The 55,251-nt window shown below is 61.3% G+C and carries 60 protein-coding genes and 1 pseudogene (2 of these 61 only partly in view); 29 read left to right on the forward strand and 32 right to left on the reverse strand.

From position 1 onward, the window contains the following. Nucleotides 1-271, reverse strand: the 5' end (the start) of a protein-coding gene (locus ACBG85_RS23150; RefSeq protein WP_003939770.1) for an acyl-CoA dehydrogenase family protein. It extends 902 nt beyond the left edge of the window; 271 of the gene's 1,173 nt are visible here — the first part of the coding sequence; the start codon lies at nt 269-271; the stop codon falls past the left edge of the window. Nucleotides 272-430: 159 nt separating this feature from the next. Between ACBG85_RS23150 and ACBG85_RS23155 the strand changes: the two genes are divergently transcribed. After that, complete coding sequence (locus ACBG85_RS23155) at nt 431-1,501, forward strand: LacI family DNA-binding transcriptional regulator (protein WP_372025027.1); 1,071 nt, start codon at nt 431-433, stop codon at nt 1,499-1,501. A 4-nt stretch (nt 1,502-1,505) separates the two neighbouring features. Here ACBG85_RS23155 and ACBG85_RS23160 read toward each other — a convergent pair whose 3' ends face one another. The 3 genes from ACBG85_RS23160 to ACBG85_RS23170 are packed head-to-tail and all read right to left on the reverse strand — an operon-like array spanning nt 1,506 to nt 3,528. Beyond that, nucleotides 1,506-2,057: an SRPBCC family protein gene (locus ACBG85_RS23160; protein ID WP_058037739.1), complete on the reverse strand. Its 552-nt coding sequence runs from the start codon at nt 2,055-2,057 to the stop codon at nt 1,506-1,508. Nucleotides 2,058-2,107: 50 nt separating this feature from the next. Beyond that, complete coding sequence (locus tag ACBG85_RS23165) at nt 2,108-2,767, reverse strand: alpha/beta fold hydrolase (protein WP_058037738.1); 660 nt, start codon at nt 2,765-2,767, stop codon at nt 2,108-2,110. Then, on the reverse strand, nt 2,764-3,528 hold the full coding sequence (locus tag ACBG85_RS23170; protein ID WP_042922301.1) for an MBL fold metallo-hydrolase: 765 nt from the start codon (nt 3,526-3,528) through the stop codon (nt 2,764-2,766). Before ACBG85_RS23170 ends, ACBG85_RS23165 begins: the two co-directional genes overlap by 4 nt. Before the next feature lie 19 nt (nt 3,529-3,547). Between ACBG85_RS23170 and ACBG85_RS23175 the strand changes: the two genes are divergently transcribed. Continuing rightward, on the forward strand, nt 3,548-4,672 hold the full coding sequence (locus ACBG85_RS23175) for an alpha/beta hydrolase fold domain-containing protein (RefSeq protein ID WP_372025032.1): 1,125 nt from the start codon (nt 3,548-3,550) through the stop codon (nt 4,670-4,672). Here ACBG85_RS23175 and ACBG85_RS23180 read toward each other — a convergent pair. Then, the gene (locus ACBG85_RS23180; protein WP_007733795.1) at nt 4,608-5,198 is read right to left on the reverse strand and encodes a TetR/AcrR family transcriptional regulator; all 591 of its coding nucleotides are present in this window, start codon (nt 5,196-5,198) and stop codon (nt 4,608-4,610) included. The genes ACBG85_RS23175 and ACBG85_RS23180 overlap by 65 nt on opposite strands. Before the next feature lie 130 nt (nt 5,199-5,328). Between ACBG85_RS23180 and ACBG85_RS23185 the strand changes: the two genes are divergently transcribed. The 6 genes from ACBG85_RS23185 (at nt 5,329) to ACBG85_RS23210 (ending at nt 9,990) form a co-directional block, all read left to right on the forward strand. Beyond that, nucleotides 5,329-6,333, forward strand: a complete 1,005-nt coding sequence (locus ACBG85_RS23185; protein WP_285182050.1) for a patatin-like phospholipase family protein — start codon at nt 5,329-5,331, stop codon at nt 6,331-6,333. A 13-nt stretch (nt 6,334-6,346) separates the two neighbouring features. Further along, entirely contained in the window at nt 6,347-7,879 is a 1,533-nt protein-coding gene (locus ACBG85_RS23190) for an NAD(P)/FAD-dependent oxidoreductase (RefSeq protein ID WP_058226191.1), read from the forward strand. Then, nucleotides 7,876-8,754: an SDR family oxidoreductase gene (locus ACBG85_RS23195; RefSeq protein ID WP_372025037.1), complete on the forward strand. Its 879-nt coding sequence runs from the start codon at nt 7,876-7,878 to the stop codon at nt 8,752-8,754. The genes ACBG85_RS23190 and ACBG85_RS23195 overlap by 4 nt, the downstream gene beginning before the upstream one ends. Nucleotides 8,755-8,773: 19 nt before the next feature. Then, nucleotides 8,774-9,292, forward strand: coding sequence for a GNAT family N-acetyltransferase (locus tag ACBG85_RS23200; protein WP_372025039.1), 519 nt, complete (start codon nt 8,774-8,776; stop codon nt 9,290-9,292). 90 nt (nt 9,293-9,382) lie between these two features. Next, a complete protein-coding gene (locus ACBG85_RS23205; RefSeq protein WP_372025042.1) occupies nt 9,383-9,802 on the forward strand; it encodes a hypothetical protein in 420 nt (139 codons plus the stop codon). Further along, nucleotides 9,802-9,990 (forward strand): helix-turn-helix transcriptional regulator, encoded by a 189-nt coding sequence (locus tag ACBG85_RS23210; RefSeq protein WP_003940277.1) that lies wholly within the window; start codon nt 9,802-9,804, stop codon nt 9,988-9,990. Before ACBG85_RS23205 ends, ACBG85_RS23210 begins: the two co-directional genes overlap by 1 nt. 57 nt (nt 9,991-10,047) lie before the next feature. Here the strand turns inward: ACBG85_RS23210 and ACBG85_RS23215 are convergent, their stop codons facing one another. From ACBG85_RS23215 to ACBG85_RS23235, 5 genes are all read right to left on the reverse strand, one after another. Beyond that, a complete protein-coding gene (locus tag ACBG85_RS23215; RefSeq protein WP_030535223.1) occupies nt 10,048-10,275 on the reverse strand; it encodes a hypothetical protein in 228 nt (75 codons plus the stop codon). Between the two features lie 81 nt (nt 10,276-10,356). After that, on the reverse strand, nt 10,357-11,184 hold the full coding sequence (locus ACBG85_RS23220; protein WP_372025045.1) for an ABC transporter ATP-binding protein: 828 nt from the start codon (nt 11,182-11,184) through the stop codon (nt 10,357-10,359). Beyond that, nucleotides 11,168-12,268 (reverse strand): aliphatic sulfonate ABC transporter substrate-binding protein, encoded by a 1,101-nt coding sequence (locus ACBG85_RS23225; RefSeq protein WP_372025048.1) that lies wholly within the window; start codon nt 12,266-12,268, stop codon nt 11,168-11,170. The genes ACBG85_RS23220 and ACBG85_RS23225 overlap by 17 nt, the downstream gene beginning before the upstream one ends. Next, nucleotides 12,265-13,122, reverse strand: a complete 858-nt coding sequence (locus ACBG85_RS23230; RefSeq protein WP_372025051.1) for an ABC transporter permease — start codon at nt 13,120-13,122, stop codon at nt 12,265-12,267. The genes ACBG85_RS23225 and ACBG85_RS23230 overlap by 4 nt, the downstream gene beginning before the upstream one ends. Nucleotides 13,123-13,366: 244 nt before the next feature. Next, nucleotides 13,367-14,293, reverse strand: a complete 927-nt coding sequence (locus ACBG85_RS23235) for a class I SAM-dependent methyltransferase (protein ID WP_372025053.1) — start codon at nt 14,291-14,293, stop codon at nt 13,367-13,369. Nucleotides 14,294-14,381: 88 nt separating this feature from the next. Here ACBG85_RS23235 and ACBG85_RS23240 point away from each other — a divergent pair, with 88 nt between their 5' ends. The 4 genes from ACBG85_RS23240 (at nt 14,382) to ACBG85_RS23255 (ending at nt 17,786) form a co-directional block, all read left to right on the forward strand. After that, the gene (locus ACBG85_RS23240; protein WP_372025056.1) at nt 14,382-15,227 is read left to right on the forward strand and encodes an LLM class F420-dependent oxidoreductase; all 846 of its coding nucleotides are present in this window, start codon (nt 14,382-14,384) and stop codon (nt 15,225-15,227) included. Between the two features lie 105 nt (nt 15,228-15,332). Beyond that, nucleotides 15,333-15,905: a flavin reductase family protein gene (locus ACBG85_RS23245; RefSeq protein ID WP_161120086.1), complete on the forward strand. Its 573-nt coding sequence runs from the start codon at nt 15,333-15,335 to the stop codon at nt 15,903-15,905. Next, nucleotides 15,898-16,524, forward strand: a complete 627-nt coding sequence (locus tag ACBG85_RS23250; protein ID WP_064687666.1) for a superoxide dismutase — start codon at nt 15,898-15,900, stop codon at nt 16,522-16,524. The genes ACBG85_RS23245 and ACBG85_RS23250 overlap by 8 nt, the downstream gene beginning before the upstream one ends. Before the next feature lie 170 nt (nt 16,525-16,694). After that, nucleotides 16,695-17,786, forward strand: coding sequence for an alpha/beta fold hydrolase (locus ACBG85_RS23255; RefSeq protein WP_064687667.1), 1,092 nt, complete (start codon nt 16,695-16,697; stop codon nt 17,784-17,786). Nucleotide 17,787: 1 nt separating this feature from the next. Here ACBG85_RS23255 and ACBG85_RS23260 read toward each other — a convergent pair whose 3' ends face one another. After that, the gene (locus ACBG85_RS23260; RefSeq protein ID WP_064113501.1) at nt 17,788-19,056 is read right to left on the reverse strand and encodes a VWA domain-containing protein; all 1,269 of its coding nucleotides are present in this window, start codon (nt 19,054-19,056) and stop codon (nt 17,788-17,790) included. A 174-nt stretch (nt 19,057-19,230) separates the two neighbouring features. On the opposite strand from ACBG85_RS23260, the gene ACBG85_RS23265 reads away from it, so the two are divergent. After that, entirely contained in the window at nt 19,231-20,193 is a 963-nt protein-coding gene (locus tag ACBG85_RS23265) for a sensor domain-containing diguanylate cyclase (protein WP_030535217.1), read from the forward strand. A 95-nt stretch (nt 20,194-20,288) separates the two neighbouring features. Here the strand turns inward: ACBG85_RS23265 and ACBG85_RS23270 are convergent, their stop codons facing one another. Then, on the reverse strand, nt 20,289-21,593 hold the full coding sequence (locus tag ACBG85_RS23270; RefSeq protein WP_064687668.1) for an HNH endonuclease signature motif containing protein: 1,305 nt from the start codon (nt 21,591-21,593) through the stop codon (nt 20,289-20,291). Nucleotides 21,594-21,751: 158 nt separating this feature from the next. On the opposite strand from ACBG85_RS23270, the gene ACBG85_RS23275 reads away from it, so the two are divergent. The 4 genes from ACBG85_RS23275 to ACBG85_RS23290 all read left to right on the forward strand — a co-directional run bounded on the left by ACBG85_RS23275 (nt 21,752) and on the right by ACBG85_RS23290 (nt 24,411). After that, nucleotides 21,752-22,255, forward strand: coding sequence for a MarR family winged helix-turn-helix transcriptional regulator (locus ACBG85_RS23275; protein WP_007731489.1), 504 nt, complete (start codon nt 21,752-21,754; stop codon nt 22,253-22,255). Between the two features lie 11 nt (nt 22,256-22,266). Then, complete coding sequence (locus tag ACBG85_RS23280) at nt 22,267-23,325, forward strand: LLM class flavin-dependent oxidoreductase (protein ID WP_054781093.1); 1,059 nt, start codon at nt 22,267-22,269, stop codon at nt 23,323-23,325. Nucleotides 23,326-23,333: 8 nt separating this feature from the next. Continuing rightward, a complete protein-coding gene (gene msuE / locus ACBG85_RS23285; RefSeq protein WP_054781094.1) occupies nt 23,334-23,900 on the forward strand; it encodes an FMN reductase in 567 nt (188 codons plus the stop codon). Between the two features lie 178 nt (nt 23,901-24,078). After that, nucleotides 24,079-24,411 (forward strand): CD225/dispanin family protein, encoded by a 333-nt coding sequence (locus tag ACBG85_RS23290; protein WP_007731480.1) that lies wholly within the window; start codon nt 24,079-24,081, stop codon nt 24,409-24,411. 33 nt (nt 24,412-24,444) lie between these two features. On the opposite strand, the gene ACBG85_RS23295 is transcribed toward ACBG85_RS23290, so the two are convergent. After that, the gene (locus tag ACBG85_RS23295) at nt 24,445-25,599 is read right to left on the reverse strand and encodes a lipase family protein (protein ID WP_042922323.1); all 1,155 of its coding nucleotides are present in this window, start codon (nt 25,597-25,599) and stop codon (nt 24,445-24,447) included. A gap of 38 nt (nt 25,600-25,637) precedes the next feature. Between ACBG85_RS23295 and ACBG85_RS23300 the strand changes: the two genes are divergently transcribed. Both ACBG85_RS23300 and ACBG85_RS23305 read left to right on the forward strand, forming a co-directional pair. After that, complete coding sequence (locus tag ACBG85_RS23300) at nt 25,638-26,096, forward strand: DUF5990 family protein (protein WP_042452701.1); 459 nt, start codon at nt 25,638-25,640, stop codon at nt 26,094-26,096. Between the two features lie 76 nt (nt 26,097-26,172). After that, on the forward strand, nt 26,173-27,654 hold the full coding sequence (locus ACBG85_RS23305; protein WP_221741866.1) for an NAD(P)/FAD-dependent oxidoreductase: 1,482 nt from the start codon (nt 26,173-26,175) through the stop codon (nt 27,652-27,654). A gap of 523 nt (nt 27,655-28,177) precedes the next feature. Here ACBG85_RS23305 and ACBG85_RS23310 read toward each other — a convergent pair. Both ACBG85_RS23310 and ACBG85_RS23315 read right to left on the reverse strand, forming a co-directional pair. Further along, complete coding sequence (locus tag ACBG85_RS23310; RefSeq protein ID WP_042452705.1) at nt 28,178-28,948, reverse strand: ABC transporter permease; 771 nt, start codon at nt 28,946-28,948, stop codon at nt 28,178-28,180. Between the two features lie 50 nt (nt 28,949-28,998). Further along, nucleotides 28,999-29,436, reverse strand: coding sequence for a GtrA family protein (locus tag ACBG85_RS23315; protein ID WP_020908979.1), 438 nt, complete (start codon nt 29,434-29,436; stop codon nt 28,999-29,001). A gap of 141 nt (nt 29,437-29,577) precedes the next feature. On the opposite strand from ACBG85_RS23315, the gene ACBG85_RS23320 reads away from it, so the two are divergent. Next, on the forward strand, nt 29,578-30,285 hold the full coding sequence (locus tag ACBG85_RS23320; protein WP_372025064.1) for a TetR/AcrR family transcriptional regulator: 708 nt from the start codon (nt 29,578-29,580) through the stop codon (nt 30,283-30,285). Between the two features lie 49 nt (nt 30,286-30,334). Here ACBG85_RS23320 and ACBG85_RS23325 read toward each other — a convergent pair whose 3' ends face one another. Further along, a complete protein-coding gene (locus tag ACBG85_RS23325; RefSeq protein WP_003940566.1) occupies nt 30,335-31,831 on the reverse strand; it encodes an MFS transporter in 1,497 nt (498 codons plus the stop codon). 99 nt (nt 31,832-31,930) lie between these two features. Here ACBG85_RS23325 and ACBG85_RS23330 point away from each other — a divergent pair, with 99 nt between their 5' ends. Continuing rightward, the gene (locus ACBG85_RS23330) at nt 31,931-32,590 is read left to right on the forward strand and encodes a TetR/AcrR family transcriptional regulator (protein WP_080712681.1); all 660 of its coding nucleotides are present in this window, start codon (nt 31,931-31,933) and stop codon (nt 32,588-32,590) included. Between the two features lie 9 nt (nt 32,591-32,599). Here ACBG85_RS23330 and ACBG85_RS23335 read toward each other — a convergent pair whose 3' ends face one another. The 6 genes and pseudogenes from ACBG85_RS23335 to ACBG85_RS23360 all read right to left on the reverse strand — a co-directional run bounded on the left by ACBG85_RS23335 (nt 32,600) and on the right by ACBG85_RS23360 (nt 36,568). Next, nucleotides 32,600-32,803, reverse strand: coding sequence for a PspC domain-containing protein (locus ACBG85_RS23335; protein WP_003939828.1), 204 nt, complete (start codon nt 32,801-32,803; stop codon nt 32,600-32,602). A 190-nt stretch (nt 32,804-32,993) separates the two neighbouring features. After that, on the reverse strand, nt 32,994-33,842 hold the full coding sequence (locus ACBG85_RS23340; RefSeq protein ID WP_372025069.1) for an esterase/lipase family protein: 849 nt from the start codon (nt 33,840-33,842) through the stop codon (nt 32,994-32,996). A gap of 543 nt (nt 33,843-34,385) precedes the next feature. Then, nucleotides 34,386-35,348 (reverse strand): DUF389 domain-containing protein, encoded by a 963-nt coding sequence (locus ACBG85_RS23345; protein ID WP_007731461.1) that lies wholly within the window; start codon nt 35,346-35,348, stop codon nt 34,386-34,388. 175 nt (nt 35,349-35,523) lie between these two features. Continuing rightward, a pseudogene (locus ACBG85_RS23350) lies at nt 35,524-35,868 on the reverse strand (transposase); the annotation flags it as partial. 23 nt (nt 35,869-35,891) lie between these two features. Further along, nucleotides 35,892-36,059, reverse strand: coding sequence for a hypothetical protein (locus ACBG85_RS23355; RefSeq protein ID WP_193595836.1), 168 nt, complete (start codon nt 36,057-36,059; stop codon nt 35,892-35,894). A 155-nt stretch (nt 36,060-36,214) separates the two neighbouring features. Next, complete coding sequence (locus ACBG85_RS23360; RefSeq protein WP_007731459.1) at nt 36,215-36,568, reverse strand: helix-turn-helix domain-containing protein; 354 nt, start codon at nt 36,566-36,568, stop codon at nt 36,215-36,217. A gap of 109 nt (nt 36,569-36,677) precedes the next feature. On the opposite strand from ACBG85_RS23360, the gene ACBG85_RS23365 reads away from it, so the two are divergent. The 5 genes from ACBG85_RS23365 (at nt 36,678) to ACBG85_RS23385 (ending at nt 41,267) form a co-directional block, all read left to right on the forward strand. Continuing rightward, complete coding sequence (locus ACBG85_RS23365) at nt 36,678-37,298, forward strand: malonic semialdehyde reductase (RefSeq protein WP_054781097.1); 621 nt, start codon at nt 36,678-36,680, stop codon at nt 37,296-37,298. 300 nt (nt 37,299-37,598) lie between these two features. Then, nucleotides 37,599-38,246, forward strand: coding sequence for an ABC transporter permease (locus tag ACBG85_RS23370; protein WP_019745160.1), 648 nt, complete (start codon nt 37,599-37,601; stop codon nt 38,244-38,246). Then, nucleotides 38,243-39,454 (forward strand): ATP-binding cassette domain-containing protein, encoded by a 1,212-nt coding sequence (locus tag ACBG85_RS23375; RefSeq protein ID WP_007731456.1) that lies wholly within the window; start codon nt 38,243-38,245, stop codon nt 39,452-39,454. Before ACBG85_RS23370 ends, ACBG85_RS23375 begins: the two co-directional genes overlap by 4 nt. A 2-nt stretch (nt 39,455-39,456) precedes the next feature. Beyond that, on the forward strand, nt 39,457-40,275 hold the full coding sequence (locus ACBG85_RS23380; RefSeq protein ID WP_003939758.1) for an ABC transporter permease: 819 nt from the start codon (nt 39,457-39,459) through the stop codon (nt 40,273-40,275). Next, entirely contained in the window at nt 40,272-41,267 is a 996-nt protein-coding gene (locus tag ACBG85_RS23385) for a glycine betaine ABC transporter substrate-binding protein (RefSeq protein WP_003939988.1), read from the forward strand. The genes ACBG85_RS23380 and ACBG85_RS23385 overlap by 4 nt, the downstream gene beginning before the upstream one ends. A gap of 27 nt (nt 41,268-41,294) precedes the next feature. Here ACBG85_RS23385 and ACBG85_RS23390 read toward each other — a convergent pair whose 3' ends face one another. Next, nucleotides 41,295-42,071 carry a trans-aconitate 2-methyltransferase gene (locus ACBG85_RS23390; protein WP_054781099.1) on the reverse strand — a complete coding sequence of 259 codons (777 nt, stop codon included), beginning with the start codon at nt 42,069-42,071 and terminating at the stop codon, nt 41,295-41,297. Nucleotides 42,072-42,146: 75 nt separating this feature from the next. Further along, nucleotides 42,147-43,184 carry a phosphatidylinositol-specific phospholipase C domain-containing protein gene (locus ACBG85_RS23395; protein WP_372025075.1) on the reverse strand — a complete coding sequence of 346 codons (1,038 nt, stop codon included), beginning with the start codon at nt 43,182-43,184 and terminating at the stop codon, nt 42,147-42,149. Nucleotides 43,185-43,374: 190 nt separating this feature from the next. Between ACBG85_RS23395 and ACBG85_RS23400 the strand changes: the two genes are divergently transcribed. Beyond that, nucleotides 43,375-44,913, forward strand: coding sequence for a long-chain fatty acid--CoA ligase (locus ACBG85_RS23400; protein WP_372025077.1), 1,539 nt, complete (start codon nt 43,375-43,377; stop codon nt 44,911-44,913). A 19-nt stretch (nt 44,914-44,932) separates the two neighbouring features. Here the strand turns inward: ACBG85_RS23400 and ACBG85_RS23405 are convergent, their stop codons facing one another. The 4 genes from ACBG85_RS23405 to ACBG85_RS23420 all read right to left on the reverse strand — a co-directional run bounded on the left by ACBG85_RS23405 (nt 44,933) and on the right by ACBG85_RS23420 (nt 49,005). Beyond that, nucleotides 44,933-45,997, reverse strand: coding sequence for an acyl-CoA dehydrogenase family protein (locus ACBG85_RS23405; RefSeq protein ID WP_372025079.1), 1,065 nt, complete (start codon nt 45,995-45,997; stop codon nt 44,933-44,935). Then, on the reverse strand, nt 45,994-47,121 hold the full coding sequence (locus tag ACBG85_RS23410) for an acyl-CoA dehydrogenase family protein (RefSeq protein ID WP_372025081.1): 1,128 nt from the start codon (nt 47,119-47,121) through the stop codon (nt 45,994-45,996). Before ACBG85_RS23410 ends, ACBG85_RS23405 begins: the two co-directional genes overlap by 4 nt. A gap of 58 nt (nt 47,122-47,179) precedes the next feature. Further along, nucleotides 47,180-48,328 carry a TetR/AcrR family transcriptional regulator gene (locus tag ACBG85_RS23415; RefSeq protein WP_311093904.1) on the reverse strand — a complete coding sequence of 383 codons (1,149 nt, stop codon included), beginning with the start codon at nt 48,326-48,328 and terminating at the stop codon, nt 47,180-47,182. A gap of 122 nt (nt 48,329-48,450) precedes the next feature. Further along, nucleotides 48,451-49,005 (reverse strand): TetR/AcrR family transcriptional regulator, encoded by a 555-nt coding sequence (locus ACBG85_RS23420; protein WP_007731448.1) that lies wholly within the window; start codon nt 49,003-49,005, stop codon nt 48,451-48,453. A gap of 185 nt (nt 49,006-49,190) precedes the next feature. Between ACBG85_RS23420 and ACBG85_RS23425 the strand changes: the two genes are divergently transcribed. Continuing rightward, nucleotides 49,191-50,414, forward strand: coding sequence for a cytochrome P450 (locus ACBG85_RS23425; protein ID WP_372025083.1), 1,224 nt, complete (start codon nt 49,191-49,193; stop codon nt 50,412-50,414). A gap of 6 nt (nt 50,415-50,420) precedes the next feature. Here ACBG85_RS23425 and ACBG85_RS23430 read toward each other — a convergent pair whose 3' ends face one another. Together ACBG85_RS23430 and ACBG85_RS23435 are read right to left on the reverse strand one after the other, a co-directional pair. Continuing rightward, on the reverse strand, nt 50,421-51,806 hold the full coding sequence (locus tag ACBG85_RS23430; RefSeq protein WP_372025085.1) for a lipase family protein: 1,386 nt from the start codon (nt 51,804-51,806) through the stop codon (nt 50,421-50,423). Further along, nucleotides 51,806-53,089 (reverse strand): hypothetical protein, encoded by a 1,284-nt coding sequence (locus ACBG85_RS23435; protein WP_311093907.1) that lies wholly within the window; start codon nt 53,087-53,089, stop codon nt 51,806-51,808. The genes ACBG85_RS23430 and ACBG85_RS23435 overlap by 1 nt, the downstream gene beginning before the upstream one ends. 358 nt (nt 53,090-53,447) lie before the next feature. Between ACBG85_RS23435 and ACBG85_RS23440 the strand changes: the two genes are divergently transcribed. Further along, the gene (locus ACBG85_RS23440) at nt 53,448-54,155 is read left to right on the forward strand and encodes a hypothetical protein (protein ID WP_285182061.1); all 708 of its coding nucleotides are present in this window, start codon (nt 53,448-53,450) and stop codon (nt 54,153-54,155) included. A gap of 98 nt (nt 54,156-54,253) precedes the next feature. On the opposite strand, the gene ACBG85_RS23445 is transcribed toward ACBG85_RS23440, so the two are convergent. Continuing rightward, nucleotides 54,254-54,820 carry an alternate-type signal peptide domain-containing protein gene (locus ACBG85_RS23445; protein WP_050654813.1) on the reverse strand — a complete coding sequence of 189 codons (567 nt, stop codon included), beginning with the start codon at nt 54,818-54,820 and terminating at the stop codon, nt 54,254-54,256. Between the two features lie 92 nt (nt 54,821-54,912). Further along, nucleotides 54,913-55,251: the 3' portion of a signal peptidase I gene (locus ACBG85_RS23450; RefSeq protein ID WP_285182062.1), read on the reverse strand. It continues 1,323 nt past the right edge of the window; only the last 339 of its 1,662 coding nucleotides appear in the window; its start codon lies beyond the right edge, outside the window — the gene reads right to left on this strand; the stop codon is at nt 54,913-54,915.

Below are 55,251 nucleotides of genomic sequence, written 5' to 3' on the forward strand. Positions count from 1 at the left end.
CAGCTTCGAGTTCCTGGCAGGCCAACCCGTACGCCGTGGCGCTCATCCCGGCACAGCCGTAGCCCTCGAGGTGCATGCCCAGTACGCCGAGCGCGCCCAGTTCCTTGGCCAGCTCACGAGCCGGCAGTGCTGCCGCTTCGAACCATTCACCTACGTGCGGGCGAATGCGATCGTCGACCATCTTGCGGACCGTGTCGCGGATCGCGATCTCCTCTGCGTCCAGCAGGGTGTCGATGGCAAAAAGCTCGGACAGGGACTGCGGCGTGGTCACGGGGCCTCCAGTGTTCTCGGGCGCAATCCTTTGCGAGAACGATTGCGCAATCGTTTGCATCGCCTAGAGTAGAGCCCGGTTGCGCACCCGTCAATCCCCGAACTGCCGACCGACACCGAATCAACTCAGGACCGACGCACACCAGGAGCCACGACGCAGATGACGCCCGATCCGTCGAACCGCAGCAACGGCCGTCCGCCGACGTTGCGCGAAATCGCCGACCAGGCCGGGGTCCACATCTCGACGGCGTCGCGGGTCCTCCGTCAGCCCGAGCCCGCCGACGGCTGGTCCGACTCCGCACTCCGGGTTCGTCAGGTTGCCGAGGAACTCGGTTACCAACCGAACCTGTGGGCAGCCAGCCTGCGTACCCGCAAGACCACCACCATCGGCGTCGTGATGCCGAGACTGACAGACGTTGTAGTGGCCACCATGTTCCAAGGCATCGAGGAAGCCGCCACCGCAGCCGGGTACTCCGTCTTGCTCTCCAGCCCGCCCGACGATCTGGAAGCGCAACGCAAAGCGGTCGAGTTCCTGGTGAGCCGACAGGTCGACGGTCTCATGCTGAGCAGCATTCACCTGCCGGGTACCGATTTCGTCGACTCGCTCCCCCTGCGCTCACTGCCGATCCTGCTGCTGAACCGGCACATCGACTCGGCGACGTCATCCGTCAACCGAAGCCTTCCCTTTGTCAGCGGCGACGACCGCCTCGGCGGCTACCTCGCGGGGAAGCATCTACTGGACTGCGGCTATCGCGATCTCGGAGTGATCGCGGGGCCGGATCACGCCAGCACGTCGCGGGAACGCGTCGCGGGTTTCCGCGATGCCCTGGCCGAAGCCGGTCTGGAACTGCCGCCGAACCGAATAGTGGCCTCCGAGTTCGAAGTTCAAGGGGGTGTCGATGCGGCTCCCACACTGCTCAGTGGGAACACGCGCCCTGACGCCGTCTTCACGGTGAGCGACACCATCGCGATCGGCGTACTCGGTGTGGCCCGTGATCTCGGGTTGAGCATTCCCGACGATCTTGCGTTGGTCGGCTACAACGACATTCCGGTTGTCTCCCAACTCCCGGTGCCCCTGACGACGGTCAGGTCCCCCGCTCGAAAGATCGGTGCGACCGGGCTCGAGCACCTACTGGCACTGATCTCCGGCAAGAGCGTCGAATCCGTGAAGCTTCCCGTCGAACTGATCGCGCGAGCCTCCACCAGAAAGCCTGCCAGTCGCAAACTCTGAGCAGCTACCAGACCTGAGATTCGTCGATGCCCAACTGTCGCGCGTAACCGGAGTTGAGTGCGTCCCAGCCGTACTCGCGCGCCCGTTCACCCACAATCGGTCCGAAGGGCTCGCCTGCCAGAAGGGCATCGAGTACGTCGAAGCACAGATGCCACCCCGCAGCGAGCGCCGACGCCATCCCCTCGGCGCGCGACCTCTGCGTCAGCACGACGCGGGTGCCGCCTTCGATCGGGGTCAGGTCCCACACCAATTCGTCCGGGCCCCACTCGTGTTCGAGCCGCCGAGTGGTCTCCACGACGTGAACGGTGACCGGCAGCGACATTTCGGGGGCGCCGTCCTCGGTGAGCATGGTGATCACCGCATCACCGGTACGGCTCAGGTTCCGATCGGCGGTGTACGGCGTCCATTCCGCCAACATCTCCGGGTCGGTGATCGCCTCCCACACCTTCTCGACGGAATACGGCAGCACCCGAGGAAAGCTGACGACTGTGTCGTCACCGTCGACGCTCACCGTGACGTCGGACAGGGCACTGGGCTGATACGGCTGGGCACTCATGGTTCGATCTCACCAGGAACCACCGACACGGGCAACCGCCCGCTCGGCGTTCAGAACGCAAACACCGCCGATGCGGCCGCGACTGTCTCCTCCACCACCGGAAATTTGACCACGGACAAGTCGTGTCGAGCTCCTTCGAACTCCACCAGACGCGTCGCGGCGGGAATCAAGGCGAGTGCTGCCCGCATCTCCTCCGTTGTCGCGAACTCGTCCTTCGAACCGTGGACGACAACGGTCGGTGTGTTCAGTTCGGGCAGGTGTTCGGTTCTGAGCTTCTCGGGCTTCTTCGGTGGATGCAGTGGATAGGAGAGAAGGACCAGGCCGTCGACAAGTCCCGGGTTCTCCGCCGCAAGCATCGACGCCTGCCGACCGCCGTACGAATGTCCGCCGAGCAGAACGGGTCCGGGCACCGAGTAGTCCTTGCGAAGAGCAGCAATCACCTCGGCAATGCCCGCGCGATCCTCCGCAGCACGCGACGGATGCGGAGGCCCCGAAGCTCGACGCACCCGAAACGCGAGATCGAAGCGCAGAACTTGCGCTCCTGCCGCAGCAAAGCCGTCGGCAACAGCACGCAACAGCACGGTGTCGCAGTTACTTCCCGCGCCGTGAGTCAGTGCAAGCGTGGCGACGGGCGACGCGAAGGACACAGAAGCAGGTCGATGAAGGAAACCGTGCACCGCACCTTCGTCGACCGTTTCGACAGTAGTCATGGACGCATCCTTGTCCGACCCGCTCGGGCCTGTTCGACCGCGGCAGTCATGCTGCCCTCGTAAACCGGACCGTGTCCGGGAAACAGCACGCCGGCAGGTGCACCGGCGATATTGTCCAACGCCTGGTCGGTCGCTTCACGGTCATGATTGAAGGGGCACACCAGAAATTGTGGTCCGGCGACACTCGACGTCGCGTGTCCGGTCACCAGAGCGTCACCCGACGCGATCACTCCTGCGTCGGGAACAAGGTAAGCGCTGTGGCCGTCGGTATGCCCATGAGTGGGAATCGGCACGATCCGACCGGGAACGTCCAGCGCACCACCGGACGCAAAGGACTGTGCCCGAGGCAGTTCCGCACCTTTCAACGCGCCGACTCCGATCACGTCGCGAAGCCATTTCGGAGCACCTCGCCGCCACAACAGCAACGGAACTCCGGCCGGCGACAACTGTTGCAGATACTCCCTCTTCGCGTGCGGCACTTCCAACGGATCCATCAGGACCGGAACCTCGAGCCGAGTCACGATGTCCGCGATCCCACCGATGTGATCGATGTGCGCGTGAGTGACGAGAATTGCCCGAACATCCCCGAGCTGGTGACCGATCTGTTCGATCGAGCGTTCGACGTCGGTGCCGTTGGCCGGATATCCGCCGTCGATCAAGGTCAGATCGGACCCCTCTTCGACCAGGACCCAATTGGCGTGACCGCACCGAACCAGATGTGTGTTCTCGATCTGCGTGATCGACAGTGCCGCAGTAGTCATGCTTGGTAGTCTGCGCCACGTGTCGGAATCCGTGAAGCAGGCCAGCAGCCGCAGCATTCGAGATCGCGCCGAAGCATCCTTGGTGGCAGCCGCATTCGCACTGCCCAGCGCGGTGAAACGTCGAATCACCGGACCACCCGTCGTCATCGAGGGCAACACGCTCGACGCCGACGCACACCTTCTGCTCACGCTCGCGAAGACGCGGCCACTCCCCTCGCATTCAACCGATCCCCAGTCACTCGCCGCTGCTCGCGCCAATCTCACCCGAACCGCGATCATGATGGGCGGCAGGCCCACGCCCGTCCACACCGAGGAGATCTCCGTTTCGGGTGCCGACGGCCCGCTTCGCGCCCGGCTCTACGTCCCGACAGCCGACACCGGCGCTCTGCTCGTCTACTTCCACGGCGGCGGGTGGGTACAGGGCAGCATCGAATCCCACGATGCCCCGTGCCGCCTGTTGGCCGAAACCTCCGGCGCACGGGTCATCTCGGTCGACTACCGGCTCTCACCCGAATTCGCTTTCCCCACACCGGTACACGATGCCTACGCCGCATACCTCGATATCGTCGACCGCGCCGACGAGTTCTGCGCAGACCCGACGCGCATCGCTGTCGGGGGCGACAGCGCGGGCGGGCATCTTTCCGCAACGGTCGCGCTGCGTGCCCGCGACGACGGCAAGACCCCACCGGCGGCGCAGCTGTTGATCTACCCCGCGACCGACTTTCACGAGAAGGCCCCCTCGCGAACGACGTTCGGTGAAGGTTTCTTCCTGACCGAGGCCAACATGAACTTCTACGAGTCCAGCTTCCTCGGCAGCAATGCCGATCGACTCGATCCGATGGTGTCGCCGCTACGCGCCCCCGACGCGACCGGACTGCCGCCGGCCATCGTGATCACGGCGGGATTCGATCCACTCCGGGACGAAGGCGAAACCTACGCAGCTCGATTGCGCGACAACGGTGTTCACGTGACCGATCGACGCTATCGCGGGTTCATCCACGGCTTCGTCAACGTTCTGGGACCGAGCGCCGGTTCGCGCACCGCCGTCGCCGAGATCGGCGGAATGCTCCGCGTTCTACTCACCCACCCAGCAAAATCTCCCGCAACGTATCCACCAGCGGATCAACAGGCAGCTCAGGGCTGATCGCACGCTGTAGCCCCAAACCGATTCCGACGCTGAGTATGCGCAGTGCCGCGGCGTTCGGGTCCAGTGTCGGCGTCACGCCGTTGGACTCGGCAAGATGTTGCACCACTCCGGCAATCAGTCCGCGCACCTGATCGGCACCCGTCGCGATCTTTTCGCGGATCTCTTCGCTGTGCCGCGATCGCACCGAGAACTCGACTTCGAGCAACGTCCATCTCTTGTCCCCGATGGTTCGCTCGGCCCATCGCGCGAACTCGGCCACCGCGTCGTCGAGCGTCGAATTGGCTCCGAGCTGTGAGGTGATCTCGCCGACCTTGGTCAACCTGATTCGGCCGAGCACCTCGGCGCACAACTCGTCCTTGTTCTTGAAGTTCGAGTACACCGCACCTTTGGAATAACCGGCATCCTCGGCGATCTGATCGAGCGACGCGGCGGCGTACCCGCGATCGAGGAAATGTTCGACGGCCGTCGCCAACAAGGTCTCGCGGGTCATCGCCTGCGCTTCCTGCCTGGTCAATCGCGCCATCGGAACCTCCTCGCGGTTCTGAGTATCGAGATTCCAACGGTAGCCGAATACCGGAAGCGCACCGCAGGCGCACTCCCGAAACCCAAATTTGGGGTACCCACGTTATTCAGATACTGATAGTCTCCGAAATATGACTTCAGAAGTGAGCGGCACCACCGCGCCCGGGTCCGGACGACACAGCGCGCCTAGACGGGGATTGGCAATCGGATGCGGCGGCACCCTCGGCTTCGCCTGGACCGTTGCTGCCCTCGCCTCGGTTCGGGACGCCCTCGACTGGGATCCCCGCGAAGCCACCGCCATCATCGGCACGTCCGCCGGAGCCGAGTTCGTGACAATGCTCGGCAGCGGAGTCGGCGTCGACGAGTTGGTAGCCATGCAACTCGGAGAGCCCGCCGCACGTCCCGAACTCCTCGCCCACACAGCATCGGCGCCCGGAAGAATCCCGCCACTTCCGAGTTTGGGGATCGGCAATCCACGACTGGTGACGCGTCGAGATCTTCCCGTTCTGAGCCGGATGAGCGGTATCGCACCGCGTGGTGGCGGCGACCCGTCCTGGCTCACCACGCTCGCCGAATCTCTTGCCCCTGGCGATTCGTGGCTCCCACATCCGTGCGCGTACATGGTATCCATGGACTACAGAACCGGGCGACGGGTCGCGTTCGGGGCACAGGGGGCTCCGAAAGCGACAGTCGGTGAAGCGCTTCGAGCGTCTTGGGCGATTCCCGGCTGGTTCCCACCTGTCACCATCGACGGCGTCAGGTACATCGACGGCGGCGCGGCGTCCACGGCATCGGTAGACCTCCTGCTCCCCCTCGAACTCGACGAGCTGGTTGTACTGGCGCCCATGGCATCTCGAACACTGAAGCCGGCGCGCGGCGCCGCCCGTATCGAACGCGGCGCCCTGCGGAACTCCATGTCCAAGGGCCTCGACCGGGAAATCGAACTGGTGCGCGCTGCGGGAACCAGGGTCTTGCGCATAGACGCCACCGACGACGATCTCGCCGTCATGGGCGCCAACTTCATGGACGGCCGACGGCGGCTCGCCACCTTCGAATCATCCCTACGTACAACACGTGCGAGCGTGAAACGCGAACTCGATGCGCGCCCGTTCCACTCCACCCCGTCCCACCAGTGAAAGCGCAGACTCAGTGAACAACAGAACTGACCACTTCGAGGTCGTGATCATCGGTGGCGGGATCTCCGGGATCGGTGCAGCAATTCACCTGCAGCGCCTCGGGATCGACAATTTTGTCCTGCTCGAGAAAGCGGACTCCCTCGGCGGCACCTGGCGCGCCAACACCTATCCCGGTTGCGCCTGCGACGTCCCGTCCGGCCTGTACTCGTATTCCTTTGCCGCCAATCCGGATTGGACCCGACTGTTCGCGGAGCAGCCGGAGATCCGCGAGTACATCGAGGACACGGCCGTCCGCCACGGGGTCGACAAGCACGTTCGCTTCGGGGTCGAAATGCTCTCCGCACAGTGGGACGCATCGCAATCACTCTGGAAAATCACAACTTCCAGCGGTGAACTCACTGCTCGTTTCGTGATAGCCGCCGCCGGCCCGTGGAACGAACCCTTGACGCCGGCGATCCCCGGGCTGGAAACGTTCGAGGGCGAGGTGTTTCATTCCTCGCAGTGGAATCACGACTACGACTTGATCGGAAAGCGCGTCGCCGTCGTAGGTACCGGCGCTTCCGCAGTCCAATTCGTGCCGCGCATCGTCTCCGACGTGTCCGCCCTTCACCTTTACCAACGCACCGCTCAATGGGTCCTTCCCAAACCCGATCACTACGTACCGCGGATCGAAAGGTCCGTCATGCGATTCGTACCGGGAGCGCACAAGGCTCTACGCAGCATCGAATACGGAATCATGGAAGCGCTTGGATTGGGGTTCCGCAATCCGTGGATCCTGCGTATCGTGCAGAAACTCGGGTCGGCCCAATTGCGCTTGCAGGTGCGCGATCCGAAGCTACGCAAGGCGCTGACTCCCGACTACACCCTCGGTTGCAAGCGACTACTCATGTCGAACTCGTACTACCCGGCCCTCGGCAGACCCAACGTGACCGTCCATGCCAACGCAGTCGAAGAGATCCACGGCAACACCGTGATCGGAGCCGACGGAGTGGAATCGGAAGTGGACGCGATCATCTTCGGAACGGGCTTCCACATCCTCGACATGCCCATTGCATCAAAGGTATTCGACGGAGAAGGTCGATCACTCGACGATCATTGGCAGGGAAGCCCGCGGGCGTACTTCGGTTCCGCCGTCAGCGGATTCCCCAACGCGTTCATTCTGCTGGGCCCGAGCCTCGGCACCGGACACACGTCGGCCTTCATGATTCTGGAAGCCCAACTGAACTATGTGGCACAGGCGATCGGCCACGCTCGTCGGCACGGCTGGAAAACCATCGACGTGCGCCCGGAAGTACAGGCGGCCTTCAACTCTCAAGTTCAGGAGGCATTGGGTACCACGGTCTACAACGCCGGTGGTTGCGAAAGCTATTTCTTCGACGTCAACGGCCGCAACAGCTTCAACTGGCCGTGGTCGTCAGGAGCCATGCGTCGACGGCTACGGGCCTTCGATCCATACGCCTACAACCACACGCTGTCCGACAACCCTGCGTCAGACGACACCGCCGCTGAGCCCACCACCACCCCCGAACCGGAGTACACCACATGAGCCTTTTCGGCACCACCTACCCGCCGATCGATCTCGACGGAGCAGTCGTCGTCATCTCCGGAGGTGGCCGCGGAATCGGCCGGGCCACAGCGGAGTTGTTCGCAGCTCGCGGCGCACTCGTCTGCGTCGGCGACCTCGACGAGGAGACGGCCGTCGACACCGCCGCATCCATCGGCGCACGGGCCCGCGGGTACGCTCTGGACGTCACCTCACGCGAATCCTGGGATGTGTTCGTCTCCACAGTGATCGGCGAATTCGGTCACATCGACATTCTGGTCAACAATGCGGGCGTGATGCCGCTCGGCAGCTTCCTCGACGAGTCCGACGCCACCAGTCGAGTAACCCTCGACGTCAATGTCTGGGGCCCGATTCACGGGATGCGCACCGTGCTGCCCGGCATGGTGGATCGGCGACGCGGCCACGTCGTCAACATCGCATCCATGGCAGGCAAGCTACCGGTGCCAGGAATGGCCGTGTACAACGCAAGCAAGTTCGGTGCGGTGGGCCTTTCCGCCTCTGCTCGTGTCGAATTCGCAGATTCCGGCGTCAGCGTCAGCGCCATCCTGCCCAGCGCGGTGCGCACCGGGCTCTCCTCCGGTGTGCCACTCGGAAAGGGCATGCCGACGGTTGAACCCGAGGTCGTGGCCGAAGCTGTCGTCGACACGGTCGCGCACCGGCGAGCCGAAACTACTGTTCCGCGTTACCTTGCGGGCTGGGACCTCATCGACGCTGTAGTACCCGAATGGATGATCAACATCGGACGCCGGGTGATCGACGATCGCCGCGCGCTGACATCGGTAGATCCGAACGGGCGTGCGGCTTACGAAAAGCGAGTGGCACGTCAGGCCGAAAACGAGGAGCACGATCGGAGATGAAGCGGGTAGTTTCGTGGCCATGTACATCCGCCGCGAAACTTCTTCCGACCGTGACGCAATCTATTCACTGCTCGGGGCGGCGTTTGCCGACCAATCGCCGCCCGGCGAGTCTCCCTACGAGATCGAACTGACACGTCAGCTCTTCGCCTCGAACGACTACTTACCGAAGTTGTCCCTTGTCGCCGTCGCCGGTGATGAGATCGTTGGTTTCGTGATCGGAACACGCGGATGGGTCGGTCCCGTTGAGGCGGTTGGCCTCGGCCCGTTGGCAGTCACACCGGACAACCAACGCAGCGGCGTCGGTTCGGCGTTGATGCACGCGGTGATCGGTGCGTCCGACGCTCTGGATGTGCCACTGCTCGCCCTCCTGGGCAGCACCGAGTACTACCCGCAGTTCGGGTTCGTCACCAGCACGGACGCCGGGATCGAGTCTCCGGAAGCCGAGTGGGGCGAGCACTTTCAGATCAGGACCCTCACCACGCACCGCCCCGATCAGACGGGGAAGTTTTCATACGCAGCGCCTTTCGGGGTCGCTTGACCCTCAGCGCGATGTAAGAGTTCTTTGACATCCAGCGCACGTAGACCTACGCTCAGGCATGTCAAAGAACTCTTACACCTGGGAGGCTTCATGAGCACCACGGCACGGTGGAGCCTGATCATCGGTATCGGCGTCGCAGCAACGCTAGCCTTCAGCTTTTTTGCAGCATTGACCGCCGATGATCGGAAGACGTTGGCCTTCATCGTCTTCGCAATCGTCATGGCACCGGCTTGTATCGGGTCGGCGTGGGCCCTTTTTCCATCGGAGAACGACAAGGCCCCCGCCTACCCCGAGGACACCGTCGAAACAGAATGGAGTCGCAAGGCCGGCTTCGGCGCGTTCACCGACTTGATCACTGCCATGGGGATCGCGCTGATCGCGCACAATGTCTTCGGCGCTCCCGAACTGCCGCTCGTAATGTTTACAGCCCTCGGGCTGGCCGACTTCGGAATCCGGTACTGGGCAGTGTCGAGGGACCGCACCCCGCAATCGAGATCTGACGAGATCTGATGCGCAACAACCTTCAAGAACTTCGTACGGCAGCCGGATTGTCACAGCAAGCGTGCGCCGACGCGCTCGGCATCACACGCCAGACCGTGATCTCTATCGAGAAAGGCCACTTCGACCCACGCCTGTCACTGGCGTTCCGAATCGCCGAATACTTCGACAAACGCGTAGACGACATTTTCTCCAGCTGACGCCGTCTCGAACTGACGGAAGATCAGTCGAGCTGCGGTTTCAGTCGAGCTGCGGTTTCAGTCGAACAGAGTTGGCGATCCGTTTTCGTCCTTCCCGTCTTCGACGGCCGTTGCCTTCTTGCCCGAACCCTTGCGGACGACGGTCAACGTCGTCGTTCGACGCGACAACCTGTGCCCGTCACTGTGTTCGAGCAGCGCCATCCCCTGGCGAACTTCGACTACCGTCCACGGACCCGCATGGCCGGCTGCCTGCACGAGGTCACCGGACTCCACCTCAGTTGCCATGACCACTCCTTGTTCGTCGTGTCCTGCACGTTCTCCTTCCCATTATCGACGCGGCCACCTGGTAGTCGACGCGCAGGGTACCTACGCTGCAGCTGCAACCTTGACCGCATGGCCGACTTCGGCTCGGAATGCCGCGTATTCGGGTGAGCCTCGGAGATCGTCGGGATCGACGCCGGTTCGTGGCAGATCGATTTTCAGGTCGAGCGCGACCTTGCCCGGTCGGCTTGTCAGAACTACGACGCGGGAGCCGAGAAAGGCCGCCTCGTCGGCACTGTGAGTGACGAAGACACTTGTTCGCCCCGATTCGGCACTGACACTGCGCAGATCCTCCTGCAGACGCTCGCGAGTGAGGGCGTCCAGCGCGGCAAAGGGTTCGTCCAACAGGAGCAACGACGTTTCGGCCGCCAAGGCACGAGCAATTGCCACCCGCTGCTGCTGCCCGCCGGAGATTTCCCAGATACGCCGGTCCGCAGTGCCGACCAGACCGACGCGGTCGAGAAGCTCGTCACGCCTTTGCCCGCGTTCGCTCTTCGCAACGCCGGCGTATTTGAGTGCCAGATCGATGTTGCCGCCCACCGATTTCCACGGAAAGAGCCGTGGCTGCTGAAACACCACTCCCGCACTCGACCCGGGAATCGGGTCGGATCCGGAGACCTGAACCGTTCCACTGGAAGGACTTTCGAAACCCGCGATCAGCCGCAGCAATGTGCTCTTGCCGCAACCCGACGCTCCGACGAGAACCAGAAACTCACCAGGTGTGACGTCGATCGATACGGGCCCGAGTGCCGTGACGGGCTCTCGACCGTGGCCGTACCTGTGTGAGACGGTGTCGATTCGGATCGCGCCCGGGCGGTCGGGGGCGAATCCTCCCGAGGCCTGCTGTGCGGTCACGCTACTGGTCAAGGACATCGGGAAGCCCCTTCACATAGAGAGCATTCTGAAAGACCGCCAGATCAGGCACACTGTCGATCTGCTTCTGCTCGGCCAGGAATTGCGCTGCACTCTGCAGGTTCACTGCCAGATTCCCGGGAGCGCCCTCGGTGCCCAACCATTCCGGCGAAGAGATCTGCTCCGGAGTGAGGAACACACCCTGTTTCAACTGCGCTGCCGCGTCTTCCTTCGAGGCGCCTAATTGTGCGGCAACAGCTTCCGCTGCCGCGTTCGGATCAGTGGCGATCGTCGTGAGCGCACGGGCCTGAACCTGGCGCCAGGTGTCGACGATCTCGGGGTGATTCTTGGCAAACGCAGTCGACACCACACCAAGATCGAGTGTCGGCTTTCCTGCTGTCGCGAGCTCACGGCTGGCGATCAACTGTGTTCCGTCCTTACGGAGTTCGTCGAGCGTGGGCAGCCAGGTGTAGACGGCATCGATGTCACCGCGCTGCCAGGCTGCGAGGGATGCTTGCGGCTGGAGATCCACCAATTGGACGTCGTCGGCACTGAGTCCGGCCTGGTTCAGCGCTGCCAGCAGACTGTAGTGCGCGGTCGAGGCGAATGCCGTGGCCACTTTCTTGCCACGCAGATCTGCGACGGTCTTGATTCCGGTTGCGTTGCGCGCCACCAGGGCTTCATTGTCGCCGGCCACGTCGAGAACAAACGCAACTTGGTACGGAATGTTCAGCGGTGCCGAGAGGCCACGAGCAACCGGGCTCGAACCGATTGCGCCGAAGTCGATTTCTCCGGCGATGAAGGCGGTGTTGATGTCGGCTCCCGAATCGAACTTCGTCCACTTCACGTTGTACTCGGGCAGTGCGTCTTCGAGCCAGCGATTGTTCTTGACTATCAAGTCGCCGCTCGGGAACGACTGGTAAGCGATACGGATCGTTTCCTTGGACGAATCCTGGCCCGAATGATCCACCGAGCACGCACCGAGAACAAGGGCAAGGACGCCGATCAGCACCGTGAACGCCGTCCGGGAAGCCCTTCCTTCATTGCCCGTCGAATTACTGCTGCGCTTCAGATTGCTGCTGGCGTGTTTCTGATTGTCAGTCATACTTTTCCCCTCCAGGGAACGGCGCGGCGCTCTGCAGCCCGCAGCAGTCCGTCGATGATCAGGCCGGAGAATCCGATGGCAAAGATCCCCACCAGCACGACCGGTGTGTTGTTGTAATTGCTTGCATCCTTGACCATTCCGCCGATTCCGGGGATGCCGTTGAACAGTTCGGCCGCGACCACCGACGAGTACGCCATACCTACCGACAGCCGAATGCCCGTGAAAGTTTCCGGTAAGGCCGACGGGACGACGACGTCCCGGATCACTTGCGCCCGTGAGGCTCCCAGTGCCCTCGCCGCTTCGACCAGTCCGACCGGCGCCGCGACCACAGCAGCTGTGGTGGCCACCGCCGCCGGCGGAAGAGCAGCGAGCGCCAGCAATGTAATCTTCGGCGCCTCGTCGATTCCCAGCCAGATCACCAGCAGGAAGAAATACGCCAGGGGCGGCAGTGCGCGCAGGAACGTCAACCACGGTTCGAGCAGGCTCCGCAGCCATGTCACCGATCCCATGGCCAAACCGAGGATCACGCCCAATCCGACGCCGATGATCACACCGACCAGCACCCGTCGCAGCGTCATGTAGAGGTGCTCCCAGAGCAGGTAGCCCTGGTAGCCGCGCACTCCGTCGTGCGTGGTCATCGTGTTGACGAAGGCATGCCAGACCGTGCTCGGGAACGGCACGAAGGTCTCACTCCAGGTGCCGCTCGCGGCAGCGACCTGCCACAGGGCCACGAATGCGATCACGGAAAGCACCGGCAGTCCGACAGTGGTCGCACTCGAAGTCCACGGCCGACGCGGCTCACGGTTCGGTTCCGCGACTGATGTTGGTTCTATTGCTTCGACAGGAGTCGACATCGCTGATCTTCCTCGACGTACGGAAAATTCCGGCACACATGCAGCAACGGGCGCATATGCAGGGGCGAAGGCGCACAGAGCGGCGCCATTCTCACTCAGGAGAGTCGGAAGGAATCAACAGCAACAGCAGTTGGCACCAAGACGGCACAGGTCGACGGCGATGCGTCGTGTCAGTGGCGTCGAGGGCATGGGGGTAATTACTACCTGTGTCTGCAATTACCCGCAAATGCGGGGGAAATAGGCGTCAGTCGGCCAAGCGAACCGACAGCGAATACATGAGCGGGATCTCGGGTCGTCCGGCCGGGACTCCCCAACGCTTGCCGCCGAGTTCAGCCATCTCCTCGAATCCTTGCCAACCGTTGGCGTACGGGTACTCGTCGAAGGACTCGAGCGTCAATCCGGCGCGCCGCAAAGCTCCTAGCACTTCGGAAATGGACCAGTTGAATTCACATGAGGGGAAAGGATTTTCGAAGTTCTCGACTCCGTTTCCCTCAGCGCCTGGCAAGATGAGATCGACCGAGTCTGCCACGTAGTCGCCCACGCCACGGGGTTCGGTCACGGGAGTCCCGCCTCCGTACGGGTATGTCAGCGACCACTTCTCGTCGAAACACATGGCAAACGGATGAAACTCCACCAGAACGAATCGACCGTTCGGCGCCAGAACACCGGCAATCCCCTCGGCCCACTCGTCGAGATCGGGTAACCAGATCACCGTTCCGTACGAAGAAAAGACTCGGTCGAACTTTCTCTGGCCAGCGGCAGCAGCGCGGAGCCACGCAGATACATCGGCACGCTCGAAATCGGCGGCAATATCGGATTCCGCGGACAAGGTTCGGGCGAAGTCGATCGCGGAATCCGCGATGTCGACGCCGGTCACCGCGGCACCGAGAGCGGCCAAACTCAACGAATCCTGACCGGAATTGCACTGCAGATGAAGAATCGAGGAGCCGTCGATCTCGCCGAGCAGCGCCAGTTCTTCCGGATACAAGGTCGACCCGCCGTTGCGAAAGAACTGTGCCTGGTCTCCTTTGTGACTGTTGTGAGCGACGGTCGCCGCATTCCACGACAACCGATTCATCTCCGCTGCATCCATCACTACTGCATCCACCTCTACTGCATCCACTTCTCGACCCACAACAAGTCCGCCCGAGTTCACCACGTCCCCGGTCACGTCGGCAATCGATTTACTGGGCTGGAAACCTATCCGAACGAAGATGCAACAGGTTACAGTTTTTCGACGGACCATCGAAGGAGAACCAGTGCGCTACGGACTCAGCCTGTTCACCAGTGATCGCGGCATCCGCCCTGCCGATGCAGCAAAGGCTGCGGAGGCGAATGGATTCGACGCCTTTTACGTTCCGGAGCACACTCACATCCCCGTCTCGAGGGATTCCGATCACCCCGGAACCCAGTCGGCCGAATTGCCCGACGACCGTTACATGCGCACACTCGACCCCTGGGTTTCCCTCGGCACCGCCGCGTCGGTCACGAACACCATCCGATTGGGCACCTCCGTGGCCCTCCCCCTCGAACACGATCCGATCACTCTCGCGAAAACCATCGCATCGCTGGACCATCTTTCCGGCGGACGCGTGGTCTTCGGCGTCGGATTCGGCTGGAATGCAGAGGAACTCGCCGACCACGGCGTACCGCCCAACAAACGCCGGACCGCACTCCGCGAGTATCTCGAAGCCATGGGCGAACTGTGGTCGAAGGAAGAAGCGTCGTACGACGGCCAATTCGTGAAGTACGGGCCTAGTTGGGCGTGGCCCAAACCAGTTCAGAAGCCCCGTCCTCCCATCCTCTTGGGCGGCGGCGGCAACGAGAAGACTTTCAAGTGGATCGCAAAGTCTGCCGACGGGTGGATCACTACACCCATCGAGCAGGAGATCGACGGAAACGTGGAACTGCTCCGAAAGATCTGGGCCGAAGCAGGTAGAGTCGGCGAGCCTGAAATAACCGTCCTGGCAGGCAAACCCGATTCGGAGAAGCTCGCCCACTGGGCAGACATCGGTGTCACCGAAGCAATGTTCGGCACTCCGGACAAGAGCCCCGAAGAGGTTGTCGGATACATGGAACGTCTGGCAGCCAAGCTCGGACGGTGAGGTCCGCCACAGCATCTTGACCTCAACTGCACTCGAGGTTTTAACGTCGGTATTGCACAAGACAGTGCAACGGCAGCAAAACCCGAGACAGAAGAGGGGCGAGGAGTGACCACAAAACTGGTTGGCACCCAATCTGTTTCGGACGACTCTGTTGATGCGGAGCCGTCCATCCGAAACTCCTTCGTCGATGCGTTCCGGAACCATCCCGCCGGCGTCTCGATCATCACCGCAACGGGCGATGACGGCCCGGCCGGCATCACGTCGTCGTCGGTGATCTCGATCAGCGCCGATCCTGCAGTTCTGGCGTTTTCACTGCAGTCGTTGCGAGGCTCTGCGAGCGTCATCGCTTCCGCCCGCAGTTTTGTTGTTCACCTGGCAAATTCGGCGAACGAACGACTGGCTTCCACGTTCGCAACCCGCGGCGCTGTGCGCTTCGGAGACGATATGCCCTGGTCGTTTCTCTCGACGGGTGAACCGTTCCTACATGGGACAGGCCACGCCCTGCGTGCGGTTCCCTTGAATGCCACTACATGTGGCGCCGCAGTGATCGTCACTGCACGCGTCGTCGACGTCATCGATCCGCAGCACATGTCAGCGCCGCTCGTCTATCACAATCGAACCTATCGAAATCTCTCGACTCACAACATTTCCTCAAAGGAAGGCATGTCACATGACTGAATACGTTCTCCCCGACCTGGATTACGACTACGCCGCTCTCGAACCGCACATCTCCGGCGAGATCATGGAACTGCACCACAGCAAGCACCACGCCACGTACGTGGCGGGCGCCAACAGCGCAATCGAGCAGTTGGCTGCTGCGCGCGAAGACGGCACGATCACCGCGAAGGCGCCGCTGCTCAGCAAGAACCTCGCCTTCCACCTCGGCGGCCACACCAATCACTCCATCTTCTGGAAGAACCTCTCCCCCAACGGCGGTGAGCGGCCAGAGGGCGAGTTGGCAGCCGCAATCGACGAGCACTTCGGCACCTTCGACGCATTCGTCAACCACTTCTCCGCTGTAGCAACCACTTTGCAGGGGTCCGGCTGGGCGGTACTGGCCTACGACACGGTCGGGCAGCGCCTGGTCATCGAGCAGCTCACCGACCAGCAAGGCAACATCAGCATCGGTATCGTTCCGTTGCTCATGCTCGACATGTGGGAGCACGCTTTCTACCTGCAGTACAAGAACGTCAAGGCCGACTACGTGAAGGCCTACTGGAACGTCATCAACTGGGAAGACGTTGCACAGCGTTACGCAACGGCCACGGCGGCGACGGGCTTGATCGTCCCCGCCTGATCGTCCCCACCTGATCACTGCCGCTTCACCCCGATCACCCCAGCTCGGCACGGTGGCTCCGTTGCCGAGCTGGGTTTCTGCACCCACGAAGTCGATGTATGTGAAGGCAGGTAACATACACCGAGCGCGGCTGACTCGGCCGTCCGCCGATTCGACTCCGAGGGGAACCAGTGCTCGATATCAGTGGTTTGATCGCGACATGGCGTCCGACGCTGGACACCGCAGCACGCAATGCATGGGGACTCTCGTTCGGCGACGGTGTCGAGAAGACCGAACGCACCCCGTCCGTACTGATCAGCGAAGGTCCACACCGCGATCTGTATCGCTTCGGCGCATTGTGGAGGCCAAGAGGTAATCCGGTTCTCCTCGTACCGCCCCTCGCGGTTTCAGCCGACTGTTACGACCTTCGTGCGGGCCAAAGCCTCGCCGCGCACCTACTGGATGGGGCGAACACGCCCTACCTCCTCGACTACGGGACCATGCGGTACTCCGACCGCGGGATGGGTTTCGAGGCCTGGGTCGACGACATCATCCCGGAAGCGATCCGTACGATCTCGGACCTACATGACGGCGCACCGGTTTCGCTGATCGGGTGGAGCCTCGGCGGGACCATGTCTCTGCTCACGGGCTCCGCTCACTCCGACCTGCCGATCGCATCGATCACGGCAATCGGAACGCCAATCGATTACACGAAGATTCCCGCTATCAGCCCCTTGAGGCTGATCGGCAAATACACGGGCGACACCCCACTCACGTCCGCGACCAATCTTGTCGGCGGACTACCTGCTCCACTCGTTCAGGCGAGTTACAAGGTGACGGCGTTGCAGCGCGAAGTTCTCAAGCCATGGTTCATCATGCGCAACCTCCACAACACCGAGACACTGGCTCGCATGGAATCGATAGACAAGTTCATGGCAGCCATGCCTGGATACCCTGGCAAGGCTTTTCAGCAGATCTGCGAACAACTCATGCTCGGCAACAATCTCTACAACGACGCCGTCACGCTTGCCGGACGCGAGATCAAACTGTCAGCTCTGAGCGTTCCCGTTCTCGCGATCGGCGGCACCACTGACGTGATTGCACCCATCGCTTCGGTGGAAGCAATCACGTCGGTCCTCACCGGAGCGCCGTCGGTCCGGTTCGAGAAGGCGCCGGGAAGTCACCTCGGGCTCGTTGCCGGCCCCACCGCGAGAGACTCCACCTGGGCGCACATCGACGAATTCTTGAAAGAGAATGCACCGCAGTTGGTTTCGATTAGCTAAATCACGGCGTTGTGATGCCCGCGGCTACAGCTGCCTTGTGCCAATCCGGGAATTCACTCAGCAAACGGGTGTACAACTGGGCGTCGTCGACGGTGTCGATGTCGTCCAGCGCGAAGAATCCGGCATTGTCGACCACCCTGCCGTCGAGGTCGTCGAGCTTCTCCAGCACTCCGTAGTTGGCCTTGCCGATTCCGACGAACTGCCAAAAGGCCGGGAGCCCAGACGCTTCGCGCATCAATTTCGTGATTTCCTTGCGCTCGCTGAAGCCACCGTCGGTGAAGAACAGGACGAGCGTCGGCGCGGAACCACGTGTCAGGCCGGAAAGAATCTCAGTCATGATCGGCACTTCACGATTTGCGGCGCCGATCTTGTCGTAGTTGAATCCGCCGTGCGAGCCGCGCAAGTGCAGGTAGGTATCCGACCACTCTTCCGCGTCATGGACAGAGATCTCGGGGAGTTTGACGAAGCTGACTGCATACAAGTACGGCTCCAGCTTGCCGTCGTCATCGAGTTGGATCGCAACGGGAATCATGCGTTCGACAACACGATGCACCACTCTGGTGCGGTACTGCTTGGCCATACTTCCGGTTTTGTCGATCACCAGGACCACCCGTGCCCGAATTCCGTTGCCACCCTTCGTCAGCAGGACCTTGGCCACTTCGCGCTTTCGGAGGTCCAGCTTCTCCCGCTTCACCATGGAGAGTTTGGCTTCGTCGGGCACGGTCCGAATGCCGTCTGTCGTTTCAGCAGAGCCGGCGGGTCGAGCCTGCGGTTCCTCGTCGACCGACACTCCGAATGCTGTTACCAGGTCCGCCAATCCGCTGTCCCAGCCAGCTGACACGTTTCGCAGCTTCCAGCCCGCGCCGCGGCGATAGATCTCGACGAGAACCGCTGCCCTCTCACTCGTCAACCCCAAAGCCTGAGCCACGATGGCGGTGGAACCAACCTGCTCCACCACGACACCAAGGCCCCCGACAGCAGACAGGGTTCCGTTTGCCGCCGCATCAAGTGCCACGGCAACACTCAGCTGATGGATGTCAGCGGGCAACCTCGCAATGTCGATTTCGATGACGCCGCCGGACTCCAAGCGCACCGCGCCTTCGGGTGAGACCGGCTGATTGAAGAAGACAAAATCTGCGTCGTCCCGTACTTTGTTCCGTTCGTCGAGCTGGAACACCATCAGGTCTACCGTGCCCGGGGCGCTACCGTTCACCGCCACCTTCAGCGAAGTTCCCTCAACGACTGTGTTCGCTCCACGCGCCAGCTCCATACCAGAAGATTAGCTGGCCACCAAAGAATCCACGGCCCCGCGGTCGGAAGAATCACAGCACACTTTCAGCAATCGCGAGGATTCTCGAGGCAGACTGTTCGTGGAAGATTTGTCGCACGCGGGACCAAGAGCCTGAACATCGACAGAATCCTAGGGTCGATCAGGAGGTCAAAAATGCCGCACGGCCAGGCGCGCACCATCCCGATGTTGCCACTCTTGCCACCTCTGACGAATTTCGACGACGCAAGTCGCTCGGTCGTGTCCTACCTCGACGAATATCTTCCGCTGGCACTGTGGTCGATCACGCGGTTCGACGGGTCCAATCAAATCTTTCTCACCGTCTCACCCAACCCACTTCACATCGAAGTCGGCGAGACCCGGGCTTGGCCAAACACCATGTGCAGCGAGGTGGTACTCGGAAATGCGCCGCCAGTCTCATCGAATCGCGCGCTCGTGCGCGCACTGTCCCGCGATGGCAGGTGGGAAGGCATTGGCGCATACGTCAGCATCCCAATCCTCCACAACGACGGCAGTCTCTTCGGCACTCTGTGTGGCGCCGACCCGAGTGCGGGCGACTCCGCACTCGAGGACAACCTAGCCCTCCTCAATCTCCTGTGCCGACTTCTCGGAACCATTCTCGATGTCGACTATCAGCGCGCGCAGTCAGTCCGACTGGCCGAAACTGCGCAACTCGATGCCGAGACCGACCCGTTGACAGGTCTTCTCAATCGGCGCGGGTGGAATCGCATCCTCGAGGCCGAGCAAACTCGGTACCGCCAATTCGCCGATCCGGGAGCTATCATCATCGTCGATCTGGACGGCATGAAGACCATCAACGACGAACTCGGCCACGCCGCGGGCGACGAATACGTTCAAAGGGCCGGCAAGATCTTGGCAGCGTGCGCGCACCCTGGTGCGGTGGTTTCACGGTTGGGCGGAGACGAGTTCGGAATCGCTCTGCCCGATACACAGCCGCGCGCCGTCGACTACCTGCTCGAGTGTTTGGAGAAGGCGTTCCGGAATGCCGACGTCTGTTGTTCGATCGGTCGAGCCGACTTTTCCATGACCCAAAGCCTTTCCGAGACTTGGGATACGGCCGATGCGGAGATGTACCGCCACAAGCGCTCGAAGCACTGATTCGACTCCTCCACGGCCGGTTGGCACCGCATCGGAGGATCCCTTCGATGCGGTGCTCGGTCCGTGTTCTGTTGTCGCCAAAGAGGTTTGACCTCTCAGGTTTTGAAGGTGGCGTTCGCCGGCCTGGGTTGCTGTCCGGGGTCGATCGAGGGCGGCGGGATGAACCAGGGCTTGTTGTCGACACCGATCCGGATTTCCCATTTCCCGACGAACCCGGATTTTCGGTGCATCAGTCGGTGATGTGAACGGCACAGCAGGACCAGGTTGTTCATCACCGTCGGGCCACCGTTGGCCCAGTGCCGGATATGGTGCGCATCCGTCCACGCGGGCACGCATGTGCAGCCGGGGAAGGCGCAGCCTCTGTCTCGGGCGATCAACGCCACTCGCTGTTCGGCGTTGACCAACCTCTTTCCTGGTTTCGCATCGAGCGGTGCGCCGTGATCGTCGAGCAGAACGGTCGAGAGGAAACAATCACACCCGAGAAGTCGGGTCTGCGACACCGACAGCGGTCCGAGCCAGGGCATGTGCCCGACATCAAGATCCGACACAGCCATTCCGTCATCAGCAGTGGAGGGTGCTGCGGCGCAGTCACGGTGCTCCGCCAGATCCCGAGCATTGATGTGCACGTTCACGTGCGGGCGTTGACCACCGTCGGTGCCGGTCTTGGCGCAGTCCAGATACCGCCGGATCAGTTCGGTGAACCCGTCCGCGGTCCGTTTCGCCGCCGACCGAGAATCCGGGGTTCCATCGGGTGCCGGGGTGGGCATCGTCAGATTCGACAACGCCGACAGCAACATCTCGCCGGTGAGGGCGTCGAAATCGCCGCGCACCACCACTCGACCGTTCAATGTCGACGCGATCCGGAGCTCGTTGAGGTCGGTATCCTCGGCGGGCGGAATCTCATCGGATTCGAACACTCGCTCCAAGGTCGCGATCACGTTCCGCACCTTCGTGGTCGTCGCTTCCACCCCCGACGCAGCAGCCAACAACAGATCGATGCACTTCGGTAGTGCTTCCTCCGGCATGCCTTTCGGCGGTGATTCGCAGAACGCCACGATCAACACGGCATGATCGAACGAGCAATCCCCATCATCGAAGCCTGCCGCCACCGCCGGAAACGGCCGCAAAGCTGCACCCAGGGCGGCGATCTTCTTCCCGTCCCGAACCTGCAGCATCGTGTTGGCCGCCAACCACGAACCGACCCCGCGGCTGGCGATCACCTGATCATCCGGGCGCATCGAGAGTTCGTCGACCACTGCCACCCGCACAGCCTCGAGACGAAGAATCTCCGCGCTCGCCGACACCGCAGCCGCACGTAACTCAGCAGCCGACAACTGCCACAGGCGTCCGCGTAACCCCACCGCAGAACCCGACACCACGTCCGACAACAAGACACTCATTGAATCCCCCGATCCCCTCCCCAAATCATACTCGAACATGCGTTCGAGTCAATACCTCGCTACCAGCGCAAATAAGAGCAGGGAATAGTTCGACCGTCACACGCGTATTATTCGAGTAAGCAATACTTGCGGTCGCAAATAAATGGAGGGCGTCACCGATGACAACTGATGAACACGTACGTGGTCGTGTGTGGCGCGACCTCGTCGTCTCCCACAGCGTCATCCTCGGCAAGATGGAGGCGGACCTTCGAACCACCACCGGACTCACCCTTGGCCAGTACGACGTTCTGCTCCGACTGCACGAAGCTCCGGGAAACACGATCCGAATGGGCGATCTGGCCGAACTGGTCCTGGTCACCACCAGTGGCGTGACGCGCGTCGTCGATCGATTGGTCGAGGCGGGATTAGTGGAGCGCGTTAGACCGGACAACGATCGACGCGTCGTGACGGTATCGATGACGCCTGCAGGCAAGAAGACGCTTCGAAAAGCGTCCGCCATACACACGCGAGGGATCGCCGAATACTTCTCCGATCTCATTGAAACCGAGGAGCTTCCGGTACTCGAACGCTTCTTCTCCCGACTTGCCACACATCACACGAATCAAGGCGGCGCATGCGATGCGCACGTAGAACAACTTTCCATCACCCCCACGAACAGATAGCGAGAAACAACATGGCTTTCGAATTGGGCGTCTACCATTTCGGTGAACTCACCCCAGATCCCACTACCGGCGCGATGATGAATCCCGGTGTCCACCTTCGCCATTTGGTGGAGCAGGCAACCGTTGCCGATCAGGTTGGACTCGATGTCTTCGGCGTCGGCGAGCACCATCGCACCGACTTCGCAGTCTCAGCCCCTGCAGTTGTGCTCGCGGCAATGGCTCAGGCTACCGACAATATCAAGCTGTCCAGCGCCGTAACTGTACTCAGTTCCGACGATCCCGTCCGTGTGTTCCAACAGTTCGCGACAGTTGACTTGCTTTCCGAAGGCCGTGCCGAGATCATTGCCGGCCGAGGTTCGTACACGGAGTCATTTCCGCTTTTCGGGTACGACCTGTCCCAGTACAACGAACTCTTCGCCGAAAAGCTCGATCTACTACTGAAACTGCGCGACGAGAACCCGATCAACTGGGAAGGACAACTTCGCCCACCACTGATCGACGGTGACGTGACGCCCCGCCCGGACCGTCAGATTCCGGTGTGGATCGCAGTCGGAGGTACTCCGGCCTCTGTCGTCCGTGCCGCGAAACTGGGCCTGCCCCTCTCACTGGCCATCATCGGTGGAAGCTACCAACAGTTCGAACCGTTCGTCGATCTGTACCGCAGGGCTGCAGCGGAGTTCGGACACGATCCGAAGAAGCTCGCTGTCTCGATTGCTTCGCCAGGATTTGTCGATACCTCGAAGCAAACAGCACTCGACACGTCGTACCCGTACTTCCAGGCCGGGTGGATGCAGAATCATCATCAGCGGGGAAACGGAGTTCCCATGCCGCGCAGGGCATACGAGGCGCAGGCAACCACCGCGGGTGCGTTCTTCCTCGGCGGCCCGCAGGAAATCATCGACAAGACGATGGCGCAGTACGAACTGTTCCATCATGACCGCATCATGATCCAGATGGGGTTCGGCAACGTGCCACAGAAGGACATGCTGCGTGCGATCGAGATCCTCGGCACCGAAGTAGCCCCCGTTGTGCGTAAGGAAATCGAATCACTGAAGTCGTCCCAAAAATAGGAGTTTCGATGAGCACACCGCTCAAAATTGTTGCCGTTGTCGGCAACCTTCAAAAACCCTCCAAGACTCGTGCCCTCGTCGACCTGATCGTCGAAACCTTGGGAGACTTCGAGCAGATCGACACACGAGTTTTCGAGATCGTGGATCTGATTCCAGGTCTTGCATCTGCTCTGGATCGCGATCACGTCGACTCAGTGACCGCCGAAGCGCTGGCAGCAGTCGAGTCCGCCGATATCGTCATCGCGGCGTCACCGGTGTTCCGCGGCTCGTACGCGGGAATGTTCAAGCATTTTTTCGATCTCGTCGACCAGTACGCGCTTGCCAACACTCCGGTGATTCTTGCCGCTACAGGTGGTAGCGACCGCCATGCTCTCGTGTTGGATCATGCCCTGCGGCCACTGTTCGCTTTCTTCCAAGCGCTGACCGCTCCGGTCGGAATCTATCTCAGCTCAGGTGATTTCGACGGAACGACCATCCTCAATCCCGAGGTATTCGAACGTATCGAGATGGCAGCAAAGGACGTCCTGCCGGTAGCGAGGATGCTCGCGGAGCGGCATCGAGTTGCGCTGACGTGAACGCCCCTCGTCTGCACAACAATGACCCGGAACCACCACCAGCGGTCACGACTGGCAATGCGGCTGATCCAGCACACTTACGCCGCTGATCCACATCGCATCACCGAACACCGTTTTTCAGTGATTCTTCAGCTCCATCGCAGTAGCGTCGAAAGGGCCACCTCATGTCAGGAGCCCCATGACCACCCCGGATCAACCCACTGTCCAGCAATCCGTTCCTCAGCACCCGATTCGACCACCCGTCAATGCGGGCTGGGCAGTGGTCTCGCTGCTGTTCTTCTGGCCGCTTTCCTTCTCCGCTTTCACGCACGCCTTCAACGTGTATCCGCTGTGGGCTGACGGCGATGTGGCCGGGTCGCGGTATGCGTCCGATCGAGTGAAACGGCTCGGTCAGATCTCGCTGTGGATCGCAGGCGGCCTACTACTCCTGGTCTGCATCCTGTACGCGATTGCGGCAATCGTGTGGTTCGCCAACGGTGGCCACGATTACGGGCCGCGGCGTATGCGCTGAACAGCCACCCTGGACAACCACACCACCAGGACATCACCTCATCAATCGATCGACGAACTCCATGGTCTGGTCCATCGAAGCGACCGTCGTTTGACCGTGGCTGATTCCGGCGAGTTCTTGATACTCGAACTGCGTTCCCCGCGAACGCATGTCGACCAGTTGCGCCCAGGTAAGGGCGACAGGAACCGTTGTGTCCGACACGCTCTGCACCACGCGCAGTGGACGGTCGTAGCCGTCGACCGGCACCTGCATCATCTCGCGGAACAGGTCGTACATGCGCGGCGTCCATACCGACCGAGAAAACAACGAGCTCAACTGGATTCGTTCGGCTCGAATGTGTCGGCCGAGATCTCCGGCGCACAGTGTCCGAGCCTTTTCCATCCACTCGATCCCCTGCGGCGAGAGAACCTCGCGAATGTTCTCTTCGGGTCGTTGATCGTCGATCCCAGCCAGGACGTACAGCGCATATCCCACCAGCCCGGTGATACCGATGTCGGGAAACAGCGGGCCGCCCAACGGAAACAGCCCTTCCATGTGTGTGGGGCCTGCGACGACAACCGAGCCACGGAAATCCAATTCCGGTGCACGAGTGGTGGCATCGTGTCCCGCGAAGTACGCCGCATGACCACCTTCGGACAAACCCGCGACCATCCACCGCGGACTCAGCACATTGCCGTACAACTCGTGCGCGGCCCGCACGATGTCGACGGCATTCGCCCCGGCGGCATGTCCGTCGAGATAGGCCAGCACCCCGTCGGTACCAACTCCCGAGTAGTCGGTAGCGACCACCGCGTACCCCTGCTCCAACCAGCGTTCGATCGGTTCGATCTCGCCCGGACCGAATCCGGTCGACGAGGGTGCACACTGATCCGCACTGCCCAAAGTTCCGTGGGCATAGGAGATGACGGGCCAACCGCCCGCCGGTGGGGCGCCTTCCGGCAGAAACACGGACCCTGACGACTCTCCCCATCTGTCAGCGGTACGCAGAGTTCGATAAACGACCCGCTGCGTCTCACCGGCGCCGACCGGAAACACTGCGGCGGAGAGTTCGCCATAGGACTCCAGCGCGCCCGCGACTTCCGGTTCGTCCGCCGTCGCCACAGCAACACCTGACCCCCACCCGAGACCCGACAACAGAATGCTCGCCACCACGGCCGCAACAGAGGTTCTACCCGAACGACTCACCACGCCAACCCCTCCCGACCTATGCAGAGCATGATGTCGATATGCAGATCATCATCACCGGTCACAGCCTGCCCGGACGTGAGTGTTCCGAAACCGCAACCTTCGAAGAGCGCAGCAACATCCACGTCGGCGTTCAGCGCCGAGGCAAGCCACACGAAATCCTCGACCTCGTACCGGGAGATACCGAGACAGTGCGATGGGAACTGACAGCGAGTCTGGAGCGAAAGTCCGGTGCCTGGGACTTACTCGGTCCATACATCCAGGGTCCACCTCGCGGACGCTTCATCTACCTGTCCTGGGTGACGGTATCCGATGACCAGACGTTCGAGATGTTTCGGCGCGCAAAGCTGATGCTCGACGCGATCCCCGAGCACATCGCCGAGGAGGCCGACGCTTCCGGCATGCTCCACGGAGACCTCGGCCTCACCGACGCCGCAGGTAAACCACTGTGTGCGGCTATCCGACCGCCGACGATCACATGGTCATCCTCGCCTTACTGAGCATCGTTCAGTAGTGTGGAGATCGAACACTTAGCCTGCCCGGTGGCCCCACACGATCGATACGGAGTCCGAACTGATGAGCACCGAACACCTCGATGTCCTGATCGTCGGCGCCGGCTTGTCCGGCATCGGTGCTGCGTATCGACTCCAGACCGAGCTTCCCGGCAAGTCGTACGCAATCCTCGAGGCCCGCGCGAACAGTGGCGGAACCTGGGACCTCTTCAAATACCCTGGCATCCGGTCGGATTCCGACATGTTCACGCTCGGCTACCCGTTTCGGCCGTGGACAGATGCCAAAGCAATCGCCGACGGTGATTCGATCCTCCGGTACGTGCGCGACACCGCGCGAGAGAACGGGATCGACAAGAAGATTCGGTACAACCGGAAGGTGACGGCCGCATCATGGTCGTCAGCTGACTCGACGTGGACGGTCACGGTCACGACCGGTGACGAAGATGAAACCCTGACCTGCAACTTCCTCTATCTGTGCAGTGGTTACTACAGCTACGAAGGCGGATACACCCCCGACTTCCCTGGACGTGAATCATTCAGCGGCGACGTAGTGCACCCGCAGTTCTGGCCCGAGGATCTCGATTACTCCGACAAGAAGATCGTTGTGATCGGAAGCGGCGCCACCGCAGTCACTTTGGTCCCCACGATGTCGCGCGACGCGAGCCATGTCACCATGCTCCAGCGATCACCGACATACATTCTGGCTCTGCCGTCCAGCGACAAGGTATCGGACACCATCCGCGCAGTATTGCCGAATCAACTCGCGCACAGCATCGCTCGATGGAAGAGCATCGTAGTCAACCTGAGTTTCTACCAACTGTGCCGGCGCAGTCCTGCGCGCGCAAAGCGGTTGCTGAACCTCGCGATCAGTCGCCAACTCCCGGAAGAGATCCCACTCGATCCTCACTTCACACCCACCTACGATCCCTGGGATCAACGCTTGTGCGTCGTACCGGACGGCGATTTGTTCAAAGCCCTCCGATCCGGCAAGGCCTCGATCGAGACCGATCGCATCGACACTTTCACCGAGACCGGAATTCGTCTCGCGTCAGGTCGCGAACTCGAAGCTGACATCATCGTCACTGCAACAGGATTGAAGATGGAAGCGTGCGGCGGGATGTCGATCGAAGTGGACGGCGAACCCGTCACCCTCGGTGATCGTTACGTCTACAAGGGCATGATGATCAGCGACGTACCGAACTTCGCGATGTGCGTCGGCTACACCAACGCCTCGTGGACTCTGCGAGCAGATCTCACGTCGATGTACGTCTGCCGACTGCTGACGGAGATGGACAAGCGCGGCTATTCGAAGTGCGTGCCGCACGCGAGCGAAGAGATGGACCAGCGGCCGATCCTGGACCTGGCGTCGGGGTACGTCATGCGTGCTGTGGAACAGTTCCCGAAGCAGGGATCGAAGTCACCGTGGAACATGCGTCAGAACTACATCCTTGATCGTCTTCACTCGACGTTCGGGAGCATCAACGACCACATGACGTTCTCGAAGGCGCCAGCTCGACAGTCGACACCGGTACCGAGCAAGAGTTGAGCGGACCACGAACAACCAGGTAGAGCAATCGGGCGAAGCCACCAATCGATCCGGCGACAAAGAACACACCCGAACCTGCGACTACTGCACAGAGCGCACCGAGAACGATGATCGCCGACGCCTCTACCATTCGACCGGCGGACTCCGATCCGAGAACGTGTATTTCATCAACTCCTTCGTCCATAAAACTATTTTCAGCCGACCGTCCAGCCGGTTTGTAGGGACTTTAGTCGCGAGTCGGATCAAAATGGACTCATAATTGCAGGTCAAGCGTTCAGTTGGCCATTCCGGCCGGATGATCTCCAGTCCGTTCCGTTGTGATGGTCGGCAACAGAGTGCTGGTCGAATACATGGACGATTCACGAATCGACACGGTCGTATCAAATCTCCGTGCCTCTCCACCCACTCTTACGCAGGGTGTGGCCCAGCAGCGTGACCACCAGTGAAAACATCGGCAGGGCAATGATCACCCTCGCGGCAAACACCCCCGATCTTCCCGGCCGCGTCCTTCGCAGCGACAAGATCAACGAACTCGCGCAGGCCTGACAGCTTGACCTCGAAAGACGAAACCGCGGGCGACGAGTTCCAACGCCACGGCCACCGAGCAAGTTTGTGCCAACAACAACCCTGCCAATACAAGAATTTGCACAGCACCGGCCTGAACGGCCGATCCCGTCGCGAGCAACACACCGACAAAGGCTCCGGGCAATGTCACGAGGCCGACGGTGCGCGTCTGGTCGACTCCAGGCAGCAGAGCATCGGAGGCAGCGGTGCGGGCTACCTCCCACCGCGCATCTCGTTGGGAAAATCCAAGGCTCAGTGCTGCTTCCACTTCCCCGTACCGGTCGTCGACGGCGTCGAGTCCGCGTTTGGCTGCCATCGATGTTGCAGTCATCGCGCCACCCAGAACAATGCCGCCGATCGGCACCAGAGCGACGCCTTGCAGCGGAACCACTCCGGACAGCAGCATCAGTGGCAGAACCACACCGATTCCCGACGCCAACGCGATGGTCAGCCAAACTCCGGACGTCCCCGCGTTCGAGCGTCGTGCCGCGGTGAAAGACGCTGCAACGAACATGCCGACGAGCACGAGGAGCGCCGACCAGATGTGGGCCAAGGCGGCGGCAAGGATCAACGAAATCGCAGCCAGCTGAAGAGCGCCACGAGCGAGGGCACCGGGGACCACCCGAACGCTACCGAGATAGGTGAATCGGTAGACGAGCGTGGCGACAAGTGCCATGACGATGCAGAGCACAGCCAGACGGATGCCGGAGTCGGCTATCGAAAGGCTCATGGGTCTCAGTGTTCCCTACGAGCCGAGTCCGATCCGAATTCGAGAACCGCTCAGAACACCCAACCGCGAAGGGCGACGAATCGCAGGCCACCGACAATTCCGCTCACGGCGATCACAAGCCCGGCTTGAAGAAGCCCGTCGGCGCCTGGGAGAAGGAAGCCGAGCGCACTGATGGCGGCAGAACTGGCGATCAACCCGACCAGTGCGAGTCCACCGCCTTCCCACTGCGCGGTGAACCAGTTGACGCGATCCGCGGCGTGGAAGGTGAGCCGGCGATGCAGCTCATTGGCCAGAATGGTGCTCAAGACCGCACCAACTGCGTTGGCGACCAGCGCTCCGTCACCGCGCAGCGCCAGAAAAGCGGCAAAGTACAAGATGTTGCTGGCTCCGCCGACGAGGGCAAAACGAACGAGCTGAGCAAAGGCGCCGTCGCCGGCAAGGGCGCGAAGCCTCGTTGCCGCGAAACCTGCACTCCGCGTACCCACCATCGAGATCGGATTGCTCCCGACCCAGATGTCAGACGTGCTCATATCGGCTTCTCTCATACGGACAATCGGAACCACACGTTCCGCTTAGCAATATAGCACTAACGGAATCGATCATTCCGCTTAGTGCCGTAGACTGTGAGGATGCCGACAACACACCCCGACGCTTCTCATGCGGGGACCTCGGCCGACTGCTCACAGCCGCGCCTTCGGTCCGACGCCAAGGCCAACCTCGAGCGCATCCTCAACTCCGCTCGCGAGGTGTTCGCTGCCCAAGGACTCGACGCCACGCTGGCGGACGTCGCGAAGCACGCCGGCGTCGGCGTCGGCACCGTCTATCGCCGGTTCGCCAGCAAGGACGAACTGATCCAGGCACTGTTCGACACGCGGTGTTCCGAGATCGAAACGATCGCCGCCACCGCCCGAGAGATGCCCGACGCCTGGGAAGGTCTTGTCTACTTTCTCGACGTGATCTCTCTGCGCATGGCAGACAACCGCGGATTCGGCGATCTCCTGATGGACGGACGCTTCACGTCCGACACCTTCGCTCGCGCGCGCGCCGGGATCGCTCGACACACTGCGGTACTTGTCAATCGAGCCAAGAAACAGGGCACCCTGCGCAGCGACTTCGAAGTCAACGACATTCCGCTTCTCATGCAGGTCGTCAAGATGGCCCAGAAGTTCGGTGGCGACGAGGCCCCTCAGGCTTACCGCCGCGCACTCGGGTTCATGATCGACGGACTCTGCGCGTCCCGCACCGACCATCGGGAACTGCCCGTGCCGGCGCTGTCCTCCGAGCAACTCGATCACGTCCTTCATCGGTTTCAGGCAACGCCCGGGAAGAACTGCTGAGTCGATTTCGGGGTCGACGCCATTGCGGCGTCGACCCCGAAATTTGCTGTCAGTGGGCGATTACCGGTTCACCTTCCGGCGAATCCGGAAGCAGTCCACTCCGAAGAACCAGTCCGGTCAAGACCGCACCGACCGCGAATATGCCTGCGGCCCAATAGAACGTCGTGGTGTAACTCTCGACGGCGGCCTGCGCCTGAGTCAGCGGATTCATCTCGCGGCCCACCAGGTAGTTGGTAGAAGCCGAGGCGGCAATCGTGCTGAGCAGTGCAGTTCCGATCGAGCCGCCCACCTGCTGCATCGTGTTGACCGTGGCAGATGCGACGCCGGCATCTTCGTGATGCACGCCTGAAGTTGCTCCCTGCATCGACGGGGCGAAAATGCTGCCCATGCCGAGTCCGGTGACGACGAGCCCCGGCAGAATGTGTACTGCATAGGTGCTGTCCACGGAAATCTGGGCCAGCAGCGTCATTCCGATCGCCGCGATGACCATTCCGCTCACGATCAGCACTCGCGGACCGACGCGCGGCAGCAAAACCGCTGTCGAAAGCGTTGCCGCTGTCACGATTCCGAACACCATCGGCATGAATGCGAGGCCGGTCATGATCGGGCTGTACCCGAGGATCAGCTGCATGTAGTACGTCAGGAACAGGAAGACTGCGAACATGCCTGCGCCGGAAAGGAAGATCGCCAGGTACGAGCCAGCCCGGATTCGGTCGAGGACCACCCGCAGCGGAAGAAGTGGGTGCTCGGACTTGGTCTGCCAGTAGATGAACGCCGCCATGAACACGACGCCGGCAACGAGCCACGAGATAGTGGGAGTTGCACTCCACCCGTCCGACTCGGCCTTCGAGAATCCGAAGACGATGCTGAACAAGCTGATCGACACCAGGATCGTTCCGGGGATGTCGAGTTTGGGTCGCGAGTCACTGGTGTGCGGCGCGAGCAACAGGACTGCACCGACCAGGGCGATCGCCGCGAAGAAGAGATTCACGAAGAGGCACCAGCGCCAGTCGACCCACTCGGTGAGTGCGCCGCCGAGCAGCAGTCCGATGGCGCCACCACCGCCGGCAACGGCACCGAAGATACCGAACGCCTTGGCACGCTCACCTGGATCCGTGAATGTCACGGACAGCAGCGACAGGGCTGCCGGGGCAAGGAGCGCACCGAATACGCCTTGGCCGGCACGAGCGGCAACAAGCATTTCGAAGTTGACGGCTGCGCCACCGATGGCGGAAGCGACTGCGAAGCCGATCAGGCCGACGATGAAAGTTCGCCTGCGCCCGAACAAGTCGCTCAATCGACCGCCGAGTAGCAGCAAACTGCCGAACGCCAATGCGTATGCCGTGATGATCCACTGGCGGTCCGAATCACCGAACTCCAGTGAGCGCTGCGCAGCAGGCAGCGCGATGTTGACGATGGTGGCATCCAAGACCACCATCAGCTGCGCAATTCCCAGAACCGCGAGAACCAGCCACCGCTTTGCGTGGTTGTCCCCTGAAGGCGCTGAGGACTGCTCGAATTCAGTCCGTTCAGCAATGTCTGACATAGTCCCTCGCCCAACCTATGCGGAGATGGCTTCTCCGGTTAGCAAAAACGCTACACCAAAACGGAGAGGCTGTCTCCACTTGGCGGGTAGAGTGGGGACATGAGTACCGCAATGGAGCGCCCCCTTCGCGCCGATGCTGCACGTAATCGGCAGTTGATCATCGACGCCGCACGTGAATTGTTCGCCGAAGAAGGGATCGACGTCACACTCGACGACGTCGCCCGGCGCGCGGGGGTCGGCGTCGGAACGGTCTATCGGCGGTTCGCCAGCAAAGAAGAATTGATCGACGGAGTCTTCCAGCAGAACTTCGCCGACATGGCAGCGGCCGCGGACGCGTCACTTGCCAATCCGGATCCGTGGGACGGACTTGTCACCTTTGCCGAATTCGCCTGCAGCCGTATGTCGGTCAACCGCGGACTCAAAGACGTCCTGAACGGAACCGACGAGGGATGCGAGCAAGTCGCATGCCAACGATCCATCATCGAACCGTCGGTCGAGAGGATCTTCTACCGGGCCCAGGAGGCCGGGATGCTGCGCACCGACGCCGTACCGACGGACCTGTTCGGCCTCATCTTCATGGTGGGCGCAGTCACCGAATTTGCTCAGCCCGTCAACCCGACCGTGTGGCGTCGATACCTCTCGGTAATGCTCGACGGCCTACGCACGGAGGGCTTGCACCGTGACGCACTGCCCCTTCCTCCACTGAGTTCGGAGGAATTGCACGAGGCCAAGCAATGCCTGAAAGACCGCCGCCGTTGAGCGGTTCGGTCAGATCTGCTCACGAGGAATGAAAATCCACATCACGATGTAGATCAGAAACTGCGGGCCGGGCAGCAGGCACGAGAGTACGAACAGCAAGCGGACAGTCGACGACTTCCAACCGAAGTACCGAGCGATTCCGGCGCACACCCCACCGAACATTGCTCCCGAGCGGGCGCGGGTGAGCTTGCGGGTATTCATCGGGGAGGTCATGTGTTGTTTCCTTTCAACGGAACTCGCGGTTCATCCGCGTCGACCTCCACTATCCGCTGCCGATCCACCTGTGCGCATCAGGCCATGGACCCATCTTTTCCGACGCGGTGTGTCCTCAGGTACGAGTCCGTCCCCGCGTCGGACTCAGGGTTCTCCCCCACACCCCGGCCTCGGACCTCAGCCTCGCACCTCAGCAGGGAAACATGCGTCGAAGCCGTTTCGGAGCCGCAAAAGGTTGCCAGTTGTCGACGTCCTGCGCCAGACGATCGGCAACGGTCCACAACGCCGACGGGTTGTGGGTCAACCCCATGTGACTGCCTTGCACCGCAATGCTTTCCGACAGGCCTGCCGAGGTTTCACAGCACGCTTGCCATGGAACGATACCGTCGTGCCTGGAGTAGACCGACGTGGCGGGAACGGAAATAGGCGATCCCTGTTCGGATTCGATGCCGTCGACCGGAGGCAGTATCGCGTGATTGCCGGACAAACGAGCGTAGAGAGATCCGACTCTCGTCTGCTCCAGACTGGTGAGACCGAAAGGACTTCCCAGTGTCACTACCTGACGCACCGAATCCGGCAGGTCCCTCGCCAGCTTTCGAGCGTAGATACCGCCCAGACTCCAGCCAATTACCGACACCTTCTGCTCGTATCGATCTGCTACCTCGGCCAATGCGGCAGGCAGTCCGTCGACCACCGTCGCCGTCGGACCGGTGTTCAGACCCAGATTCCAACCGTGAACCCGGTATCCGAGAAAGCTCAAGTATGTCCTCAAGGCGAGAGTCGAAAGGTCCGAAGTCAGCAATCCGGGGAGAACGAGGACCGGATGCCCGTCCCCACGCGGCGATCGAAGCAACCACGGAGCCGCGAGAAGCAGTGAAGCGATGTCGACCAGTCCGCGCGTCGGTTCGCTCAGACACATCGCCAAGGATGGTGGCCCCGGAACGAGTGGGTCGACTTCACGAATCAGCGTCGATCGCTGCGCCCAATCGAATTCGGTCTCCGCGAAATCGATCGCCGAGACTTCCGCAACTACGGACACCTGAACTCCTGTCGGCCGGTGCCCTCGTCGGGGCGTGTGGTTGGGCGGTTCCGCGAGCTGTGTGCTCAACCCGCGGAACCTTGTCCTCATCCACCACCGGTAGCGAACCAGGACCCGTTCTGCCCACAGATTCGTGACCAAAGGCCTCTCGACCACACGAACGCTGTGTGATCCAGAACACTAGTTTTGGTTACGTTGCATCTACGTTGCGTAGACGTTTCGTCGCTACCAAGGAGAATCTCGACAAGTCTTGTCAAGCACTGCGGTAGGCCGTTTCCTCCGGCAGAGCCGTCGGCGCTGCAGGTCCGAAGGGTCTGAGTGAAGTCACGCGGCCAATCGGTTGCGTCTCGATTGATCCCCTTTTCCAGTCGCTGCAACCAGCCTGGAAGCCATGATCGGTACAGACAGCGGTACCCAGATCCGACAGTTCGCATGCCGGATCTGTTTGTCGCGGCGTTTGTCGGCGCAGACATTCCCACCGATCCGCAAGACAGCTGTCAGCCTGAAGCCTCGAAAGTCCAGTTCCGGCAGTGGGTCAGGCGCCTACGGCGATGTGCCCGGCCTGGCGTCCCGGCGCGTGACTGATTTCCATTGGCGACCGGATCGGGGCAATGAGAACAGCAGCAGCACAACTACTCCAGCGAGCACGATACCGATCAGATTGACACCGAGCTGAGCCAGCGAACTCAGCACGACATTCCATTTACCTGCGAAGACCGCAACGACCGCCAATCCCGCAGCTGGCACCGTCGTCACCGAGATGAACACCCCCACCAGGACCGTAGAGGTAGAGGTGACCGTTGCCAGCATGCCAGCCGCTCCCGCCAGCAGTGCTACCACCAGTGAGAACGGCCCCACCTCGTAGATGAAGTCGAATGCGCGGGCGTTCTCGACATCGCCGATTCCGACCCAGCCCAGACGAATCCACAGCATGGTAGCCAGGCCGGTGAGGGCCATCGCGGCCGGAAACGAGATCGCGAGGGTACGAATCGAATTTCGCACGAGATCTTTGTCTCGACGTACCAGACCCACTGAAAGCGCTGCCAGCGGCCGGAACTCCGGCCCCACCACCATTGCACCGACCAGGGTCAGCGGCGACGCCGTGGCAACACCGACTGCCGAGAGCAAAAACGCGATCACCAGGAAGGCCAGGAACGCCGGAGTCAGTCGGGCACCTTCGCGCACCTGACCGAGCAACTGCTCCCACACCACTGTCTCGTCGGGTCTTCTCGGGGCCGCAGTGTCCGCCCGTTCTGCGGAGAAGGACAGCATGGTTCCCGCCGGCTCGAACGAAATACCGCCAGCCCTCACCAGGTCCAGAGCAGTCAACGCGGCAAGCACGTCGTTCGCGCATGCGCGGGCTACATCGGCCTCGATCACATCTCCCGGCGGATCGACAGCGGCTCTGAGTGCGAGTGTCACATGAGTAGCCCCAGGTTCGGCGGCCAACATGTTCAGCACATCTCCGGTCCGCTCACTCGGCGAGATGACACGCAGATGCAGCACAGTATTGTCTCCTTCAGCCGGCGGTGGCCTCGGGTGCAGGCAGCATCGACGGCCGGTCCATCACCGGAAACCATAGCGGGCTCCGACATGTCTCAACACCGTGGATTCTCAGCGCTACGAGCCACACTCCCCCGGCGCACATACATCTACCGCACTGCGTCAGTCGCTAGGGCGCTCACGCAGCCGCGGCGGTAGTCGGTCCAAGTTGATAGATCGCGTTATCGCGGAGGAGCGCCCACCACACGTTCAGTCTCCGCCTCCCAACGCAAGAACCGCCTGCGTATGACACTGCCCCTCGGCCCGTTTGCGGGTACAAAAAGCCTACGACTGAGCGTTGTGCCGGATACTGTGCTGCGCGGACAGATAGAAGGCCCGCAACAGTCTGCGGTCGTACCTGCGCGGCCGGCGCAGATTTCCACTGACTCGGCCCGAATCTCGCGGCACAGGCGCTAGACCCTGAGATGCCGGCCAATCTGTCTGCGCTTCCGAACGCAGACACGTCACCACCCGTGGCGGCGACATCTGCCCAGCCACCCGCACCAACTACCCGTTTGCGGCCTCGACCGCGGCGTCGGCAATCCGAGAGGCGTTGTATGCCTTCTTGTTCCGGAACCACACTTCCGACTTCGTCCGGCCGAATTTTCGAAGTCCGTCAGGCGATTGATAGGTCGAGTCGTCGAGAACACCGGGCGGCCGTTCTCCTTCAGCCATGCGAACAGCAGCACAAAAAGAGCCATACCCGGCGTCCCCAGGCAGCCCCGAACCGACAAATGTTCGGCCAGTATCGCCCGGGAAAAACGGTGAGGAAATAACAACTGGCAGAAACAGGACCCGCGCAGTCGCTGAACTGCCGTTCGAGCTAGCGCTCAGTTCGAGCAACTCTCGGGTGGCAGATTTTCGGCGGCCCACGTTGTCAGTTCACTGAGAGCGGGGAGCAGCGCCTGCCCCGACGCTGTGAGTTCGTACTCCACGGCGATGGGCGGACCTGCATCGACGCTCCTCGTCACCAGGCCTGCCCCTGCCAACTCCGTCAGGCGTTCCGAGAGCACCGAATCACTGATCCCGCCCACCGCGCGCTTGAGTTCGGAGAATCCCGCCGGCCCGTTCAGCAGCGTGCCGAGAATGACGCCGTTCCACCGTTTGCCCAGGAAGCCAAACGCGCGGGCCAGAGCCCCGTCACATGCGCGGGGCTCGTGTCCCGCTTCGCTCTTGCTTGCCACCCCACCATCCTAGCCACAGTGCTAACGTATCCGTAGGCACTATTTTTTTACTAGCAACTAGCTTTACCGGGTGATGCTCGGTCGAGCTACCACGGAACGGAAACCCCCGATGTCTCTCGACGCAGCCACCCCATTCACCGCCCAGCAACTCGACGAAGCCGGCCGCGAGCTCATCTTCACTGCGGCTCGCACCGCCAACTCCTTCTCGAACGAACCTGTGACCGACGACGAACTGACTGCGATCTGGGAGCTCGCGAAGTGGGCACCGACCGCGGCCAACACCAATCCGCTACGTGTGCTGTTCGTCCGTACCGAGGAAGGTAAAGCACGCCTCGTCGAGCACATGGCAGACGGCAACAAAGCCAAGACCGAGGCCGCTCCGGCAGTTGCCGTTCTGGCGGTGGACACCGAGTTCTACAAGCACATCCCCAACCTGTTCCCCATTCGCCCGGAGATGAAGGACTACTTCGAATCCGACGAGGCTGCCGCCAGTTCGACGAGTCGGTTCAATGCCGCACTTCAGGCCGGCTACGTGATCCTCGCGATTCGCGCACAGGGTCTGGTCGCCGGCCCGATGGCCGGGTTCGACGCCGACGGCATCGACGGCGAATTCTTCGCAGACGGACGTTTCAAGACGATCCTCGTGGTGAACATCGGCCATCCCGGTGAGAACCCCTGGTTCGATCGTCTGCCGCGCCTCTCCGATGAGGATGCGCTCAGCTGGGCCTGAGGACAATTCGGACAAATCAAGCAATGCGGGAGAGTTCTGCGGAACTCTCCCGCTTTGCCATCTCCAGCGCGTTTCAACTCTGCCCGCAGTGGGTACATACCCGCGTCTCGCAAAATCTCACGTCCAGAACAACATCCGACACGCTGCAATCGGAATTAGTTGCAGTATCTCAGTTTTTGGACGACAGTCGAGGGAAACCCCTCGGCCTACGGAGGCTGCGGGGAAAGCCCTTGTGCGCCGGTCGGTGTCGAGGGAAGACGTTCGAGCGAGCAGAAGTCCGAAGAAAGTGGGTTCGGAAATATGGGCGCCCTATGGGATTTTGTCGTTGCACGACGACAACAATTGATGACCGACTCGTACCTACATGTTTCAGCAGTTATCCAGTCCGTGATCATCGCGACGATTGCCGCCGTGATCATCGGCATTCTCGTCTACCGGAGCCCGGCGGGATCCTCCATCGCTACGGCGTTGGCCAGCACGATCCTGACGGTTCCTTCATTCGCCCTCCTCGGACTGCTCATTCCGATTCTCGGTCTCGGCGTCGCTCCCACGATCACCGCGTTGATCTTGTATGCCCTGCTCCCGATCATTCGGAACACGATCATCGGTCTGGATGCAGTCAACCCGGCGATCACGGACGCAGCCCGCGGTGTCGGAATGAATCGCATGCACGTACTGAGTCGAATCGAGCTACCGATCGCGTGGCCGTCGATCCTCACCGGCATGCGGGTCAGTACACAGATGCTCATGGGCATCCTCGCTATCGCGGCGTACGCCAAAGGTCCTGGTCTGGGAAACCTGATCTTCTCCGGACTCTCGCGTGTCGGTAGCCCGAATGCTGTTCCGCAAGCGCTGGTCGGCACCGTACTGATCGTCATTCTCGCTCTGATTCTCGACGGAATCTACGTCGTCATCGGTCGTCTCACTACTTCGAAGGGGCTGCAATGACTGAAACCATTCCGTCTGACGTATCCACAGATCAGAAGGTATCCGGGGTCGAGATCGTCCTGGAGTCCGTCACCAAGCGGTACCCGGGCCAGAAAGCTGCAGCGGTGGACAATGTTTCGCTGACTGTTCCGGCCGGTGAAATCGTGGTCTTCGTCGGACCTTCGGGTTGCGGCAAAACAACGACGATGCGCATGATCAACCGCCTGATCGAACCTACCTCCGGCAAGATCACCATCGACGGCAAGGACGCGCTGTCGATCGACCCGGACAAGCTCCGCCGTGGCATCGGGTACTCGATCCAGCAGGCAGGCTTGTTCCCGCACTTCACGATTGCGAAGAACGTCGCGACTGTCCCGGGTCTGATCGGTTGGGACAAGAAACGTATCGCAGCGCGCACCGACGAGATGCTCGACCTCGTAGGCCTCGATCCCGATACCTATCGCGACCGCTACCCTCGCCAATTGTCCGGCGGGCAGCAACAGCGTGTGGGCGTGGCGCGGGCGCTGGCTGCCGATCCTCCGGTGCTGTTGATGGACGAACCTTTCGGTGCCGTCGATCCGATCACCCGCGGCCTGCTCCAGGACGAACTGATGCGTCTGCAGTCGGAGTTGGGTAAGACCATTGTCTTCGTCACGCACGATTTCAACGAGGCAGTCAAACTCGGTGACCGTATTGCCGTGCTGGGCAATCAGTCCAGCATCATGCAGTACGACACTCCGGAAGCGATTCTCGCCAATCCCGCAAACGACATGGTCGCCGGATTCGTCGGGGCGGACGCCTCGCTCAAGCAGCTGACCCTGACACGCGTGCGCCAGATCAAACTCAAGCAGTGCCTCACCGCCCGCGAAACCGATTCGGTCGATGATTTGAGAACCGCACTCGCAGCGCGTAAGTGGAAGTGGGCCCTGATTCTCGATCAGCGCGGACGGCCGCTTCGCTGGGTCTCGCCCGGCCACCTCGCCCATGCGTCGACTCTTCGAGGTGTCGGTAACGAGATCGGCGAAGCCGTGTCCATCCAGTCCACCCTGCAGGATGCTTTGGAAGCTCTTCTCGCAGAGAGCAATGCGTCCACCGTGGTCACCGGACGGCGTGGCGAGTACGTCGGTCTCATCACCATCGACACACTGGTCAGCCATCTTTCCGAAATGCGCGAGGAGCATGCGCACGACCACGACGAAGAGCCAGACACCGAGAACGTCGAGGGTTGAACATGACTGCCACGACAGAGGAGCGCGTCTCCGCGCCTGAGATGGAACCGGACGCCCCCGATCTGGGTGCGGCCGAGAACGCCGCCACGCGCCGTGCGGAACGGATGCGACTGTATGTGCAGCCGGTCATCGTCCTGATCCTGGTTGCGGGCGTGTTGATCTGGGCATTCAGCCGAGATCTCAACGCGACGCAGAAGGCGAGCATCAACCTCGACAACATCGTCACTCTGACCTGGCAGCACGTACTGATCACCGCCGCCGTGGTCATCATCGTCGTCGCCATCGCGGTTCCGCTCGGAACCCTGCTGACCAGGCCGAAATTCACCCGCCTGGCACCGTTCTTCGTGGGAATAGCCAACATCGGAGCCGCAGCGCCTGCCATCGGCCTGCTCGTGCTGTTCTATCTCGCGACAAGAACGACGGGCTTCTGGATCGGCGTGTTTCCCATCGCGTTCTATTCGTTGCTCCCGGTGCTGCGCAACACCATCCTCGGCTACCAGCAAGTGGACAAGACCTTGATCGATGCGGGGCGCGGGCAGGGAATGTCTTCGCTCACGGTCCTGCGTCAACTCGAATTCCCGATGGCCGTCCCGTACATCCTTGCAGGACTGCGTACTTCGCTCGTTCTGGCCGTCGGTACCGCGACGCTGTGCTTCCTGGTCAGTGCCGGCGGACTCGGCATTCTGATCGACACCGGATACAAGCTCCGCGACAACGTCACCCTCGTGGTCGGTGCCGTACTGGCGGTGTCGTTGGCCTTGCTGATCGACTGGCTCGGCGCGCTCGCCGAAACTTATCTCGGGCCCAAGGGATTGCGATGACCAAGACTTCGATCACCAGAACGTGGGGCTGGAAACTCGCGGTTGCCACGATCGGCCTCACACTTGTCGCTTCGTGTGGTCTCGAGTCCGGTGGCGCACTGCCCCTGGCCGTCGGCCCCGGCAGCATCGAGCCGGTTCCGGAGCTCGAGGGTGTGAAGATGACCGTCGGCTCCAAGGACTTCACCGAGCAGATCGTGCTCGGGTACGTCATCGAATTCGCGATGGCCGCTGCGGGAGCGGATGTTCGAGATCTCACGAACATCCAGGGCTCGAACAGCACCCGTGACGCACAGTTGAACGGCCAGATCGATCTTGCGTACGAATACACCGGAACCGGCTGGATCAACTACCTCGGCAACGAGACACCGCTTCCCGATTCGCAGGCGCAGTTCGAGGCCGTCCGCGACGCGGACCTTGCTGCGAACGACATGGTGTGGACCGATCCGGCGCCGATGAACAATACGTATGCATTGGCGATGAGCAAGGAGACCGCTGAGAAGACCGGTGTCAAGACCGTTTCCGACTACGCGAAGTTGGTCGAATCCGATCCCGGAGCTGCGGTGACGTGCGTCGAGACCGAGTTCAACGTCCGCCAGGACGGATATCCCGGCCTGGCAGCGAAATACGGTTTCGACGCCTCTCGTGCCCAACGCCAGATCCTGCAGACCGGCATCATCTACCAGGCGACAGCCGATGGCGATCAGTGCAAGTTCGGCGAGGTGTTCACCACCGACGGTCGCATCATCGCACTCGATCTCGTTCTGCTCGACGACGATCTCCAGTTCTTCCCGAAATACAATCCGGCACTGGTGATGAAAAAGGACTTCGCGGAAGCACATCCGCAGGTAGCAGAAGTCATGGCACCGATCTCGGAGCGACTGACCAACGAGGTGATGACCGAGCTCAACCGGCAGGTCGACGTCGACGGCAAGGAGCCGGCGGACGTGGCCCGCGACTGGCTGGTCTCGGAAGGCTTTGTCACCGCGCAGTGATCGGCTGACCGCAACCCAGCCGAGTAGTTACCGTTTGTGTCCGACGCAGAACACCCGCCGGAACGGAAAGAGCGTTCCGGCGGCTGTTGCGGGGTAGGCCTCCCTCAGCAGATCGGAATACTGACGCTCGAACTCCGGAGCGTCAGCTTCGCCGAGAACGTCGAGCACGGGCCGTAACCCCGTCCCCCGTACCCATCCGAGCACCGGGTCGGCACCTGCCAGCACGTGTACGTACGTCGTCTCCCAGGCGTCGACGTCGAATCCGTGTTCTTGGAGACGCTGCGCGTACTGAACTGGACTGTCGACGCCTTCCGGGCCGCGTAGGACGCCACCCAGTCGCTCACTCCATTCCGCTGATTCCGCGAGATCTCGCATGAGCGCATGGGACGGAGCATCGAAGTTACCCGGCACCTCCCACGCCAGCCACGATCCGGATTCCAGGGTGTCCGCCCACTGGTCGATCAGCTCGCGATGGCTCGGAACCCACTGCAATGCAGCGTTACTGACGACCACGTCGTAACCGGTGGCGTCGAAGGACATGATCTCCCCCAACTCGACGGTGACGTTTCCCGGTAGGTCTGTAGGGGCCTGCGCGACCATTTCGGGAGACGAGTCGAATCCGGATACCGAGGCGTCCGGCCATCTTTCCCCGAGCATCGCGGTCAGGGTGCCTGATCCGCAGCCGAGGTCGGCTACCCGCGTCGGGTCTTCGGTGGCCACCCGTGACACCAGGTCCACGAACGGGCGTGACCGCTCACCCGAATAGCGGCCGTAGACTTCGGGATTCCACGTGACAGTGCGCATGAACCCATCCTGCACCCTGTTCCTGAGAATTGCCGCCCGTCAGATCTCGCTCTTCACGATCCGGCCATTCGAAAATCACCGACGCGGCACCACGGTGGACAGTACGTTCGGCAACCTCGACCAGTCCGCGGTGATGTAACTTGCGTGCTGCCCGGCCAACAGGTCGAGACGCTCGCTCGCCTCGGTTTCGGTGGCATGGGTTCCGTCGATCTGCGGAGCGACCTTGTGCGCGTCGGTCATGACGAGCAGGTAGCCGCGATCGTGGTACCAACTCGGATCCACGACTCCGGCGGTGTAGTCGAGAGCGTCGCCGTCGAAGATCACGAACCACGGACGGATCCCCGGGTCGGTATAGCGGTCGAGACGTGGGTCTCCCGGTGATGCACGGTGAACAGCGGGAAAGGCGGCGCCGAGTTCGACGAGCCCGGCGGAGGACAGATCTCGCAGGTGCGTCGCATACTGCCGGTCCGTCCACTCCGTATCGAGAGGGTTTCCCTCCTCGATCGTTCCCGGTATCAGCTCGAACAGAAATTTCCCGGTCATTTCGGAATTGCTCGGCCATCCACGCTCGGTGACGGCGGCATCCGGGGTGGAGTAGGACTCCCCCATCAGATCGGCCGGCGTGAAAACCGCGTCTCCGAGAGTCCCGAGAATCAGGGCGTCGAGATCCGCGGGCCCACGTCCGTACCCGGCAGTGAACCCGTCCTTGATTTCCAACTTGATCATCACCGGTGGATGCTCGGGCTTGGCCTCGTGCCACGCCCGCATATCTGCCAGGCATCCACGGAATCCCTGATCTCGTAGACCGCTTCGCAACCCGGATGCGTCCTGAGCGCCGACGCAGTTGCTGTCGCTCACCACCGGATTCATGTGCGACACACGCCAGTCCGGACCGCCCCCGTTGGTCCACAGGTCCAGCTCGAGCAACGACGCCCCGGAATCCAAAGCGTCGGCGAAGTACGGAAACGTCGCCTTCTCGTAGGAATTGTGGACCCCGACTGACGTGGTCTCGGAAAACGAGCGCACTTGGTTCGTAGTCGTTTCGGCGCCGGCAGAGGGCGCCGAGACGACCGCCACGAACGCACTCATACCGGCTACCAGGATTGCTCGCATGTTCGACACTCTCGCAGAAATCACCCCACGGCAGGATGGAATCGTCAGAGTTAACTGGACAATCGTCTAGATTGCACCGGAGTGGGGCATGATTTCAGGCGGTGGGTGAGGGCAATTGTCAGGCCAATAGCATCAGTGCCGGAACTGATCCGAGTCAGAGCACTCGCCGCACACTCGCAGGAGGAATCGCATGCAGCTGACTCAATTCGTTCACCGATCCCTACGAGCGTCGCCCGAAGCGGTGATGACGATCTCCGATGGCCGAGTGCGCACGTCTCGCGAATCGGTCGACCGGATCAAGAGGCTCGCGGGCGGGCTGCAGACGTTAGGCCTGCGCACCGGTGACAGAGTCGCGATCTTGGCATCGAACTCCGACTACTACCACGAGGCGCTCCTGGCCTGCTGGTGGTTCGGAGCAGTGGCCAGTCCGGTCAATTCTCGCTGGAGCACGGCGGAAATCAGGTACGCCCTGGAAGATTCAGGGTCGACGGTATTACTCGTGGACGAGAATTTTGCTTCCGTCGGATCTACCCTTCGCGAGGCGTGTCCAGGCCTGACCACTGTCGTCTACTGCGGCAACGACCGAGTTCCGGACGGAATGCTCGACTACGAACAGGTGATCGCGGAGGCGATTCCGGTCGACGATCTGCGCGTCGGCGGCGACACGCTTGCACTACTCCTCTACACCGGCGGGACCACCGGAGTGCCGAAGGGCGTGATGATCAGCCATCAAGCGCTGATGACCTCGGCGCTGGGCACTCTCGCGGCAGGCGGCGTGGCAATCAGCAACGGAACGAACCTCGCGGTGAACCCTCTGTTTCACATTGCCGGGATCGTCGGATGGTTGGCTCAGTCGCTGATGGGTGGAACCCAGGTCTTCGTACCGAACTTCAGCCCACGGACGTTCCTCGAGGCCGTGGACCGCTATCGCCCGACAACCGTGGGTCTGGTGCCGACAATGCTCCAGATGTTGGTCGCCCACAAAAACGAAACGGGCGAAGACGCAACCACCTACGATCTGTCCAGCGTCAGGATCCTGAGATACGGCGCATCGCCCATATCTCCGACGCTTCTCGCGCAGGTCATGCAAATGTTCCCCAACAGTTCCTTCGCTCAGGGCTACGGGATGACTGAAACCGCGCACATCAGCATGCTGAGTCCAGCCGATCACCTCGAAGGTGGTGATCTCCTCCGCACCGCTGGTCGCGCGCTCCCTCATTGCGAGGTGAAAATCGTCGACCCGGCAGGCTCGGAACTCCCACCCGGCAAGGTGGGCGAAATCGTCACGTTCGGCAGCCACGTCATGCTCGGATACTGGAACAAACCGAAGGAGACCGCAGAAGTGCTCCGCAGCGGGTGGATGCATACCGGCGACGCCGGATACCTCGACGCCCGCGGTTACCTGTTCATCGTCGATCGCATCAAGGACATGATCGTCACCGGTGGCGAGAACGTCTACTCCACCGAGGTCGAAAACGCTCTGGCACAACACGAATCCGTCGCGGCCTGTTCCGTGATCGGTCTGCCCGATGCCCAGTGGGGCGAGCGTGTCCATGCCGTGGTCGTCCTTCGGCATGGTTTCGACGCCGACGCCGACGAACTGCGCGCTCACGTGAAAACGCTGATAGCCGGATACAAATCTCCGCGCACCTTCCAATTCGTCGATGCATTGCCGCTGTCGGCAGCAGGCAAGGTGCTGAAGCGCGATCTTCGTTGCAACGCAACGTAATCCTTTACGACGGTCAGGATTACAGCTTCAATGTCGGTTCTGGGTCGGTGATCAAGCGGTGCAGTGACGGCGACGCCGCTACGGCCTCTCCTAGTTGCGTCGCACTCGCGACTTCGTCGCCGAACTCCGATCGCCAGGCGTGCAGTCGACGCGTCAGTTGTTGCAATCGGTATTCGCGGGTCATGCCGATTGCACCGTGTGCCTGGTGGGCGGCGCGGACGCTCACGAGCGCATTCTGCGAAACCACCAATTTGGTTGCGCTCACTTCGAAGTCGGCGTCGCCTCTGATGAGTGCATGTGCAGTGCGATCGACGGCCAGCGTGGACATCGAAGCCATCTGAGCAAGCGTCACGATATGCTGCTGGACTGCTTGAAACTGCGCGACGGGCCTACCGAATTGCACCCGGTCGGACACATAGCGCCGGGTCAACGTCGACGCCGACTCCATCGCTCCCGACATCTGCACCGAGCGCAAGAACGCGCCGAGCTTGCTGAGAATCCGGGCATCGACCGGGTTGTCGCCGTCAATGGTCCGCGCTTCGGAGAACGTCAGGCTCTCACGCGGTTGCCCCGCAAGATCCGTCCCGCCACCGATCTCGGCGTCGGAGATGTCAAGGAGTACGACGCGATCACCGAGAACTGCTGCCAGCACTGATGCGGCACTACCCCACGGCACGTCGTGAAAGGTTCCCGACAGGAAACCGTCGTCGGTCCGGCGCACATCGTCGCGCGGCGAACCCGGGGCGACCGTTGCGATTCCGGAGGGCACGGGTAACCCGCCCGCTGTTGCCAGCCTGCCCGCGAGGTACGTCTCGGCGAGCGGCAGCGGCGCAGCGTGCCTCGCCGCCGCGCGCTGGACAGTCACGGCGTCGAGGAGCGAGCCACCGGAACCACCAACCGATTCGGGAAGACCGACCAGAGGTAACCCTAGTTCGACTGCCGCGCTCCATAATCCGGCGGGCAGACCGCCGATCTCCGCCTGCGCTACCACCTCGGTGCCGGACTTCTCGGCGAAAAATTGCTCGACCATCGATTCGAGGTCGGCGTCGAATGTGTTCGCGTTGATCTGTGACCCCGAATTCATCGGTCCAACCCTTTCATGATCACGGTGCGGAGAATTTCGTTGGTACCGCCGCGAATCGACCACGACGGCGCCACCAGCACGGCCCGGGCGAGCAGCGACTCGTACGGATCGTCGGATGCAAGGTCCGGAGCCCGGCCGAGGTGCCGCGCGACGGTCGCAACACAGTCCTGTTCGAAGCGTGTTGCCATCTCCTTGATCAGCGCGGCCTCCGTGACCGGCGAGCGACCGGCGTCGACCATCCGTGCGATGGACAGCGACATCCCGCGAAAAGCCCAGCAGCGTGCGGTAATCGAGCCCAGATCGGCGAGGGCAACTGGACCGCCTTGCGCTGCTTGGTTGGCCGCGAAGTTCTCGAGGACCGGCATCAGCGACATCCAACGGTCGACGCCACCTCGCTCGAGTGCGAGTTCACCGGTGTTTTGTCCCCAGCCCGCTCCGACGTCTCCGAGGCGACGCGAATCCGGCACGAAAACATCCTGGAACGACACCTCGCAGAAGTCCTCACTACCGTCGATGAACGGAATGGGTGAGACGGTCAGGCCCTCGCTGTCGCGATCGACGATCAGCTGAGTGAGTCCGTTGTGCTTGTCTGCCGAGGTTCGAAGCAGGGCGAGTATGTGTGTGGCGTGGAAGGCGCCGGTGGTCCAGATCTTGGTGCCGTTGACTTTCCAGCCACCATCGACACGTTCGGCGCGAGTGCGCACCGATGCCAGGTCCGAACCCGAGTCGGGCTCACTCATCCCGATCGAGAACGAGAACTCACCGCTCGCGATACAGGGAAGGAAGAACCGCTTCTGTTCTTCCGTGCCGTTGGCGGCGATGCTCGGACCCGACTGTCTGTCTCCGATCCAGTGATAGCCGACCGGCGCTCCCCACGCGAGAAGTTCTTCGACGACGACCAATCGATCCACTGCTGACCGTCCGCCCCCGCCGTATTCCTTCGGCAGCGACATGCCGAGCCACCCACGTCGACCCAGATCTCGCGAGAACACCGGATCCACCGCCCCGGCCATCCCGAGTCCGAGCGAGTAGGTACCGGGGGTGAGTCGCTTGTCGAGGTACTCCCGCACTTCAGCCTGAAGAGCAAGCTCCTCGATCGTCAGTTCTGTTGCGTCGAAACGCATGACGTCTCCGATCAGTTTCGTGAGTCGATCCGCCGCCCGTGGCGCTTACCCGAATTTTTCATGCGCCCAGCAGCAGGGCGCAGCCGATCTCGAAGAGTCTGTCCGACAGGTCGTCGCGACGGCGAAGCCGGCCGATTCGGACGGCGTTCTCCACAACTGTCAAAGTGGCATTGACGGTGATCCTGGCGGTGGCGGACTCGAGGCCCGGACGGACTTCTTCGAGCATCTTGACCCATAGCGCGACGTACTCACGTTGATTCTGTTCACACGTGCGGCGGAACTTGTCCGGTAATTGGTCGAGTTCGCTGATCAACAACCCGATCAAATGACGCTCGTTGATCGCGAAATCGATATGTGCGGCGAGCAATCCGGATAGCGCGTCCTCCGGGCCGGTTGCGGTGCCGAGAGCCTGCGCAACGCCGAGCCGGCGACGCTCGCCGCCCCTCGAGACCGCGGAGATCAGCAGGTCGATCTTGGCATCGAAGTGGTTGTACACATTCGGGCCTGTCGTTCCTGCAGCCTCACCGATGTCCTCGGTATTGACTGCTTGATATCCACGCTCGTCGAACAGCCGAATTGCTTCGGTCAACAAGAGTTCACGTCTGGGTATCACAACGGGCAGGTGACCCGTTGCCGCCACGACTTTCACTTCTGAGCGACCCAGTTCCGCGTATGCAGCGCGGTCTGCCAACTCGACAAGCAGCAGTTCCATCTGACGCCTCGGCAAGGACACTCGATGCGAAGACACACTGTTGAAGACTGCGATGACAGCCCAGGCGAGCAGATAGCTGTCTTCTTCGTCGAGGTCGGGACGCTCAATTCGGATCAGCGCTGCATCGCGCGAAGCTGCACTCTTGAGGGTCGAACGCATTTCCTCACGTTGCTCGTCAGGCAGATAGCGTGCCTCTCGCTGCCACAGGAGCGACAGACCCCGACGTTTGGACACCGATGCCGCAAGTTCGGTGATCAGTGTTTTCAGATCCTCGGCACCTGCGACCCGATCGTAGAGCGATTCGATGCCTGCGTTGACCGCGGCGTAGAGGAGATCCGGCTTGTTCTTGAAGTGCCGATAGAGCGCAGGTGCCGTGATTCCAACTGCAGCAGCCACCTGAGCGACAGACACGTTGTGATAACCGTGCTCACGGAAAAGCTCACCTGCAGCCGCAAGAATCTGCTGCTTACGGTCGCGGGGCCTGCGTACGACCATCGTGACTCTCTCCTTCGCGGCAGCGGACAAGCTCAGAGTACCGAGCCGAGGAATGAAGCAATGAACCGAACCGTCTACAGCAGCGACGATCCGATGCACCGTTCACGAACACGGAATCCCGCTCAGGAGTAGATGAACGACTCGACCATCCCTCGTTCGGCGGCTCTGTCTGCAAGCGGCCACGCCAACAGCATCAACACGATCCGAACCACCCACTGCGACTCTTGACCTTCAGGATCCAATCCTGCAAGTTCCAGTGCAGTACGCGGGAGCAACGGCGAGGACACGAGATACTCGTCGATTCCGTTGGCCCGCGCTGCCGCAAGGCCGTGGCTCATGGCAGCGTCGGATCTGATCGCGTCGACGGCGACGAGGATCGACTCCACGATGCGCTCGTCGCCGTGCAGTGATTCGACGGCGGTTGCGACCTGGCTCGCCACGGATGCCGCGCCTCGTGACAACAACCCCTCGCGGATCGCGGACTTGCCACCTACGTAGCGGTAGAGCGTTGCCCTCGAACAGCCTGCGCGGGCAGCGACGTCGTCGGCGTTGAACCGATCGAATCCCTGTTCTCGAATCAGCTCTGCCGCAGCCGCGAAGATGCGCTCGGTTGCGAGTTCACGGCGGTTACCGCCGGCCAACCAGTCGGCGGCGCGGCGCTCGTTTGCACCGGTCACTCTCCGTCACCTCGTCTCACTCTGAGACAGATTCAATCAGAAATCTCAAGGCTACGGAAGGCCGCGAGCCTCTGACCTGGAAGAAGTACGAGGGGGTTGAAGTGCGTGAGATTTTCTCAAAATGCCAGTTCAGAGGCATTTTCCACCTGTTGACTTCTCCTCGACGGCCGTGAAATCTTCCCTTCGTGACACCATCGACGCTCGACATCAACCCTTTCCTGCCGTCGAACATCGACGACCCGTACCCGCTATACGACGTACTCCGGCGCGAGCACCCCGTGTACCGCATTCCTGATACCGACTTCTATCTGGTGTCCACGTGGGAATTGGTCACCGAAGCCGTTTCCCGTACCGACGACTTCTCCAACAACCTCACCGGCGTGCTGGTTCGTACACCGGACGGTTCGGCCGTGACCTTCGACATGAACGGCGGCGGCCAAGCTGTTCACGTTCTCGCGACTGCCGACGAGCCCGACCATCAACACCAGCGCAAACTTGTCTTGCCGACACTGGTCGCCAAACGTATACGAGCACTCGAGCCGGCGATGACCGAGTACACGCAGCAGTTGTGGGACAACGGCTTCGACGGTCGACGGATCGAATGGGTCACGTCGGTAGCGGACACGCTGCCGCTGCAGATGGTTGCCACGCTGATCGGCTTGCCGGCACACGACGTCCCCCAATTGCTGGCGTGGTCGTACGACAGCACCGAACTTCTCAGCGGCATCGTGACCGCACAACGGTTGACAGGCGTCGTCACCTCGGCGGCCGAACTCACCGGGTACCTCTACAGCAAATTTCGTGAGGCACGGGCTCACCCGGTGGATGATCTACTCGGAGATCTCGTCCGTTGCTGTGACACTGGCGAACTCAGCGAAGACGTGGCCGTGCTCATGTTGGTGCAACTCGTCGGTGCGGGTGGCGAATCGACCGCCGGACTGATCGCCAACTCTGCACGGTTGCTCGCCGAGCGCCCTGAGATGCAGACGCAGCTGCGCGAGGACCCTCTACTCGTGGGTGCGTTCCTGGAAGAAACGCTCAGGCTCGAGTCACCCTTTCGCGGACATCACCGACATGTCAACGCGGACACGACACTCGGTGGCATGACACTGCCCGCCGGCAGTCATCTCATACTGCTGTGGGGTTCGGCGAACCGCGACCCCGAGTCGTTCGTCGAACCACAGGTGATGAACCTCGACAGAGTCAATCCCCGAGCACATTTCGCCTTCGGCAAAGGAGCACATTTCTGTGTCGGGGCCGCGCTGGCTCGTCTGGAAGCAAAGACCGCGATCGCAGTCCTTCTCGATAACAGTTCACACTTCACAATCGATTCCGAATCCCCACCCCGTTGGGTCCCCAGCATGTTCGTGCGCCGCCATCAGAGTTTGTGTCTCGCTGTCACCGGATAGTTTCACTCAGTTGTCGAAATTGTGGGCTATCCAGTCGATCGTCTGCATTCCGAACAGATCAGTTCCCCAACCGTATGGATCCGTGAATGCGCGGTCCATACTGCAGTCGGTGGGCTGGTAGCTCACGTCCGTCCCTCGACTCCTGTACGTGTCCGCCAGTTCTCGCGCATCAGCTGCCGGTACAAGTGACATCGGGGAGTCGTCCTTTGCGCACGAAGTTATCAATACCTTCGACGCCGGAGCACCGTGGCCCAGTACGCTGTCGTCGTACGCGCGCTGGAAACTGGGTTCTGTGATCGGATCGATCCCCGGCTCGAAAAGGCTCGCCAGCGGTACGAACGGAAGCGTGAAGTACGCCGGCATCTGGCACTCATCCCGGTACACGTCGGCAATCGCTCGGCCCACGGGATTGAGCTTGTCGTTCAACTTCATCTCGGGGTACCAGGGTTCGAGGCCAAGGAGCGTCGCAAATCCGAAGCCTGCGCCGACCGAGGAATCTGTTGTCTCCATGAATGTTCGGGGCTTGATCACCATGCCCTCGAGGACTGTCGAGACGATATCGAGTTCCGGCGCGTAGGACTGCGCAGATTCTGCGGCGAATGCCGAACCAACTCCACCACCAGCGATTCCGAACAACGCAATCTCCGCATCCGGATTCAGCTCGGAATCCTGCAGCTGAAATGCTGCGCGCACAGCATCCAACTGCGCGTGCCCCGCGAACTTGCCCGCGAAGACGCCGTGAGGATCACGGTCTCCGTTGTTCCCGACGTCGGATATCACTACGGCATAGCCTTTTCCGAACATCAGTGCCAGCGGACCCAACGCCGACCAGGAGGCGCCGTCCAGCGGATCGCCGCCCGTCCAGTGCGAACTCGGATGACAGTAGCCGCCGACGCTGTCGTTGGCCTCCTGGTAGCTGATGACTTTCTTCTCCGATGCCGGTATTCCGTCGATCGGAATCATCATGATCCCGGTGCTCACCACCGGCGTCGAACCGTCGATTCCGGTTGTGACGTACATGATCTTGTAGGCGTCGAGCTGTCCCGGTTTGTATCCGGTGAACAGTACATCCACCTTCTTCGACTTCAGGAGATCACCGGGACGCTCGGCGCCGGTCAACACCGGCTCGTCGTAAAACGGATCATCGGGCGTGAGTGCAGTGAAGATCTCCTCTTCGGATGCGAACTCCCCCGAACTGAGAGCACCGACGGTGAACCCGTTGAACACCTCTCCCAGAGTTGGGGTGTCGGTTCGAAACTCCTCGGATACAGGAGTTTGCACGTCTTTCGGGGCATCACTGTCCGGCACCTCAGCTCCAGCCGTTGCTGGCAGGACCAGCGCAACGGTCAGCGCTACCAGCGGCGCCAACCTTCGGAATGTCGCCGACGACATCACTGAACCGTCACTTTCAAACTGGAGAGGGCCGATTCGAGAGTTTGTGGGAGGGTCACCATCGGGCGGTGACTCTCCAATTGAATTTCGTAGGGAACACTCAATGTGGCTACGAGCCGCGGCCAATCTTCTTCGACCATCGCTCGGTACTTCGGCAAGAGCTGCGAGGTGATGTAGTCCCACCGGTCCTCGTACACCGACCAGTTCCAATCCGGGAGGGGCAGCGTCACTGTCGCGGTGCGTCCGTCCGCCAGTGTTGTCGCGAACTCGAGAGACCGAAACGAGCGAGGCGGTACGACGCCGGCGACCGAAGGTGAACCGGCGACAGTCGATGCGTAAGTGATCGCCTCTCCCACATCACCTTTGTAGGCGCGCACGGTATCCCACTGGTCACGGATGATCATCCCTTGCTCACGTTGGAGCAGTGCTACGTTCCCACGTGCAATCCGATTCGAATCGCCGGAAGCTAGATCACGCCAGGCGTCCATGACATCCTGACCGAACAATCCGGCACTCTGCATTTCCTCCAGCGCGGGAAGTCCTTCATCCACGTATGCCTGATGCATCGGCATCAGATCCGAGAAGATGTTCTTCTGCATCACCAGGATCATCCCCAGCACATAATCCAAGTCGTCCGCTGTGACGTTCCTGCCCACCGCGGCGAGCGCGCGCAGCCCTGCCGGCAATTGGTTCAGCGCTTGCACGCCAACCTGATCCGTGACCTGAGAAACTATCGAATTGGCAACATATTGCAGATTCGGAAACGAGTACACGTCCGCCATCAGTTCGAAGTCGATCAGTCCTCCGCCGAAGTCCGCACCAACCTGTCCGCCCATGCCCGCCCACTGCAATTCCGGGTGACCGAGTTGCAGATCCTCGTAGAAGCGGTACGACTTCACCAGGTTCGTGCGATTGGCCGACACTCCGGCGCGCGGATTCCACGATGACAGATCGATTCCGGCGGCTTCCGTGGCAGCGACCAATCGATACTGAAACAGCAAGGCCGCATAGGATTCCGGACTGCGACCACTGGCGCTGGCTTCTTCCACAAGGGCTTGCAAGGTGCCGAGATCAGTCGGCAACGCGGGATGGACACCGCCCGGACTGTGTTCGGCATTCCGATTCACCAAAGGCAAATTTACGTACTCGTCCAACTCGGACGCCGACGCTGAAATCTGTACCGAGAGCAACGCGGACATCGCCAGCGCACATGCCGTCGCGGCTGCCAATACGTCGCGCGCCCAACGACGTCGCCGAACACCTGCCCCCAGGTTCATCCGCATATCGATCCCTGCACTCAGGTCGGCATAGCCCCGATCGACGCCGACACCAAACACTTACTTTGCAGTAAGATAGCTGAATCTGTAAGAAATACCAAATGCCGAATCAACATCTCCGCAGCGACTGAAGCCATTGCAGATGAGAAGCCTTTACCCCGCATGGCCGGCATCGAAACTCACTCGTCAAGCGATCGACCAGCTATCCGCGCTCCCAATCTGCGGCTCACATCCGCTCCGATCACAGTTCATTTTCAGCTCCCTCCCACTAGATTCGTCAAATTTGCGAAAATTGTTGCACAACAAACAGTTAGCTCTCACAACTCGTCACGCTCGGACGTTTGTCCGACTAGAATTCGGAGTTATGAAAACAATCAGTTACTCATCTCGAAAGCCTGGTGCGCTATGGAGCACAGTCATTGGGATACTCACGGCCCTCGTACTTGCACTGGTGGGCGGAGCGCTGATGCCGTCGCTCGCTCACGCAGCGGACGGTGAGAGTGGAATCATCGAGTACTCCGCAGACCACTCGACCTGGGGAGATACTTCCAAAATCGTCTGGAGCACAGACATACTCATCCCGGGTGGGAAGAACACAACCACATTTTACGTCCGAAACGCATCGGACCGCGCAGGTGAGGCACACTTCTACGTCGGAGACTACGAAATCAGCGACGGCATGGAAGCCTTCCTTCGTGTCGACGTAAACGGCGTCACCGGCAATCCGCTCACCGTCACCGGCAATGCCGCCACACCAGGGACCCAGTTGAACTCGGTCCGCCTCGCACCGGGCCAAAGTGCCAAGGTTGCCTTCGTGATCGGAATGCCCGTCGAGGCAGGGAATTCTTCGCAGAACGGCAGTATTACGCCGAACTGGAGTGTGGACCTCACACTCGATTCCACCGATACACCCGTCACGCCCGGCGGAACCGGATCACTCGATTTCGGTTCCCTGAATTTGGGGTCGGCGAGCTTCGGTTCACTCGACACCGGATCAGTTAAGACCGGATCTACCAGCTCCGGATCGCTTGATGTCGGATCGCTCGGCAAGCCGGTCACATTCATCGGATAACCTCCCCTACAACAATTCACAAAGTGAGGCCGGATAGCAGATTTGCTACCCGGCCTCACTTCTGAACAGCTACAGCGCTCGTGTTGTCCGCACCGACATCATGCGGGAATCTGCACCAGATTCACGTCGAATCGCGCCAAGTTCAACGACTGATCCATCGACAACGCTGTCGCGGAATCCTTGTCGAAGGTGAAACGTATTGCCACGTCGACTATCTTGCCGTCCTTCGCCGTACTGACCACAGTTCCGTCGGCACCGACAGGCACTGGCACCCCGTCGAGCTTGACTTCGGTGACCGGCTTCAGCTGGGCAACCAGCGCAGCTCCGCCGGAGACACCCAGATCACTGGTCGACAGCTTTGCCTTCATTCCAGTTCCCTTGATCTCCAACGCGAAACTGGCGTGGTAGGTCAGAACGTCGCCCGGCACGACAACCATCGTCGACAGATCGATCGGACCGTTCTGATCCGTCCAGGTAGGTGCGGTGACGGTTTTCAGCGCCAACGAACCGGATTCGACCGGAGTAGTCACCACAGGCGTAGTTGTGGCCGGAACGGACGTGGTCGTGGTGGGCTTACCGCCGCCGGACGAACCCAACGAGCCGGTATCAGCACAGCCAGTCAGGAATGCCGCCCCTCCGAGCATGACCAGCGATGTGCCGATCATTTTGGTACGTCGCGTATTCCATCGACTTGCAGGAACGATGCGATTATTCATTCGAACTCTCCCGTTCCCGAATTCCGTCTCTTCTATATTCATCACTTCTGCCCGTCGATCCAGGCAGCGATCTCTGCGGGAGCTTCGCCGGAGGGGTTCTTTTCCGAGACCCCTGTTTCGGCGTTGACGCGATAGACGTTGGCGCCGTCCATGATCCACAGCTCGTCTGCATCGGACTGCCACATCACGGTTGCAGTGGCGCTCACCGGTGTGCTCGACACTTCTGCACCCGAACTGTCGGTGACCACCACCGCGACGCTGGCACCGTCCTGCATCAACGTTGCGTCGTAGCCAGTCAGCGACGTCTCGGCCGCACCCAAAGCCACCGGCGGTTGCTTCGTGGTTGTGGTTGTCGTGGTGGTCGCATCAGTTGTTGTTGT

Origin of the sequence: Rhodococcus sp. NyZ502 (genome assembly GCF_041464245.1) — a bacterium.
Taxonomy (GTDB): Bacteria; Actinomycetota; Actinomycetes; order Mycobacteriales; family Mycobacteriaceae; genus Rhodococcus_F; species Rhodococcus_F qingshengii.

Excerpts from the sequence above, each read along its gene's own strand:
- ACBG85_RS23155 (WP_372025027.1), top strand. The coding sequence starts at position 431 with ATGACGCCCGATCCGTCGAACCGCAGCAACGGCCGTCCGCCGACGTTG.
- ACBG85_RS23160 (WP_058037739.1), bottom strand. The coding sequence starts at position 2,057 with ATGAGTGCCCAGCCGTATCAGCCCAGTGCCCTGTCCGACGTCACGGTG.
- ACBG85_RS23165 (WP_058037738.1), bottom strand. The coding sequence starts at position 2,767 with ATGACTACTGTCGAAACGGTCGACGAAGGTGCGGTGCACGGTTTCCTT.
- ACBG85_RS23170 (WP_042922301.1), bottom strand. The coding sequence starts at position 3,528 with ATGACTACTGCGGCACTGTCGATCACGCAGATCGAGAACACACATCTG.
- ACBG85_RS23180 (WP_007733795.1), bottom strand. The coding sequence starts at position 5,198 with ATGGCGCGATTGACCAGGCAGGAAGCGCAGGCGATGACCCGCGAGACC.
- ACBG85_RS23185 (WP_285182050.1), top strand. The coding sequence starts at position 5,329 with ATGACTTCAGAAGTGAGCGGCACCACCGCGCCCGGGTCCGGACGACAC.
- ACBG85_RS23195 (WP_372025037.1), top strand. The coding sequence starts at position 7,876 with ATGAGCCTTTTCGGCACCACCTACCCGCCGATCGATCTCGACGGAGCA.
- ACBG85_RS23200 (WP_372025039.1), top strand. The coding sequence starts at position 8,774 with ATGTACATCCGCCGCGAAACTTCTTCCGACCGTGACGCAATCTATTCA.
- ACBG85_RS23205 (WP_372025042.1), top strand. The coding sequence starts at position 9,383 with ATGAGCACCACGGCACGGTGGAGCCTGATCATCGGTATCGGCGTCGCA.
- ACBG85_RS23210 (WP_003940277.1), top strand. The coding sequence starts at position 9,802 with ATGCGCAACAACCTTCAAGAACTTCGTACGGCAGCCGGATTGTCACAG.
- ACBG85_RS23215 (WP_030535223.1), bottom strand. The coding sequence starts at position 10,275 with ATGGCAACTGAGGTGGAGTCCGGTGACCTCGTGCAGGCAGCCGGCCAT.
- ACBG85_RS23220 (WP_372025045.1), bottom strand. The coding sequence starts at position 11,184 with ATGTCCTTGACCAGTAGCGTGACCGCACAGCAGGCCTCGGGAGGATTC.
- ACBG85_RS23225 (WP_372025048.1), bottom strand. The coding sequence starts at position 12,268 with ATGACTGACAATCAGAAACACGCCAGCAGCAATCTGAAGCGCAGCAGT.
- ACBG85_RS23230 (WP_372025051.1), bottom strand. The coding sequence starts at position 13,122 with ATGTCGACTCCTGTCGAAGCAATAGAACCAACATCAGTCGCGGAACCG.
- ACBG85_RS23250 (WP_064687666.1), top strand. The coding sequence starts at position 15,898 with ATGACTGAATACGTTCTCCCCGACCTGGATTACGACTACGCCGCTCTC.
- ACBG85_RS23260 (WP_064113501.1), bottom strand. The coding sequence starts at position 19,056 with ATGGAGCTGGCGCGTGGAGCGAACACAGTCGTTGAGGGAACTTCGCTG.
- ACBG85_RS23265 (WP_030535217.1), top strand. The coding sequence starts at position 19,231 with ATGCCGCACGGCCAGGCGCGCACCATCCCGATGTTGCCACTCTTGCCA.
- ACBG85_RS23270 (WP_064687668.1), bottom strand. The coding sequence starts at position 21,593 with ATGAGTGTCTTGTTGTCGGACGTGGTGTCGGGTTCTGCGGTGGGGTTA.
- ACBG85_RS23275 (WP_007731489.1), top strand. The coding sequence starts at position 21,752 with ATGACAACTGATGAACACGTACGTGGTCGTGTGTGGCGCGACCTCGTC.
- ACBG85_RS23280 (WP_054781093.1), top strand. The coding sequence starts at position 22,267 with ATGGCTTTCGAATTGGGCGTCTACCATTTCGGTGAACTCACCCCAGAT.
- msuE (WP_054781094.1), top strand. The coding sequence starts at position 23,334 with ATGAGCACACCGCTCAAAATTGTTGCCGTTGTCGGCAACCTTCAAAAA.
- ACBG85_RS23290 (WP_007731480.1), top strand. The coding sequence starts at position 24,079 with ATGACCACCCCGGATCAACCCACTGTCCAGCAATCCGTTCCTCAGCAC.
- ACBG85_RS23300 (WP_042452701.1), top strand. The coding sequence starts at position 25,638 with ATGCAGATCATCATCACCGGTCACAGCCTGCCCGGACGTGAGTGTTCC.
- ACBG85_RS23305 (WP_221741866.1), top strand. The coding sequence starts at position 26,173 with ATGAGCACCGAACACCTCGATGTCCTGATCGTCGGCGCCGGCTTGTCC.
- ACBG85_RS23310 (WP_042452705.1), bottom strand. The coding sequence starts at position 28,948 with ATGAGCCTTTCGATAGCCGACTCCGGCATCCGTCTGGCTGTGCTCTGC.
- ACBG85_RS23315 (WP_020908979.1), bottom strand. The coding sequence starts at position 29,436 with ATGGTGGGTACGCGGAGTGCAGGTTTCGCGGCAACGAGGCTTCGCGCC.
- ACBG85_RS23320 (WP_372025064.1), top strand. The coding sequence starts at position 29,578 with ATGCCGACAACACACCCCGACGCTTCTCATGCGGGGACCTCGGCCGAC.
- ACBG85_RS23325 (WP_003940566.1), bottom strand. The coding sequence starts at position 31,831 with ATGTCAGACATTGCTGAACGGACTGAATTCGAGCAGTCCTCAGCGCCT.
- ACBG85_RS23330 (WP_080712681.1), top strand. The coding sequence starts at position 31,931 with ATGAGTACCGCAATGGAGCGCCCCCTTCGCGCCGATGCTGCACGTAAT.
- ACBG85_RS23335 (WP_003939828.1), bottom strand. The coding sequence starts at position 32,803 with ATGACCTCCCCGATGAATACCCGCAAGCTCACCCGCGCCCGCTCGGGA.
- ACBG85_RS23355 (WP_193595836.1), bottom strand. The coding sequence starts at position 36,059 with ATGGCTGAAGGAGAACGGCCGCCCGGTGTTCTCGACGACTCGACCTAT.
- ACBG85_RS23365 (WP_054781097.1), top strand. The coding sequence starts at position 36,678 with ATGTCTCTCGACGCAGCCACCCCATTCACCGCCCAGCAACTCGACGAA.
- ACBG85_RS23370 (WP_019745160.1), top strand. The coding sequence starts at position 37,599 with ATGGGCGCCCTATGGGATTTTGTCGTTGCACGACGACAACAATTGATG.
- ACBG85_RS23375 (WP_007731456.1), top strand. The coding sequence starts at position 38,243 with ATGACTGAAACCATTCCGTCTGACGTATCCACAGATCAGAAGGTATCC.
- ACBG85_RS23380 (WP_003939758.1), top strand. The coding sequence starts at position 39,457 with ATGACTGCCACGACAGAGGAGCGCGTCTCCGCGCCTGAGATGGAACCG.
- ACBG85_RS23385 (WP_003939988.1), top strand. The coding sequence starts at position 40,272 with ATGACCAAGACTTCGATCACCAGAACGTGGGGCTGGAAACTCGCGGTT.
- ACBG85_RS23390 (WP_054781099.1), bottom strand. The coding sequence starts at position 42,071 with ATGCGCACTGTCACGTGGAATCCCGAAGTCTACGGCCGCTATTCGGGT.
- ACBG85_RS23395 (WP_372025075.1), bottom strand. The coding sequence starts at position 43,184 with ATGCGAGCAATCCTGGTAGCCGGTATGAGTGCGTTCGTGGCGGTCGTC.
- ACBG85_RS23400 (WP_372025077.1), top strand. The coding sequence starts at position 43,375 with ATGCAGCTGACTCAATTCGTTCACCGATCCCTACGAGCGTCGCCCGAA.
- ACBG85_RS23405 (WP_372025079.1), bottom strand. The coding sequence starts at position 45,997 with ATGAATTCGGGGTCACAGATCAACGCGAACACATTCGACGCCGACCTC.
- ACBG85_RS23410 (WP_372025081.1), bottom strand. The coding sequence starts at position 47,121 with ATGCGTTTCGACGCAACAGAACTGACGATCGAGGAGCTTGCTCTTCAG.
- ACBG85_RS23415 (WP_311093904.1), bottom strand. The coding sequence starts at position 48,328 with ATGGTCGTACGCAGGCCCCGCGACCGTAAGCAGCAGATTCTTGCGGCT.
- ACBG85_RS23430 (WP_372025085.1), bottom strand. The coding sequence starts at position 51,806 with ATGTCGTCGGCGACATTCCGAAGGTTGGCGCCGCTGGTAGCGCTGACC.
- ACBG85_RS23435 (WP_311093907.1), bottom strand. The coding sequence starts at position 53,089 with ATGCGGATGAACCTGGGGGCAGGTGTTCGGCGACGTCGTTGGGCGCGC.
- ACBG85_RS23440 (WP_285182061.1), top strand. The coding sequence starts at position 53,448 with ATGAAAACAATCAGTTACTCATCTCGAAAGCCTGGTGCGCTATGGAGC.
- ACBG85_RS23445 (WP_050654813.1), bottom strand. The coding sequence starts at position 54,820 with ATGATCGGCACATCGCTGGTCATGCTCGGAGGGGCGGCATTCCTGACT.